This is a genomic window from Ferrimonas sp. YIN67, assembly GCF_057219095.1.
On record NZ_JBXVVJ010000001.1, the window covers coordinates 230,686 to 288,356 of the forward strand.

Sequence of the window (57,671 nt, forward strand, 5' to 3'; positions counted from 1 at the left end):
CCACAACCGAATGACGCAGATTCAGACTCTGCGCCACCTGTTCAGTGGACAATCCGGCACGCTCGCGAGCGGCCTTGAGCATGGGACCGGGCGTATCCGGTCTCTTTTCGTGTTCTAGTTCGTCAGTCATCAGTAATACTTCATTCGGTACGTTTTCGCCTGTTCCGAGCCAGGGTACTTTGCTAGCAATAATACCCCATAGCGACGGGCCGCATCAGTATTCTGAGCGCCAATTTCCAACTCCACCGCCAGCAACAAGCTGGCCGCGGACTCATATCCATATTGGTGGTATCGCTCAAGAAAGCTTCGGGCTGTTACCCAGTGCTGTTGAGCAAAGTGTAATTCTGCCACTTCCAACAGGGCAACGGCTCGGCGAGGATCATAATTGAGAGCCCGCTCAAAGTAAGCCACTGCCTTGTCGGACCAACCAGCCTTCTGAGCGCACAGACCCAGATTTTCATAGGTCTGGCTCATACGTATGTAACCGGGTGTGCCTACCGCGCGATTCAGCCAACGATCGGCATCTTGGTAACGCTGCTGACGACACAGGAAGACACCATAGTTGTTCGCGGCATCGGCACTGTCATCGGCCTCTTTAACGGCACGACGGTAGTACTCTTCAGCACGCTGAAGATCTTTCACCGTATCATAGTAATACGCCATCGCCAGCAAGGCTTCGCCCAGAGCAGGGGCATGTCCCAGCGCTCGCTCCAGGTTGTACTTGGCCTGCTCGTTTTCACCCCGTTCCAGATAAGCCAAACCCAGCGATACCCGATTCCGCGCGGCTGCCAACGCATCGTATGGGATCTCTGCTACCTGAGTGTTGGTGCCACTGTAGGTAGTGCTTTGAACGCAGCCAACCAGCAGACCTGCCAGCGCAGCGAGGCACAATTGTTTCATCTGTCCCTTGATGATATGTCAAACAAAGACTTAGCGCATTGTGACTGAAATACTGTTCTCTTGCATGCGTTTTTTCAGCAAGCGCTTGGTGCGATCGCGCACGTCACCCACCAACTGACCACAGGCCGCATCAATGTCGTCACCTCGAGTTTTGCGTACGATCACCGTCAAACCGTAATCCATCAATACCTTGGAAAAGCGATCGATACGGGAGTTAGAACTCTTACCGTACGGGCTGCCAGGATAGGGATTGAAAGGGATCAGGTTGATCTTGCAAGGCGTGTCCTTCATCACCTTGGCCAACTCATGCGCCTGCTCCATGCTGTCATTAATATGATCCAACATGACGTACTCAACGGTGACGCGCCCTTTATTGGCCAGGGACTTGCCCAGATAACCCCTCACAGATTCGAGGAACATCTCGATGTTGTACTTCTTATTGACCGGTACCAACACATCACGCAGTTCATCATTGGCAGCGTGCAGGGAGATCGCCAGGGCCACGTCGATCTGATCACCTAACTTGTCCAGGGCGGGAACGACACCCGAAGTCGAAAGGGTAACGCGACGCTTAGACAGACCAAAACCATAATCATCCAGCATGATCTTCATGGCCGGAACCACATTGGTCATGTTCAGCAGCGGTTCTCCCATCCCCATCAATACCACGTTGGAAATGGGACGTTCACGGATATCACCATTGAGGCCCAGGTAAACAGCGACGCGCCACACCTGACCGATGATCTCGGCCGTAGTCAAGTTCCGGTTAAACCCCTGCTGGGCAGTCGAGCAGAAACTGCACTCCAAGGCACACCCAACCTGAGAGGAGATGCACAGGGTAGCCCGATCGGCCTCCGGGATATACACGGTCTCGACCTGCTGGCCGTTCCCCACATCGATGGCAAACTTGATGGTGCCATCGGCAGAGTGTTGGCTGGTTGCGATCTCCGGCGCCTTGATCTCGGCGCGCTCCTTGAGTTTGCCACGGAGAACCTTGTTGATGTTGGTCATCTGATCGAAATCACCACAACCAAAGTGGTAAATCCACTTCATCACCTGATCGGCACGGAAGGGCTTTTCACCCATTTCGGTGAAAAATGCGCGCAACCCGTCTCGATCCAGGTTAAGCAGGTTGATTTTATCAGTCATTCGGATGCCTCGTCTTACCGGCCGAAAATGGCGCGCAATTGTACAGGCTCTACCGTCCCGCCGTCCAGTGCGGTGCTTCTCGGCGACTTCCTTGACTTGCCAACCCCCCTGGGCAGCCCGCTATTATGAGTCTTTAATGCCGCGCCCAAGTCAGGAGTCCTGCGGAAATGTTACTCCTCTCAGTGTATGTTCTCGTCGCCATCGGCGTCTCCTTTCTTTGCAGCATACTGGAGGCGACGCTACTGAGCATCACGCCAGCCTACGTCGCCAACCTTAAACGGGATCACCCTAAATCCGGCGGCCGCCTGGCTGCGCTCAAAGAGGACATCGAAGCCCCCCTTGTGGCGATATTGACACTCAATACCATTGCCCACACGGCCGGTGCAGCGGGGGCCGGTGCCCAGGCTGCGGCGCTATTTGGCAGTCAGATCCTGGGAATATTCTCGGCCGCCCTCACCTTTGCCATCCTGTTTTTCTCCGAGATCATCCCCAAGACTCTCGGCGCCAACTACTGGCGGCAACTGGCCCCCCTAATCGTCCGACCACTAAAGTGGCTGGTGTGGTTGACCCGCCCCTTGATCTGGCTTTCCGCCCAGATGACTCGCTGGCTGGGTAAATCCCCCCATGCCCACTATATTCGCTCCGAGATGTCTGCGATGGCCGACATTGGCGCTGAGTCAGGAGAGTTCAATAGCCAAGAATCCAGCATCCTTAAGCAGATGCTCAGCGTTCGAGAGGTGCCGGTCAGTGCCATCATGACCCCCCGCACCGTGATCCACTCGCTCCCACAAGAGATGCCACTGGGCGACTTTGCCATCCACGAAGCCCGGAAAAACTTTTCCCGGATCCCGATCTTCGATACCGATCCGGACGACATTATTGGCTACATACTGCGTTCCGATGCCCTGCTGGCTGAAAAACAGCACCCCGAGGATCCCCTCAAAAGTCTGCGACGCCCCCTGTTGATGATCCCGGAAAATGCCCGCCTGATGGCGGCCTTCGAACGTTTGCTGACCAAGCGGGTGCAGATGGCCATGGTGGTGGACGAGTATGGCAGCGTCCGGGGCCTGATCACCATGGAAGACATTGTCGAGTCATTGATGGGGCTAGAGATCGTGGATCGGGACGATCCGGCCGACGATATGCAGCAATTAGCCAAAAAACTGTGGGAGCACCGCCAGAAACAGCGAAAGTTTCGGGTCAGTGAAGACAAGCCAAAGAGACAAAGAAGCAGCGAAGACGACGACCACTAGTGAGGTACAGACTCATACCCGCACAAAAAAGGCGCCTTGCGGCGCCCTACTCCCAACCTCCGGCTTAACGAGTCCGGGGGCAGATCTCATCACTGGTAAAGAAGTACGCGATCTCACGTTCGGCAGACGCCAAAGCGTCTGAGCCATGGACCGCATTCTGATCAATACTGTCAGCATAATCGCTGCGCAGGGTACCACGGGTGGCGTCGGCTGGATTGGTCGCCCCCATGATCTCGCGGTTGGCCAGAACGGCGTTTTCCCCTTCCAGTACCTGGACCATGATCGGTCCCGAGGTCATAAAATCCACCAAGGCGGCGAAAAAGGGACGCTCCTTGTGCTCGGCGTAAAAGCCTTCCGCTTGTTCACGGCTCAGGTGAACCATTTTGCTGGCGACAATCTTCAGATCCGCGGCTTCAAAACGGCTGTAGATGGCACCGATCAGGTTTTTTGCAACCGCATCCGGCTTCACAATAGAAAAAGTACGCTCAATGGCCATTGTCCACTCCATGTTGTTATCAGGACGGCTATCCTGGCGCGGATTATATGGCATTTAAAAGCAAAAATCCCACACAAGTCACACGCAACACTGGTTGAGATGGATTCATGTCACGCATCGGTCAAATTACAAGCTAACACAAGGGGTTAGCGTGCGTACTTTACGCCAACCCAGGCACAATGCTTATCACAACAACGACGATAACGGCTGACGAAGCCAAGATCACAAGCTATGGCCATCAAGCTGCGTAACTTGTCGCTATTGTCAGGGCCCTCTGGAAGCACCAGCATCAGGCGACCACCATTGCCCAGGCGACGCCAAACCGAATCGATCAAGGGTTCGAAAGGTTCATTGAGCCCATCGGGAAGAATAATCACGGCATCACACTGCTGCGGTTCGGCACTGGGACCGGGCTGACACAAGCTCACTTGAGGGTAGGGGGAACCAAATTCCACATGACTGACATTAGAGTCCTGCTCTTGAAGCAGGATTGAGATCTTACCCTGCTCACCAACATTGCTGGTCAGATTACTCAAAACGTCGGCGCCCGGACGACCAAAGATCATCACATGTTCATTGCGTTTCAGGTTGAGTTTGCGAAGCAAAAAACGCGACTGCCATTGGCTGGTCGCGGACGTGGCTACTGGGCCCGTCGAGATACTGCGGACGATTTGCGTCATGGGGGTCACCGCATATGGAAGTTTGTCTTTCGTTACCAAGCCCGCTGCACCGCTTGTAAGAACAAGACTACATTTAGCCAGGCGACATTCTGTTGACAAACATAAAATGATTGTCTAGCAATTGAAAGCCCCAAAGTGACACTTTTTGTACAGCAATGGCACACTCCCCCCTGATTGCAACATGGATCACAGCTTTAGCAAACTCCACACCTATCGCTTAAGTTTTTATAATTGACTGCGCAGCTCCCACAAATCGGGGAATATGCACTGATGCAGAGTCGCACGCAGATAATTAGCCCCAGCCGAGCCGCCACTTCCAGATTTTGAGCCTATGGTGCGCTCAACCATTTTGACATGCCGGTAACGCCACTCCTGTAACCCTTCGTCCAGATCAACCAGCAGCTCCGCAATCAGATTGATCGGCGGGTCTTCACTCAGGATCCTCAGCAACTGACCCTGACGCACGTCACTGGTGTCGTAAATTAACCCCCTCTGTCGATCCACGACGACTGGCTCAATCGGGTGACCACGACTGGCGACCAGTTCAATAAAGGCTTGCCACAGGGTGGGTTCTTTCTTGCGTTTTTGCAGACGTTGGTAGTGTCTAGGTAGATCGCGCTGCAGCGCCTGGGACTCCTGACCGTGTACGCCGCACAAGATCTCCAATTCACGAAACTGCCAGGACTGGAAACCGCTGGAACTTTTCAAGAACAGCCGAAAACTGTTGAACTCCATCGGTGTCATGGTCTCAAGAATGTCCACCTGACCCACCAGAGTCTTCAATATGGTCAGGATCCGCCTGAGGGTCTTGGCACTGGACCAGATCTCTCCGGTACGCAACTTGGGGATCAGGGCGTCCGCCTCGTGCAGGATCTGTTTGAACCAGAGTTCATAGGTTTGATGGATGATGATAAACAGCATCTCATCGTGCTCTTCAGGATCGGATTGAAGTTGTTGTAGGGATAGAAGTTCATCCAATTTCAAGTAACTGCCATAGGTGAGGGGCATGATTCACTCCATAGAGACGCTGTCCACTCCAACTGTATGCCGTAACAGCCAATGCGACCAGGGCGAACCTTGCTCCATCTCCGTGCTCCTGTGGTACGTGACGATGCCATGGCTACCACAACAAAAACGGCACCCTTGGGTGCCGTTTTTCTGCTCGGAAGCATCACTAATCCATCTCATCGATCCAGGCCTGCTGGATCGCTTCGAGAATGCGTTCGCCGCAGTGGTTGGGATCATCATCAAACGTTTCCAGGGCCAGGACCCAGTCACGCAACTCCATAAAACGCAGTTGGGTCGGATCCTGCTCCGGATGGCACTGTGCCAGCTCCACGGCAATATCCTGTACATCGGTCCATTTCAATCCCATGACACCCTCCTGCGGCCTATTAGCTGTACTTAGTGATGTTTTTCCGAAGCCAGGTTGACGGTATAGCGCGGAATGTCGATCACCAGATCTTCATCCGCCACCTTGGTCTGGCAGGAGAGGCGGGACTCAGGCTCCAGGCCCCAGGCCTTATCCAACATATCGTCTTCCAGCTCGTCGCTCTCTTCCAGCGAATCGAAGCCTTCCCGGACCACCACATGACAGGTGGTGCACGCACACACCTTCTCACAGGCGTGTTCGATATGGATCCCATTTTTCAGGGCAACATCCAGCACGGACTCACCACTTTGAGCTTCCACTTCCATGCCCTTGGGGCACAGTTCCTGATGGGGCAGGAAAATGATCTTCGGCATGATTTCCTCTTAAACGTTATCGACGGACTGGCCCGAAAGGGCGCGTCGGATGGAGAGATCCATCCGCAGGGCGGCAAATTCACCACTGGCTTTATCCAGTGCTTCGATGGCATCTTTGATCGCCTGACCGTCATCGCCCTCGCACAGAGCAGTCAGTGCCTGCATCTGCTGCGTCAGCGCATGAATTTGTTCATCGTTAAGCAGGACCTTGCCATCCTGCTCCAGGGCTTTACCCAGGCTTTCAACCACTCGACCGGCCTCAATCCGCTGCTCGGTCAGCATCCGCTTGGTAAAGTCCTCTTTGGCGTGAGTCATGGACTCCGTCAACATCTGGGTGATCTCATTCTCACTCAGACCGAAGGAGGGCTTCACCTCGATGGAAGACTGAGCCCCGGTGGTCTTCTCCATGGCCGTCACGTTGAGCAGACCGTCGGCATCCACCTGGAAGGTGACTCGCACCACGGCCGTACCGGCCGCCATCGGCGGCAGACCGCGCAACTCGAAACGGGCCAGGGAGCGACAATCCGCGACCATCTCGCGCTCACCCTGCACCACATGGATCGCCATGGCACTCTGACCATCCTTATAGGTGGTGAACTCTTGAGCTCGCGCCACAGGAATGGTGGTGTTGCGCGGGATCACCTTCTCGGTCAGCCCGCCCATGGTCTCCAGTCCCAGTGACAGGGGCAGCACATCCAGCAACAGCATATCGGCATCGGGTTTGTTGCCCACCAGAATATCGGCCTGGATCGCGGCACCAATGGCCACAACCCGATCGGGATCAATACTGGTCAGGGGTTGACGGCCAAAATAGTCGCCGATCCGCTCACGCACCGCTGGCACCCGAGTGGAACCACCAACCATCACCACTTCCATCACCTCATCGGCGTCGATCCCGGCATCCTTCAGGCAACGACGACAGGCCATCAGCGTACGCTTGATCAACGGCAAGATCAGCGCTTCAAACTGCTCGCGGGTCACCTCCCCCTGCCACGGCCCAAACTGAGCCATGACGCTGTCGGCATCGGTCAAGGCTTCTTTAACCCGGCACGCCTCATTCATCAGTTGGCGCTGCAGGGTTGGGCTGTCGGCTTCTACACCTGCCAAGGCGGCCAGGTGATCGGCCAGGAGATGATCGAAGTCGTCACCGCCCAGGGCCGAATCGCCCCCGGTAGCCAGGACCTCAAAGACCCCTTTATGCAGGCGCAAAATGGAGATATCAAAAGTGCCACCGCCAAGATCATACACGGCGATGACCCCCTCCTGGCCGCTGTCCAGGCCATAGGCGATGGAAGCCGCAGTCGGCTCATTAAGCAGACGCAACACCTTGATACCAAGCAGTTCGGCCGCATCCTTGGTGCCCTGGCGCTGGGCGTCATCAAAGTAGGCAGGCACGGTGATCACGGCACCGGACAGCTCACCGCCTAGGCTTTCTTCGGCACGGGCGATCAAGGGCCGCAACACCTCTGCGGAGATCTGAATGGCATTTTGTTCGCCACTGCGGGTGACAAACAGCGGCAGGCCATGATCCGAGCCCTTAAGTTGGTAGGGTTGCTTAGGATAGCGAGCCAACACGTCATCCAGGGACCGCCCAAGATAACGCTTGACCGAGACAATGGTATTTTGCGGGTCGGCCACCGCGGCGGCCTTGGCTGCATGGCCGGTGATCACGCCGTCGTCGGCGAAACGCACCACGGAGGGCATCCGATGCCGGCCATCGTGATCCGCCAGGGTTTCGGCCTGACCGCTACGAACGGCGGCAACGAGGGAATTGGTGGTCCCCAGATCAATGCCCACTGCCAGCTTGTGCTGATGCGGTGCGGCGCTTTGACCCGGCTCTGCGATCTGCAGTAGTGCCATAGTGTGTTATCCGATCCTTACAGTTCCCACTGCTCTTCCAGCAGTGACAGTTCCTGTTCCAGCTTGTGGACGAATTTAAGTTTGCGCACTGTATCAGCCGCATTGGCCCATTGGGTTTGGTCAAGCTGAGACTTTAGAGCGTTCATCATCTGCTTGCGCAGGCCGACAAACTCCTCCTCCAGCGCCAGGGCAGCCTCTTCCGGATCCTCGTGCTGAGACAGATCTTCGAGGGCCTCACGCAGTTCCATCTGCTGCATCAGGAAGTGGGGGTCTTTGATGGTCGCCGTCTCTCCACGCAGTTCAATGCCATGGAGGTGCAGCAAATATTCGGCGCGATTCAGCGGAGATTTCAGGGTTTCGAAGGCGTCATTGATCTCGGCGGTCTTTTGCATCGCCAGCATGCGATCCCTATCGGAGCCGGCGGCAAAATTGTCCGGATGCACCGCCCGTTGCAACTCGCGATAACGCGTCGCCAGGGCGGCACTGTCCAGCTCAAATCCTTGCGGTAAGGCAAACAGTTCGAAGTAGTTCATGGCCGTGCCTTAGACAGTGAAGCTTTCGCCGCAACCACACTCTCCGGTAGCATTGGGATTATCAAACTGGAAGCCCTCATTCAGACCCTCTTTGACAAAGTCCACCCGCAGGCCATCCATATGGATCAAGCTCTTGGCATCCACAATCAAATTCACACCGTGGTCATCAAAGACTTCATCTCCGGGCTGGAGCTCGTCGACAAATTCCAGCACGTAAGCCAGGCCGCTGCAGCCTGAGGTTTTCAGCCCCAGGCGCAGTCCAATGCCCTTGCCGCGGTTCGCCAGATAGGATTTAACACGCTCGGCGGCGGCTTCGGTCAGGGTAATGGCCATCTACTACTCCAAGTTTACTTTTCTTGCTTGCTCTTATAATCGCTGATGGCGGCCTTGATGGCGTCCTCAGCCAGGATAGAGCAGTGGATCTTCACTGGCGGCAGGGCCAGCTCTTCGGCGATGGCGGTGTTTTTGATCTCCGCCGCTTCATCCAGCGTCTTACCCTTGACCCACTCGGTTACCAGGGAGCTGGACGCAATGGCAGAACCACAGCCATAGGTCTTGAACTTGGCATCCTCGATCACCCCTTGATCGGTGATCTTCAGCTGCAACTTCATCACATCGCCACAAGCCGGTGCGCCGACCATGCCGGTGGCCACATTCGGATCGTTTTTATCGAAAGAACCGACGTTACGCGGGTTCTCGTAGTGATCGATTACTTTTTCACTGTAAGCCATAATTTGAACTCCTTAACTGCTCCACCTGGGTGAAGCCGGGCCCACATCGCCGCTCTGGCGATGCGGGCAGAAATACCTTAGTGAGCGGTCCACTCTACCTTGGACAGATCAACACCATCCTGGAACATCTCCCAAAGCGGGGACATTTCGCGCAACTTGCCGATGGACTCGTTGATGATCTTCACCGCGTGATCCACCTCCTCTTCCGTAGTAAAACGGCCGATACTGAAGCGGATGGAGCTGTGCGCCAGTTCGTCGTTCAGACCCAGGGCTCGCAGCACATAGCTGGGCTCGAGGGACGCCGAAGTACAGGCAGAGCCGGAGGATACCGCCAGATCTTTCAGCGCCATGATCAGGGACTCACCTTCAACGAAGTTGAAGCTGACATTCAGGTTCCCTGCGGTGCGCTGTTCCAGATCACCGTTAACATAGACCTCTTCCATCTCTTTGATGCCGTTCCACAGGCGGTTACGCAGAGACAAAATGCGATCATTCTCCGTCGCCATCTCTTCGCGGGCAATGCGGCAGGCTTCACCCAAGCCAACGATCTGGTGGGTTGCCAGGGTACCGGAGCGCATACCGCGCTCATGACCGCCACCGTGCATCTGAGCTTCCAGTCGAATACGCGGTTTACGGCGCACGTACAGGGCGCCAATGCCCTTGGGGCCGTACATCTTGTGGGCGGAGATGGAGATCAGATCGATCTGCATGGTCTTCACATCCAACGGGATCTTACCGGCACTCTGGGCCGCATCCACGTGGAAGATGATCCCTTTGCTGCGACACAGCTCACCGATGGCCGCGACGTCGTGGATCACACCAATCTCGTTGTTCACGTGCATGATGGATACCAAAATGGTGTCTTCACGCATCGCCGCTTCAATACGCGCCAACGGAATGATGCCGTTAGCATCCGGCTCCAGGTAGGTCACCTCAAAGCCTTCTCGCTCCAACTGTCGGCAGGGATCCAACACTGCTTTGTGCTCGGTTTTGCTGGTAATGATGTGCTTGCCTTTCTTCTGGTAGAAATGCGCCACACCTTTGATCGCCAGGTTGTCGGATTCGGTAGCACCTGAAGTGAAGACGATCTCGCGAGGATCGGCATTAAGCAGTTCGGCCACGTTATTCCGCGCGACGTCAACCGCTTCTTCGGCCTGCCAGCCAAAACGGTGGGAACGGGATGCCGGGTTACCGAAGTTTCCGTCCAGGGTCAGATGCTGCATCATGGCTTCTGCCACACGCGGGTCCACCGGTGTGGTGGCAGAGTAATCAAAATAGATGGGGAGTTTCATAGCTTCTCCGCTTGCGAGCCGGTTACCATGGTACCGGCGAATACTACATTAGGTTGCCGACACCCGAGCACGGTGCTGGCTGCGCTCCTGTGCCTGTTCCTGGCGCAGGTTCACTACTTTCACTTGCCGATCATCCATCAGATCGGCAAGGCTGATGCCGTCAAGGAAACTGGCAATACGCTCACTCAGATCCCCCCATAGGGAGTGAGTCAGGCAACGGGCACCACCTTGGCAATTGCTCTTGCCGTGACAGCGGGTCGCATCCACCGACTCATCAACGGCATGGACCACCATGCCGACGGAGATCTCGTTGGCAGCCTTGCCCAACAGATAGCCGCCACCGGGCCCGCGCACACTGGACACCAGGCCTTGCTTACGCAGTTTGGCAAACAGCTGTTCAAGATAGGACAGAGAGATCTCTTGACGTTCAGAGATGTCCGCCAAGGGTACCGGGCCGTCTGGAGTGTGTAAGGCCACATCCAGGATTGCCGTGACCGCATAACGGCCTTTCGATGTGAGTCGCATTGCCAGTTTCCTTCCGAAATACTACCACCCAGTCTACTTACCCGACTATTTTAGTCAAGTATTAAACCTAGGAAACCAGTCAGGTATTCTGAGCTGTAACGCCCTTTACCGGGGTAAAATCAAACTAATACCCCAGCAGTGCGCAGCGGTATTTAACCCTATTGGCCAGTCGGGATCAATTGCCTTAGCGTCGCTCTGACACACCGAACCCGTCTAAAAGGCCGACAGGCCACCGAACCTGGTACCGCCAGCAAGCCCAAGGGCGCCACTTTGACCTCCCCCAAGCCTGCGTCAGGACTGCAATTACCTTCAGTGCAGCCGTTATTACCCGTTGAGCAAGAACGACTTTTATCGGTCAGTACTATCGTTTTTTCCTTTTGCTTGATCGGCCGCTCGCTCGACGGAGGTGAGGATCCCCCGCAGGATATTCAGTTCCATCACTTCGGGTCGGGCCCGGGTAAACAGCCGACGCAACTTGTTCATAATTTGACCCGGGTGAGCCTGGATGATGAAGCCGGTCCGCAATAAGGCACGTTCGAGGTGGTCATAGAAGTGCGCAGTCTGTTGAGCCGATGGGTACTCCGCCTCCGGCTCGGTCGGTTCGGCTTCCTGTGCCAAGTGGGCCATGCGGATCTCATAACTGAGCAGTTGCACCGCTTGAGCCAAGTTCAGCGAGCTGTATTCCGGGTTGGCCGGAATGCAGACGTGAAAGTCGCACATCTGCAACTCTTCATTATTCAAGCCATGATTTTCACGACCAAATACCAAGGCCACAGGGGCCGTCTGTGCCTCGGAGGCCAATTTCAATCCGGCTTCCCGTGCATCGAGCATCGGCCAGCTTAATGTGCGACTGCGTGCACTGGTACCGATCACCAGCGAACAATCAGCGATGGCACTTTTAAGATCTTCAGTCACCACCACGTCTTTGAGCACACTGGAGGCACCGGCCGCCAAGGCCATGGAGCTGCCATCGATCTCAGTACGTGGCTCAGCCAGTACCAGGCGGGACAACCCCATGGTCTTCATGGCACGGGCGGCGGAGCCGATGTTACCGGGGTGGGAGGTACCCACCAGGATAATGCGAATATTCTCGAGCATCTGCTTGGGAGTCTGGTTAGGTCAAAAAACAAGGCACGCATAGTAGCACAGACACCGTCTATGCTTGAGGCTTATCTGCCGCTGGGCGGCGCCCCCGAAGCGAGTTAGCTCGGGAAACGGAAACGAATAAGACTTGCCATGTGTTGGGGTTTTGCTAGAATCTCGCGCCTTACTGCCGGGGTCCGCCCGTGGCACCGCGTTCTTTTACATCCTGGGGTATCGATATGCATCCGATGCTGAACATCGCTGTACGCGCTGCGCGTACTGCTGGCAATGTTATTGCCCGCGCTTTTGAAGATCTGGAAAAAGTGGAAGCCGAACAGAAAGGCTTGAACGATTTCGTCACCAACGTCGATCGCGACGCCGAGCGCGCTATCATTGCGACCATTCGCAAGTCCTATCCGGAGCACACCATCATCAGCGAAGAGTGTGGCACCCAAACCGGTGAACACGACGAATTCCGCTGGATCATCGATCCCCTGGATGGCACCACCAACTTCATGAAGGGGATCCCCCACTTCGCCGTTTCCATCGCCCTGCAGATCAACGGGAAAGTTGAGCACGGTGTCGTATACGATCCTCTGCGCAACGAACTGTTCAGTGCCAGCCGTGGCGCCGGTGTCCAATTGGACAACCGTCGTCTGCGCGTCGGCAATCAGCGTGATATCAAAGGCACTGTCCTGGCGACCGGTTTCCCATTCAAACAGCGCCAGCACACGGAAGCCTACCTGGCCATCTTCAACGAGCTGTTCACCGATGTTGCCGATATGCGCCGCGCCGGCTCTGCTGCCCTGGATCTGGCCTACGTGGCCGCAGGCCGTTTGGACGGTTACTGGGAGATCGGCCTCAAGCCATGGGATTTCGCAGCCGGGGAACTGCTGGTTCGTGAAGCCGGTGGTATCGTCTCCGACTTCACCGGTGGCCACAACCACTTGCTGACCGGGAACATCGTTGCCGGTGCACCTAAGGTGACTGCGACCATCGTCAACAAGATGCGCCCGCACCTTACCGAATCCCTCAAGCGCTAAGCCTAAGGGAATCAAAAAACGCAGCCCCCGGGCTGCGTTTTTTTGTCTCTGGCATCAACCTAACAGGTTATTGATCACACCCGCCTAACGACTCTGCTCAGGACCCGGGTTACGACACAGGCGATCGATTCTGCTCACCACGAAAAACAGCATCAGGGCCAACGCCACGGCAGGGGCCGTTAACAGGCACAATACCGTCACCCACAGGTAATTCAACTGTCTTGGATGAAGCCACCTCTGGTGCCTTTTGCCGCCTTGCATCGCCCCCTCTCCCCTTCTACTCGCTCCGTCAAATTCTGGCTACCAGCGAGCCTAACGGGCCAAAAATCCGTGATCCACCACTCAGTTTACTCGATTAGCCATACTTGAGCACACTTGTTGTCCCTACACTTTGCCTTCGCAAGTGCACCTGAGAAGCATAAAAATGAATGACCTGTACCAAAAATATGGCACCAAATCGTTAAAGATCTGCGAGCATGCCATTCTTGTCCTGATCGCCCTGTCTACCCTGTTCGCCATCGGCGAAGAGGTGATGACCATCATCCGAAACGGCCGGGTCACCCTGGCCGATCTGCTGCTGATGTTCATCTACCTGGAAGTGTTGGCCATGGTGGCCAACTACGCCGAAGTCGGCAAACTGCCTATCCGTATGCCCATCTACATTGCCATTGTGGCACTGGCGCGGTACATGATCTTGGATATGAAAGCGATGGATGAGTGGCGGGTCCTGGCCGTTTCCGCTGCCGCCCTGATCCTGGCGTTCACCGTCTTGGTGATCCGCTACGGACAGATCGCCTGGCCCTATCCGAAGGAAGCGGCCGAGAAAAACAAAGCACAGGATTAATGGTTACAGACACGCGCCCGATTCAGCACATAGCCTGACTGCTCAGGCACGATCTTCTGAGCCTTAATCAAAAAGGCCAACAACGCCTCCGGTTCCTGATCCTGTAATTTACAGGTATGGAACCGGACCTGTTCACCAAAATGGCGCCGCGCCAGTTCCGTCAGTTGTACCAAAGTCAAAGGTTCGGCAGACTCCCCAATCAGAGCCAAAAATTCGTGTGCATGTACACTTGTCATGGTTACTGTCCCTCTTTTAAAGTTGCATTAATTTAGCACCTTTTGTTGGATGTAAACGCGGATCCCGATCATCTTTTTACCCAATGAGAACGAAGAAACATCATGAGCCCAGAGTTGCTCGAAACCTTTGAGCTGATCGTCAAACTGACCCAGCAGATGAGCCTGTACCTAGTACTGGCCTACCTGTTAACCAAAACCCCGGTGTTGCGCCCGATGGTCGATCTGGCCGTACACCTTCCCCATAAGCTGATCCTCTACGTCACCTTTTCCATGTTCTGCATTATGGGCACCTACTTTGGCGAACAAACCCATGGTGCCATCGCCAATACCCGGGCCATGGGGGCGATCCTATCCGGCCTGCTAGGAGGCCCGGTAACCGGCTTCCTGGTCGGACTGACCGGCGGGTTGCACCGATACAGCCTCGGCGGTTTCACCGATCTGGCCTGTGCCATCTCCACCACCAGCGAAGGGCTGTTTGCTGGCCTGATGCACCTCAAGCTGCGTCGAAGCTTCCAGTTGGAAGAGCTGTTCAACCCCTTCAGAGTCTTTGCCATCGCCGCCCTGGCCGAACTGATGCAGATGGCGATCATCCTCATCGTTGCTCGTCCCTTTGCCGATGCCTGGGCACTGGTACAAACCATCGCACTGCCGATGATGCTGGTTAACTCATTGGGGGCAGCTCTGTTTATGAGCATGATCCGGGATCAGCGTACCATGGCCGAGAAGCTCTCCACCGCCCACTCCGCCAAGGCCCTGAAGATCGCCGAACGAACCGTTGGGATCCTAGCCGGCGGATTTAACCAGGAAAATACCGCCAAGATCGCCAGGATCATCTATCAGGAAACCAAGGTCAGCGCCGTCGCCATCACGGATCGGGACAAACTGCTGGCCTTCATCGGCACCGGCGACGATCACCATCTTCCCGGCACCCCCATCTCCTCAAGACTGACCCTGGATGCGATCCATGAAAACAAGGTGATGTTTGCCGATGGGGTTCAACAGGAGTACCAGTGCTCTTTGTCAAAACAGTGCCAACTCGGCTCAAGCCTGATCGTCCCCTTGCGAGGTGGCAACGAGGTGATCGGCACCGTCAAACTCTACGAGAAGAAACAGCGGATCTTCCTCAATCTCAACCAGACACTGGGGGAGGGGATCGCCCGAGTCCTGTCGAATCAGATCTTGCATGGACGCTATATCGAGCAGAAATCCTTGCTAACCCAGGCCGAGCTCAAACTGTTGCAAGCGCAGATCAGTCCCCATTTCCTGTTCAATGCCCTAAATACCCTGGCTGCCATCACCCGGCGCACCCCGGAAAAGGCTCGTCCGTTGATCCAGGATCTGGCGGCCTTCCTGCGCGCTAACCTAAAGCGCGGCACCGGGGAGATCACCCTCAAAGAGGAACTGGAGCATATTCGTTCCTACCTCACCATCGAATTGGCTCGATTTGGCGACCGACTCAGTGTCGAGGTCGACGTGCCCGAGATCCTTCAGCACGCCACGCTGCCCACCTTTACCCTGCAACCCTTGGTAGAGAATGCCATTAAGCACGGCACCTCTACATTGCTGGAGCCGGGTAAGATCCGGATATGGGGACAGGAGCAGGGTGATGAACTGCTGTTGGTCGTCGAAGACAATGCCGGAGCCTTTCCCGAGCACCCCAAAGAGTCCGATGGGTTGGGCCTCAACATCGTGGATCGACGCATTAAGAATATTTATGGCCCGGAGTATGGCCTGTCGGTGGACTGTATCCCAGAGCAACGCACCCAGGTACAAGTTCGCCTACCAAGGAAATTATCATGACCATACGTACTTTACTGATTGACGATGAACCTTTGGCCCGGGACGAATTGGCCTGCCTGCTGGAGGCCTATGAGGACATCGAGATCATTGGCGAAGCGGCAAATGCCATCGAAGGCATGGCACTGATCAATAAGCTTCAGCCGGACCTGGTGTTTGTTGACATTCAGATGCCCAAGATCACCGGCATCGAGATGTTGGCCATGCTGGATCCGGACACCATGCCCCAGATGGTGTTTGTTACCGCTTACGATGAACATGCCGTCAGCGCCTTTGATAACAATGCCTTTGATTACCTGCTCAAACCCGTCGCGCCGCAGCGATTGGAAAAAACCCTGAAACGGGTTCGCCAGGCCAAGGCACCACAAAACTTTGCACCGCTGATCACCGATCCCCTCTGCCACCTGCCCTGCTTCCGCGGTAAGAGCCTCAAGGTTGTACCTGTGCAGGAGGTGGAATACGTCTTTACCGATCTGTCCGGGGTCCATGTAGCAACGGCTCAGGGAGCCTTTCATACCCAGTTGACTCTCAAGGTGCTGGAGGAGAGAACCGAGTTGATGCGTTGCCATCGCCAATACCTGGTGCAGCCAACCGCCATCGCTGAGATCCAGTTGCAGGAGGGTGGCAGTGGCGAGATCCATACCCATTCTGGCCAGAAAGTACCAGTCAGCCGACGCTACATGAAATCCATCAAACAGAGATTTGGTTTTCAATAGCGTGATTTTTTAGTCACATCCGCTAGTGCAAACTACACTTATTGCGACCCTACGGGGAACTCTTAACGATGCAAGCAATACGAGGTAGCGGCATGTCTTTGACCAAAGCCGATCTGACTAACCACCTGGTCAGCCAATGCCATATGAAAGTGGCCGATGCACGGGAATTGGTGGATACCTTCTTTGAAGAGATCCGATACACCTTGGAATCCGGTGAAGACGTCAAACTCAGTGGCTTTGGCGTATTCCACCTGCGGGAGAAAAATGCCCGGCCGGGACGCAATCCCAAGACAGGCGAAGAGCATGAGATCAGTGCTCGGCGGGTGGTCACTTTCGCAGCCGGAGGCAAATTAAAAGGACGTGTTGCCACCCTGAAGACCTGATAGGAGAACGAGGGAAACTGGGTCCAGGGTAACTGGGCCCATCCCTTTGCTGCGTAGCGACCGCCCTGCCTCTTGCCATGGCCCCTTCTGTGTAACCGCTTAACCTCGATCTCGACCGCTCACCCCCAATAAGCAACCGTTGGACCAACTTCCCCAGCACAGCGCAGGTACATACGTACAATTGGCCCCGTTGTTTGCCTGAGGAAAAATACAATGCTTTGGTTCTTATTCTGCGTCGCCCTGCTCGTCGGCGGCTACTTCTTCTATGGTGCCTTCGTTGAGAAGGTTTTTGGCATTAATGAGAAACGCCAAACCCCGGCTTTGACCAAGGCCGACGGTGTGGATTACGTCGCAATGCCAAAGCACAAGGTATACCTGGTTCAGCTGCTGAACATCGCCGGTGTTGGCCCGATCTTCGGCCCTATCATGGGTGCGCTGTACGGTCCGGCCGCCATGCTGTGGATCATCGTTGGTTGTATCTTCGCCGGTGCCGTCCACGACTACTTCTCCGGTATGCTTTCCGTGCGTAACGGCGGTGCTTCCGTACCGACCATCGTCGGTAAGTACCTGGGCCAGCCTGCCAAGCATTTCATGAACCTGTTCGCCATCATCCTGCTGCTGCTGGTGGGTGTTGTCTTCGTATCCGCTCCGGCTGGTATGCTGACCAACCTGATCAATGAACAGACTGGCATGACCGTGACCCTGAGCATGATGGTTGCCATCATCTTCACCTACTATGTGATCGCCACCATCGTTCCGGTTGATAAGATCATCGGTCGCTTCTACCCCTTCTTCGGCGCCCTGCTGATCTTCATGTCCGTTGGCCTGATCTCCGCGCTGGTTATCTCTAGCGAGCACACACTGCTGGGCAACTACGAAGTTGCTGACATGTTCACCAACCTGAACCCGAACGACATGCCGCTGTGGCCAGCCCTGTTCATCACCATCGCCTGTGGTGCCATCTCCGGCTTCCACGCCACCCAGTCCCCACTGATGGCCCGTTGCATGGAGAACGAGAAGAACGGCCGCTTCGTCTTCTACGGTGCCATGATTGGTGAAGGTATCATCGCCCTGATCTGGTGTGCCCTGGCTCTGTCCTACTTCGGCACCATGGACTCCCTGGCCGCAGCCGTCGGTAACGGTGGCCCAGGCGCAGTGGTATACGAAGCCTCCTTCGGCCTGCTGGGTGTTTTCGGTGGCATCATCGCCTTCCTCGGTGTGGTGATCCTGCCTATCACCTCAGGTGATACCGCGTTCCGCTCCAGCCGCCTGATCCTGGCCGAGTACTTCAACATCAATCAGGTGAAGATCAAGAACCGTCTGATCATCGCCGCACCGCTGTTCGCCGTTGGTGCCATCCTGACTCAAGTTGATTTCGGTGTGATCTGGCGCTACTTCGGTTTCGCTAACCAGCTGACCGCCGTGATGATGCTGTGGACCGCCAGTGCTTACCTGGCCCGCGCCGACAAGCTGCACTGGATCACCACCATTCCGGCCATGTTCATGACCTCGGTTGTAGTGACCTTCATCCTGAACAACGCCACTCTGGGCTTTGGTCTGCCGATGAATATCTCCACCGCCTGTGGTGTCGTGACCGCCGCCGTTGTCGCCTTCGCCGTCGTCGCCATCTTGGGCAAACAAGAGCTGCCGGCCGACGCCGAAGCATAATCTGACTTAGATCAGACAAACGGGACCTTCGGGTCCCGTTTTTTTTTTGTCACCTGCTTCCTGCCCCTTAAGCACAAACTTCCCCTCTACCACCTCCCACCCTCGTAAGCCCTGCACGCTCGCCCCCAGTGCCCCGAGAAAGCCGAAAGCGGATATCTGCACGCAGCTCTTATTGCCAACGCCTTGCTAAAGACTCCCCTAAATAGCCCCCTCCTGTCGTATATGCCAGGACGCTCCTTTACCTAGTGATATTAAGTTGGCGCTCACTCTTAAGTTAGCGGTCACATTTGACCAGTTTCCTCCGTAATAAAACTAGAACCGCATGCAAAAACCACATTCCTTCTACCTTTTAGTGCCACCACAGATATTTACCCTGTTCGAGGCGAACTCACGCCAACTACCACTGGTAACGGTCAAAAACAATACGCCAGTTTCTCTCATCAGGATGCCCAGAAGTAATATTGGTAAAGGAAAAAGGCCAAACAATAACCTTCTAAAACAATGAGATACAAGGAACCCAGTTCATACCAGATATTCCCATAAACAGGACTGGAATCTCAGCATAAAACGCCTTACGGTGCAGACGTTGCTTTACAAAACAGATCGTTACGCCCGTTTTGGTTTCGTTGTTACAGCACACTACTGATAAAAATGGGATTCACGGCAACGCACAAATTAAATAACCCAACTTAAATGTAAATAAGTATCGTCATTGTCATTAGTCCAAGTGTTCACACCAATCCGGCAGAAGATCGGAAACGGCTCACTTGATAAGAGGTTGATAGATGAAAGTTGTAGCGCCCAAACTCACCCCCCTGGCAGCGTGCATCGCCATGGTTCTCTCCGCCCATGCCTACGCAGAAGAAACCACCGAAGCGGTCCAGGACAATGTCGAAGTGATCCGTGTCTCAGGCACCCGCGCCTCCCTCAGCGAAGCCCTTAATGAAAAGCGTTTTAACAGCGCCCAGGTGGATGTCATCGCTTCGGAAGACATAGGTGTGATGCCGGATCCGGATATCGGGGACTCCCTGGAGCGGATCGCCGGGGTTGCGGTTAACCGGGATGGCAACGGGGTGGCGGCCGAAGTCAACATTCGCGGCCTGCCGGCTCACTTTACTAAGACCACCTACAACGGCCGCAGCATCACCACCGCCCTCAATCTCAACCGGAACTTCTCCTACCAGGTGGTACCCTCAGCCTTTATCTCCCAGGTTTCGGTACAAAAAAGCACCTCCGCTGACATTCAGGAAGGTGGGATCTCCGGCACCGTGGACATGCGCAGTCACCGAGCCTTGGACTACGACAAGGCAATCACCCGGGTCGTCACTAAGGGCTCCTGGACCGGCAACAGCGGCGACTGGGGACCGGATCTCTCCCTCATCCATTCCGATACCTTCGCCGACCAGTCCCTCGGGCTGGCCTTTGGCCTGAACTACCTCAAGGAGAGTACCGCGAGCCAATCACAAAGCAGCGGGAACCTGGGCTCGGGTCGGCTGCTACGCGACAGCGGAGAGTACGCCTACACCTACAACCAGATAAAAAATGAGATCAAGGACAGCGAGCGGGAGCGCTATTCGGCCTTTGCCAACCTGGAGTGGCGGCCAATAGACCAGCTATCCCTGTTCGCCGAGACCCTCTTCACCGATTACTCCACGGAGCAGAACCGCCAGCGTCACGGTTTCAACATTCACAATAGAAACCTTATCGATGGCTCCTACGAGACCGTCGACTACAAGGGAGTCGATTACTTAACCAAGTTCGCAATTGAAAACAGCTACGCCTTCCTCGACCACAGCCCCATGAATGATGAAGCCCAGATCTGGATCAACACCTTCGAGGCACAATATGAGGTGGGTGACTGGACGGTCAGCGGTGGCATCAGCCTCTCCCGCTCCGACTCGGAGAAAACCTCCATGCTGCTGCAGACCAACCTGCCCGAGATGCCGGTGGCCTTTGACTTTAGCTCCGGCGACACCATCGGTATCGATTACCTGATCCCCGACGCGCAGGACTATCTGATGAACCAGACCAACTATCTCGGAGTCAAACTCAACACCCCCCAGTTGGGCACCACCCGGGAGATGAACAACACCGCCTACAATCTGGACATCAAGTACGATGCGTTCAAGGAATTTGGTGTACTGAGCCTGGACCGGATCCATTTCGGTGTCCAATACGCCGAAGAGGAGGCGATCAACCGTAAACGCAGCCTCAAGAACATGTCAGCAGTCAAGCTGAAAGAGTTGACCGGTGATGACTACACCTACCACTGGGTCTCCTCCGCCCCGGGGCGCGGCAGCTGGTTCTCCAGCCAGAGCGGCGCGGGGCGCCCCCTCAATTGGCTGACGCCGAACGTCCACAGCTTCCTCAACGACTTCTCGACCGCGGAGATCCTCGCTTTCGCCGAAAAAGAAGGCCTGGTAAACGACACAGTGAATGACGACCTGCTGGAAGACAACTTCGCCGCCTATCTGAAAACCGACTTTACCCTGGGCTACGACCTGACCGGTAATCTAGGGATACGCTATCTGCACACCAAGCAGACCCAAAGCGGCCAAGGCCAAGATCTCTCCCTGGGCGCCGAGGACGATGGTGAGGGCGGCCTGACCTTGCGCGGTAAATCCGATGAGCTCTACGATCGCAGCACCACCTACGACTACTGGCTGCCCAGCCTCAACCTGCGCTACAACCTCAGCGACGAGATGATGCTGCGTTTCGGCCTCGGTCGGACCCTAGCCCGCGCCGATATGCATGATCTTTCCATGACCACGACTCTCGGCGGTGACAAGGACAGCGGCTATACCCTCTCCACCCAGGATCCCGATCTGCAGCCCTTCGTCTCGGATAACATCGATGTGAGCTGGGAGTGGTACTTCAGCGCCGAGGGGCTGCTTGCCGTAAACTACTTCCGCAAGGACATCGACTCCCTGATCCAGACCATCGACAGCACCATGCTGCTCGATGTCTACGACACCGAGGGTAACCCGCTGGAACCGGTTGATGTCGACGTCCGCCTCAAGACCAATAATGAAGGCGTCGTACTGCAGGGCTCCGAGGTGAACTTCCAGACTCCCTTCGATTTCCTGCCTGGGCTCTGGGCAAACCTGGGGATCAATGCCAACTACACCTTCACACATAACTCCAACCCTGAGATCCTGCCGGCGGCATCGAAGCACAACACCAATGCGACCCTGTATTACAGCACCCGTAAGTTCGACCTCCGTGCCTCCTACAGCTACCGCACCAGTTTCCTGCGTAACGAAGAGCAGATCCCAACTAATGGGACTCATGCGCCCTACTACCTGCCTTACTACCAGGACGCCAATGAACGCCTGACCCTGGCCACCTCCTACCGCCCCATGGATAACATCCGCCTCTCTCTGGCCGTCTCCAATGTGCTTGATGGCATGACACGGACCTATTCCGACTATGGCATCACCCGAGTCGTTGGCGACTCCGGTCGCAAGATCAACGCCGGCCTGACCGTCAGCTTCTGATCAAAAAGGCGCCCCATGGGCGCCTTTCTCTTACCGACTCGCGAGCCTTATGGGGCCAGGCCCTCCTCGATACGTCCTGTGGCCAGCCTGGCGATCGACTCCTCGTTCAGGCTCCGCTGCCAGATCTGTCCCTCCACCTCACTGGTCACCAAAAGCAACTGCTCCCCCTGATCCAGCCAATCCCGCACCTGGCCAATCTCGGCCAGCGTGACTCTATGCTCACTGGCGTCCCGTCGGCACAGGGCAATCAGCTGGGGATCGATATCCTGGGAATAGAGGATACGGTCGAGCTGCTGCATCAGTGGTAGGGCGTCAATGGGCAGGAGCCCGGGCTGCTGCCGGGGATCGATAAGATACAGCTTGCCAGGCTGATCCGAACGGGCTTCCGCCACGGCAAGCAGGCGCTCACTCTCATCCTGCCAACCCAGGCCATTGGCCTTTAGGAAGCGCTCCCATACCCCTCGAGGATTGCCGTGCTGCTTCTGGATCCGAAGGCGCTGACTACCAATAAATCGGGCCAGCCGTCCCATGGTGCCCGGCAGGCTGGTCTCAAGCCAGGCCCTGAGCATACGCACCATTACAGGCGCGGCCCCTTCGCTGCCGATGGCAATCACTATGGGACTGCGATCCACCAGGGCCGGTGTGATCACCGAGCAGGCTTTTGGATCGTCCACCACATTGATCCAGGCCCCGGCTTCCTTTGCCTGCTGCGCCACCTCACGATTTAAATGAGGATCATTGGTTGCAGCAATGACCCCACCACACCCCTTGAGCAACCCGGGATGATAGAAACGGTTCAAGTGACGCACCCGTCCATCGTCTACCAGAGACTGGATCTTGGGCACCAGTGAAGGGGAAACCACGGTCAGACTGGCCTCGCTGCGGGCCCAAAGGGCCAACTTGCGAGCCGCCACTTCGCCACCACCGACCACCAGGACGTGCAGCCCGGCGGTATCATGAAACAAAGGAAAATAGCGCATCAGGATTCCGGCTCACCACCGCAGCGCCAGCACACCTCGAAGTGACCGTCATTCTGCTCACCACAATCGCTGCACTGCCAGGGGGCCAGACTCTGCTGATACCGGGTCAATACGGCCCGCGCCTTGGCCAGCTGCCCCCGTTCAACCAGCAAGCGAACCTCCTGACTCTCCATCGGCAACTCACCCGCTGCTCCGCCTAAAGCTTCTCCCAGCAGGCGAACCAGGATCCCCTCGTGTTCCAATGCACCTTTGACCGCATTGGCTTCCATCACATTGCTCGCTCGATACAGCTCAGTAAAACTATCCATGCCGGACATCCCTCCTCGTCTCCATGGATAACCGCGATCTTTATCCTGCCCCGCAAGGGTGGCAGTCAAGATAACAAAAAGCCACCCCGAAGGGTGGCTTGTCAAGTGAAATCACTTCTCTCAAGGCGTCAGGGGATCCTGATCTGCACCCTCTTTTTCCACCACAACCGGCATCATATGCTCCTTGGTGATCCCAAGGCGGATAGATGTGTAGCTGGCAACATAGATGGAAGAATATGTCCCCACCGCGATCCCCAGCAGCAGTGCCGTGGCAAAACCGTGGATCATGGAGCCACCCAGCACGAACAGGGAGATCACCACAAACAGGGTTGTCCCCGTCGTGATGATGGTCCGGCTCATGGTCTGGGTCACCGAAGTGTTGACCACGTGTTCCGGAGTGCCCTTGCGCATCTTGATGAAGTTCTCCCGAACCCGGTCGAACACCACGATGGTATCGTTCAAGGAGTAACCGACAACCGCCAACAAGGCAGCCAGTACGGTCAGATCAAACTCCAGCTGCAGCAGGGAGAATACCCCCATGGTGAGGATCACGTCGTGGACCAGGGCCGCGACAGAGCCCGCGGCCAGGCGCCATTCGAAACGAAATGCCACGTACATCAGGATACAGATGATGGCGGCAATCACCGCCAGGCCACCCTGCTCGACCAGTTCCTGACCGACCTGAGGACCAACGAACTCAACCCGCTTGATCACGGCGCCTTCACCGGCCGCCAAGGCGCCCGCTTCCACTTGGTTCACCAGATCATTGCCTTCGCCGACGCGAGGCGGTACCCGGACCAGGATGTCACGGACGCTGCCAAACTGTTGTACGACAGCCCCTTCGATCCCCTGGGCCTCCAGGGATTCACGCACCTCATTGGGCAAGGTGGCGGCGGTATAGCCGATCTCCACCACGGTGCCACCGGTAAAGTCCAGGCCCCAGTTGATCCCGCGCACACCCAGGCTCACCAGGGAAGCCACCATCAATACGATGGACAGCATGCTGGCCCACTTGCCGTGCTTAAGGAAATCGATGGTGCCTTTGATATTTAAGATCTGAAACATGATTTTACCCCTTAAATATCCAGCTTCTTGAGACGCTTACCGCCCCACAATGCATTCACCACGGCGCGGCTGGCGACGATGGCGGTGAACATGGAGGTGGCGATACCTATCATCAGGGTCACGGCGAAGCCCTTCACCGGGCCGGTGCCCACGGAGAAGAGGATCAGTGCCGTGATCATGGTGGTGATGTTGGCATCGGCAATGGTAGAGAAGGCGTTTGCATACCCTTCGTGGATCGCCTGCTGGATGCTTCGTCCGGCCCGCAACTCTTCACGGATCCGTTCAAAGATCAGGACGTTACCATCCACTGCCATCCCCACCGTCAATACGATACCGGCAATACCCGGCATGGTCAGGGTGGCGCCCGGGATCATCGACATGACGCCCACAATCAACACCAGGTTTGCCATCAGGGCACCCACGGCGATCACACCAAACTTGCGGTAGTAGATGGCCATAAAGATCACCACCGCCAGCATGCCTGCCATCAGGGCAGCCTTACCGTTATCGACGTTTTCCTGTCCCAGAGACGGACCGATGGTGCGCTCCTGGACAATGGTGATCGGCGCGATCAATGCACCGGCACGCAGCAGCAGCGCCAGGTTCTGGGCTTCGGCCGGAGAGTCCAAACCGGTAATGCGGAAGCTGCGACCCAGGCGAGCCTGGATGGTCGCCGTGTTGATCACCTCTTCGATGCGATCAAACTTCGGGCTGCCATCTTCATTGCGCTCATCCTTGGCCTTAAACTCGATAAAGACGGTGGCCATGCCTTTGCCGATCTTATCACGGGTCCAGTCCGCCATCTTGTTACCGCCGGCAGCATCCAGGTTGATGCTTACCTGGGGGCGACCGTTCTCATCGAAGCCGGATTGAGCACCGGTAATATGATCCCCCGTCAGGATCACCTGACTGTCCAGCAGCACGGGGCGGCCATTACGATCTTCATACAGCTTGCTACCCGCAGGCACCAGACCACGCAGGGCGGCACCCAAGTCAGCGTTCTCGCTAACCATACGGAATTCCAGAGTTGCGGTCGCGCCCAGGATCTCCTTGGCACGAGCGGTGTCCTGGACCCCTGGCAACTCCACGGTAATACGCTCGGCACCCTGGCGTTGTACCACAGGCTCAGCCACACCCAGTTCATTCACCCGGTTACGCAGGATGGTAATGTTCTGGCTGAGGGCATACTCCTTGATCTCACGCAGATACTCGTCAGTCAGATCCGCCACGAAGGTGGTGCTGTCTTTACTGACGAACAACAGATTAGGATTCTTGCTACGAAGGAACGCGAGCGCCTGAGAAGCCACATCGGCATCGCGGAATCGCACTTCCACACCATCCGGAGCCACACGGACACCAGAGTAACGCAGACGTTCTTCCCGCAGATCGGAGCGGAAATCCGTGACGATCTGATCCTGCTGCTTGCGCACCGCTTCGTTCATGTCCACTTCCATCAGGAAGTTCACACCACCGCGCAGATCCAGGCCCAGCTTCATCGGGTTGCCACCAATGGAGGCCAGCCAGTTCGGCTGTGCCGGTGCCAGGTTGATGGCAACGATGTAATCGCCACCCAGCGCCTGAGAAACAATATCCTGTGCGCGGCCCTGATCATCGGTGTTATTAAAGCGCGCTTCGATCAGGCCATCAGCCATCACCACACGCTTGGTATTCAAACCCGCCGTCTCCAGGGAAGAGCGCACCGTATCCAGAGTGGATGTGGTGATCTCGGCATTCCGACCTGCAGAGATCTGCAGGGCGGGGTCTTCCCCGTAAAGGTTCGGCAAGGCGTAGAGTGCTCCGATGGCAATCATGAAGATCACCATCAGGTTCTTCCACATCGGGTATTTATTCAACACGCCGCTGTCCCCTAAAAAAAGCAAAGAAACAAAACCGCCGGTATCGCTACCGGCGGTTTAAAACTGATTACAGAGATTGAATGGAGCCCTTCGGCAGAACCGCGCTCACAAAGTCCTTTTTAATGGTCACTTCGTTGCTCTCGTTCAGAGCCAATACCAGGTAGTCGTTGTCGGCGTTGACCTTGACGACTTTGCCCACCAGACCACCGGAAGTCAGCACTTCATCACCCTTAGACAGGGTCTCTACCAGGGACTTGTGCTCCTTTACGCGCTTGTTCTGTGGACGCAGGATCATGAAGTAGAAGATCAGACCGAATACGGCCAGCATGATCAGCATGTCAAAACCGCCGCCCGGTTGAGCGGTGCTGGCGTAAGCGTTAGCAATAAACATAAGGGGACTCTCTCTTAGTAATTATTAGTTAATCAATCGTTTAGCGGCGGTACTTCACGACCTTGCTTGGCATAGAACTCAGCCACAAAGTCGTCTAGGTTACCCTGCTCAATGGCCCCCCGCAAACCTTCCATCACCCGCTGGTAGTAGCGCAGGTTGTGGATGGTGTTGAGGCGAGCACCAAGGATCTCGTTGCACTTATCCAGATGATACAGATAAGAGCGAGTGTAATTCTTACAGGTATAACAATCGCACTCGGCATCCAGCGGACTGGTATCGTCGCGATGCTTGGCGTTGCGGATCTTCACCACGCCGGTGGTCGTGAACAAATGACCGTTACGGGCATTTCGCGTCGGCATCACGCAGTCGAACATATCGACGCCACGGCGAACCCCCTCCACCAGATCTTCCGGCTTGCCGACACCCATCAGGTAGCGGGGCTTATCTTCCGGGATCTGCGGGCAGGTGTGTTCCAGGATGCGATACATGTCCTCTTTGGGCTCACCCACCGCCAGGCCGCCAATGGCGTAGCCGTCGAAGCCAATGTTCAGCAGGCCTTCCAGCGACTCGTCACGCAGGTGCTCGTACACGCCACCCTGAATGATGCCAAACAGGTTGTTGGGGTTGCCCAGGCGATCAAACTCGTCCCGGGAGCGCTGCGCCCAGCGCAGAGACATGCGCATGGAATCCGCCGCTTCCTGCTCGGTGGCCGGATACGGGGTGCACTCGTCGAAAATCATGACAATATCAGAGCCCAGGGAGTACTGGATCTGCATCGACTTTTCCGGATCCAGGAAGATCTTGTCGCCATTGATGGGGTGACGGAAGTGAACACCCGCCTCGGTGATCTTGCGGATGTGACCCAAAGAGAACACCTGAAAACCGCCGGAGTCGGTCAGGATCGGCTTATGCCAGTTCATGAAGTCATGAAGATCACCGTGCTTCTCCATGATCTCGGTACCCGGGCGCAGCCACAGGTGGAAGGTGTTACCCAGGCAGATCTCGGCGCCTGTGGCCTCCACCTCTTCCGGGGTCATCCCCTTGACGGTACCGTAGGTCCCCACAGGCATAAAGGCTGGGGTTTCTACCGTACCGCGTTCAAAGGTCAGGGTGCCTCGGCGGGCACGCCCATCCGTCGCTTTCAATTCAAATTTCATATAGGCCTCTTACCAGAGAAACAGTCTGGTGATGGTGAAGTCTAGTGCCGTGGAACGGTACCAGAATAGAAGATGGGGCTCGCCGCTGTCCGCTTCAAGCGGCAAACGGCGAAAGGTGGAAAAATCGTGAACTAAGTCCGACTGATTGCCGATTATTTGGCATTTTCCTCATCAATATCTTGCCGGGTCACGAACATCGCATCACCGTAGCTGAAAAAACGGTAGCGGTTAGCGACGGCATGACGATACGCCTTCATGGTGTTGTCCTGGCCGGCAAAGGCCGAAACCAGCATGATCAGGGTGGACTCGGGCAGATGGAAGTTGGTGATCATGGCATCCACCACGTGGAACTGTTTACCCGGATAAAGGAAGATGCTGGTCTCGGCGGCGAAAGGTCCAAAGGCCTCCCCCCTCTCCTTGGCCGCCACCGCAGCGGACTCCAGGGAGCGTACCGACGTCGTGCCCACGGCGATCACCCGACCGCCACGTTCTCGAGTCCGCTTTACCGCTTCGACCACATCGGTGCCAACTTCAGCAAATTCGCTGTGCATGTGGTGATCTTCGACCTTGTCCACCCTAACGGGCTGAAAGGTGCCCGCGCCGACGTGCAGGGTCACAAAGGCCGTCTCAACCCCCTTGGCTTTGAGCGATGCCAGCATGGCATCATCAAAGTGCAGCCCGGCAGTGGGGGCGGCCACGGCACCTGGGCGCTGGTTATAGACGGTCTGGTAGCGCTCCCGATCACTGCCTTCATCGGGACGATCAATATAGGGGGGCAGTGGCATATGACCAATGCGTTCGAGAATGGAGAGCACCGGCTCATCAGTGGCACCCTCTCCTTGGGAGAAGTCGATCTCAAACAAGGCATCGTGGCGGGCCACCATGGTAGCGACAACCCCCTCATCAAAATGCAATGCATTACCGGGTTTCGGGGATTTGGAACTGCGCACATGGGCCAGCACTCGATGGCTGTCCAGTACCCGCTCTACCAACACCTCGATTTTGCCACCAGAGGCTTTCTTGCCATGCAAACGCGCCGGGATCACCCGGGTGTTATTAAAGACCATCAGATCGCCAGGACGCACCAACTCCAGCAGATCCGGAAACTGGCCGTCATGCAACTCCCCACTGTTACCATCCAGGTGCAGTAATCGGGAAGCACGACGCGCCTCGGTGGGGTAACGGGCGATCAGTTCATCGGGAAGGTCAAATTGGAAATCGGCTACCTGCATGGTCTCTTCACACTCTGCGGCCCCTTTTGGGGCGGGGGCGCTAGTCTATGAAGAGCAGGGAACAGATTCAAGTTATCCCGGCCAAGTCAGCGACGGTTTTTATCCCGCTGCTCCTGCTTGCCGTCGACGTATTGCTGGAGGGCCTTAGTGTGTTCGTCAGGAACCCGATAGGATTCGATGGGGATCTGACTGCTCAGATCCGCCAGCTTGGCAACAGACGTCCGCGTCCGTCGCCGAAAGAGCCACTTAAGCGGCATAGCATTCCATCCTTGGCAATGATACTTAAACTGTTTGTAGATCAATGCCATTCCTTGGCATCGCTGAAAGATTAAACAACCCCAGAGGTTCAAGCAAGCATTTTGAATTTTCTCGCACATCTGTATATCGCCGGTGCCACCGACACCGATCTCGCCGGAGCCGTGGCTGCGGATTTTGTTCGTGGCCCACTGACAACCTGGCCCGAGCCACTGCGCACCGGCATGCGTCTGCACCGATTTGTTGACAGCCAGGTGGATCAGGCCCCCCAGGTACAGGCCCTGAAAAGGGTATTTACGCCCGAGCATCGAAGAATGGCGGGGATCCTGCTCGATATCGCTTTCGATCACCAGCTTGCCAAGTATTGGTCAAGCTACCACGACACGCCCCTGACCGAATTTGCCGCCAACAGCTATGTCCTGATGGCCCAAAGCCCGGTATTGCCGGATCGCTTCCGCCCCGTTCTGACCGCCATGACCCGCACCGACTGGCTTAGCCAGTATCAGTACCGGGCCAATATTGATCTGGCCATCCATCGCATGGCCAGCCGCCTGTCCCGACCCGAACAGCTGCGTGCCGCCGCCCCGGAGATCTGGCGATTGGAAGCTCAGATCGAACCTGCCTTTGCCCAAATGTTTCCTGAGCTGTTAACTGCGTGCAGAGAGTTCTTAGCACAAGGGCGTGAGGGATAAAGGCTAGAGGCTAAAGGCTAAAGGCTAAAAGCTAAACAGACGACAGGCCGTGCTCGCACAAGCTCCGTCGGCAAATGCCAGCTTTGGCTCTTTCTGTATTCTGCCATCTGGGAGCATAGCGTTCTCTCTCCTGCGGTTAAGGAAACAGAGAAAGGAAGGCGCAGGGCCCTTTGACTTTGACGCATCCGCCATCGCTTGCGTGTACCGAACCACTGAGGATGCCTTTTGATAGCGGGCATAAAAAAACCGAGGGCAATGCCTCGGTTTTTTAGTCAGTGAGCACTCAATCCTGGAGCACCTGTGGCGCCCGAGGACGGTCCGCTTTCACCCGTTCGCGCAAACGCTGGAACAGGGCGAAGAAGCCGGGGATAAAACAGGTACCGATCACCAGTACCATCATCAGGCCCCCCGCCAGGGTCCAGCCCAGTGACCATTGGGAGATCTCACCGGCACCCGAGACAAAGATCAGCGGGATCATGCCGCAGATAAAGGACCAGGAGGTCATGTTCACCGCACGGAAACGCAGTTTACCGGCTTCCACTGCCGCCACCTCAATGGGCTGCCCCTCGTCTTCCCGTTTGGCCCGGGCGAACTCGACAATCAGGATGGCGTTCTTGGCTGCCAGCGCAATCAGCAGTACCAGGCCCATCTGAGCATACAGGTTCAACGGCAACCCGGAGTACAGCAGCGCCAGCATGGCACCCAGCACCGCCATGGGCACCACCAGGATGATGGCCGTGGGCATGGTCCAGGACTCGTACTGAGCCACCATGAACAGGTAGATAAAGAGCAGTGCCAAGCCAAAGGCATAGAGCGCCAGGTTACCCGCTTCCTTTTCCTGATAGGCCATACCGGTCCACTCGTAGGCGTAGCCGTCCGGCAGCATATTCGCGGCCAACCGCTCCATCGCCGCCATGGCCTCCCCGGAACTGTAGCCTGGGGCAGGCTGACCCGAGATGGTCGCGGCGTTGTAAAGGTTGTATCGCCAAGCCACATCCGGCGCCAGAGTCGGCTCCAGGGAGACCAGGGTCGACAGTGGGATCATCTCACCGCTGCCACTGCGCACATGGAAACGTCCCAGATCCGTGGTGTCCCGACGAAACTCCGCTTTGGCCTGCATGTTTACCCGGTAGGACTTACCGTACAGGGTCACGTCGTTGACTCGCATAGCCCCCAGATTGGTCTGCAGGGAAGCAAACACATCCGTGATCGGAATACCCAACTGACGCGCTTTGAGGTAGTCCACATCCACAAAGTAGTGCGGTACGTTAGCCCGGAAGAACGAAAAGACCCGAGTCACTTCCGGCAACTGGTTGGCGGCCAGGATGAAATCCTGCATCACGGTCGCCAGCTCAGTGCGTGGGCGCCCCTGGGTGTCCTCCAGCATAAATTCGAAACCGTTGCTGTTGCCGACACCGGGGATCGCCGGCGAGCCAAAGGCCATCACCTGAGCATCATTGTACTGCATCGCCGCCCAGCCATTGAGGCGCATGGTGATCTCAGACAGCTTGGCGTCCCGCTCGGCCCAGTCTTTCAGGCGTACAAACAGGGTGGCGCCGTTGGACTGCAGGGAGAAGGAGAGCAGACCGAAGCCGCGGGCGGCCCCAACGGATTCCACCTCGGGATAGCCGAGGATCACCCGCTCCAGCTCGTTAACCACTTCATTCGTGCGGGCCAGAGAAGCCGCATCGGGCAACTGCACGTTCACGATCATCACCCCTTTGTCCTCTTCCGGCACGAAACCTGTGGGGATGTTCGGGGTAATGTAAGCCAGTGCAGCGATCCCCAGAGCAAAGAGGCCCAGCAGTAGGCCAGACTTGCGCACCAGCACGGCGGCCACGTTGCCGTAACGTTCGGTCAGCTTGTCAAAGAAGCGGTTAAAGGCCTGATACCAGCGTGGCCCCGCATTACTACTCGGTTTAAGCAGCAAGGAACAGAGTGCCGGCGACAGGGTCAAGGCGTTGACCGTGGACAGGCAGACGGAGATCACGATGGTCACCGCGAACTGGGCATACATCTGTCCCGTAATGCCCGGAAGCAGGGAGACAGGAATAAACACCGCCTGCAACACCAGGGTGGAAGTGATGATGGGCCCCGTCACCTCCTTCATGGCATAGATGGTGGCCTGAGCACCGGTCCACGAGGGATTCTCCCGCATATTGCGCTCAACATTTTCGATCACCAGAATGGCATCATCCACCACGATACCAATGGCCAGGATCAGACCAAACAGGGTCACGGTATTGATGGTAAAGCCCATCGCCAGCATCGCGGCGAAGGTACCGATCAACGACACAGGGATGGCCACCAGGGGGACCGTCGTCGCACGCAGGGAGCCGAGGAACAGGTAAGTGACCAGTACCACAAGAGCGACCGCCTGGATCAGGGTCTCGATCACCGAGGCGATGGACTCCTCCACGAACACCGTAGTGTCATAGACGATGTCATAGTCCATATCCTCCGGAAATTGAGTGGCCATCTGAGCCAGCTTCGCTTTCACCAGCTCACCGGTCGCCAGGGCGTTGGCATCCGGTTGCAAGGACAAAGAGAGCATGGACGACAGCTGACCATTACGGGTCGCTGTAAAGTCGTACAGTTCCTTGCCCAGCTCCACCTCGGCGATATCTTTGAGATACAAGGTACTGCCCTGATTATCAGCGCGGACAATCACGTGCTGAAACTCTTCGACATCCTTCAGTCGGCCACGGGTCACCAAAGGCACCGTCATGGCCGGTTGGTCCAGATCCGGCGCACCGCCCAATCGACCCGCCGGCATCACGATGTTCTGCTCCGCCAGCGCCCCATGAACGTCGCTTGTGGTCAGGCCATAGCGCGCCATCCGCTCGGGATCCAGCCAGACTCGAATGGCGTAACGCGCCCCACCGAGCAACGACACATCCGAGATCCCGGGGATCCGCTTGAACTGCTCTTCGATGTTGAGCGCCACATAGTTGGTCAGGAAGATGTCATCAAAGGTCTCATTGGGCGAATAGAACGCCATCGCCATCAGCAGATCCGGCGACTTCTTGGCCACCTTGACGCCACGTTCACGCACGTCCGCAGGCAGCCGTGGCAGGGCTTCGTTCACCCTGTTCTGCACCTGTACCGTGGCCATGTCCGGATCGGTACCGATATCGAAGGTCACTTCCAGGAAATACCCCCCGTCGTTGGCGGCGCGGGAGCGCATATAGAGCATGTTCTCGACACCGTTTACCGCTTCTTCAATCGGCTGGGCCAGGGTCTGCTCCACGACCTCGGCATTGGAGCCCGGGTACATGGCGGAAACCTGCACCACCGGCGGAGTGATCCGAGGAAACTCGTTCACCGGCATGGTACGCAGCGCGATCAGGCCGACGAGCACGATCACCAGCGCAATGACAATGGCAAATTTCGGTCTATGGATAAAAAACTTAGAGATCATCGTTATTCACCCGCGACCTTACCGGCGATCTGCACTTGAGCACCGGCACGGGCACGATGCAGGCCAGCCGTAACGATGCGTTCACCTTCGGCCAGGTTGTCGGCGACCACGATCTCCTGGCCCAATCGCGTACCAAGTTCAACATTGCGACGCTCGACGGTGTTATTTTCGTCCACCACCATCACATAGCTTCCCTGCTGATCCGTCTGCACCGCAGCATTTGGGATCACCAGGCCTTGCAAGGGTCGATTTGGACGTACCTGAACCTGAACGAATTGCCCCGCGGCCAAGGTGTGCGTCGGGTTGGCAAAGTCGGCATGCAGGGCCAAGGTGCCGGTGGCCAGGTCGATGCGGTTATCGATAAAGCTCAAGGCACCAGCCTGGTCATAGGTTTTGCCCTGCCCCAAATCCAAAGTAATGGACATCTTGTCATCACTCATCAAGCCGTTAACCACCATAGCCAAGCGTTCACGCTCGGAGATGCGAAAACTGGTACGGACCGGGTCCAACTGAACCAGAGAGATCAGTGCACCGCTTTGCGGGCCGACCAGATCCCCCACACTGGCGCTTGCCGCGCCTAGCTGTCCGGCAATAGGTGCCACAATCGTGGTGTGAGCCAAGTCCAGTTCAGCATTATCCTGCCCAGCCTGGGCCTGAAGAACCCGAGCTTCTGCCATGGCCAGGCTTGCCTTGAGGTTATCGATGTCGGACTGACTGATCCCCCCCTGGCCCAACAACTCCTGGTTACGTTTGAGGTTCACCGCTGCGATATCACGAGCAGCCATCGCCTCCGCGAGGGTTGCCTTAGCCGCCGCCAATGCCGCACGATAAGGGCGTGAATCGATCTCAAACAGTGGCGTCCCCGCCTCAACCACCTCGCCGTCAGCGACTAAACGCTTGGTCAGATAGCCCGACACCTGAGCACTGATCCTAATGTCTTCAATCGCCTCGATACGGCCCGAGAAGCGTTTTACCGGTTGGTAATCCTGAACAGAAGCGGCAGCCACCTCAACTGACGGGGTAGGCATGCCCGCAGCTTCACCAGATTGTTCACACCCAGTCAAAGTCAAGGCAGCCACAGCCAGGGCAACGGGCAGTTTGCGGAAGTAATTCATGGAGCGGAGATCCTATAATCGCAGACCAAATGCACTCAGAGTGCACGCTAAGCCAAATAAAGCCGGATTCTACGCGTCACTAGCTGAACAAACCCACAACGATTTGCCCTTTCACATCGCACAAATACAACATAAAACAAACCACTTACAGAAGAATAACGTCAAAGTAGCGTTTCTCGGCTCAAGCCAAGTGTTCCGCCCCAACGGCGGAAAATTTACTGACGGGCCTCATGGAAAGGGAAAGACAAAAAAAGGGCGACCGACAAGCGCTCGCCCAAAGATCATGTCACACAAGACACGACGGGTAGGAAATCAAAACCCGGCTATCGGCACCGGTGTTTACACAGGATTAGCCGAACTGGTTCATGGTGTTGTCCTCACCAGCCGCCTTCAGCGCCGCATCCCCGGAGAAATACTCCTTGTGATCATCGCCCATATCAGAGCCCGCCATATTCTGATGCTTCACACAGGCGATCCCTTGACGCAACTCCCGACGCTGAACATTGGCAACGTAGCCAAGCATCCCCTGATCACCGAAGTACTCTCGGGCCAGGTTATCGGTTGACAGCGCTGCGGTATGGTAGGTCGGCAGGGTGATAAGGTGATGGAAGATCCCCGCCTCACGTGCCGCATCGGCTTGGAAGGTACGGATCTTATTATCAGCTTCGAGGGCCAGTTCGGTGTTGTCGTAATCGGCACTCATCAAGGCAACACGGTCATAACCAGAAACATCCTTACCCTGCTCTTTCCAGACATCGAACACCTGCTGGCGGAAATTCAGCGTCCAGTTAAACGACGGGCTGTTGTTGTACACCAGCTTGGCATTGGGAACGACCTCGCGAATGCGATTCACCATACCCGCGATCTGGCCGACATGGGGCTTTTCCGTCTCGATCCACAGCAGATCGGCACCGTTTTGCATCGAGGTGATGCAGTCGAGCACCACCCTATCTTCACCGGATCCCGGCTTAAACTGGAATAATCCACTGGCCAGGCGCTTAGGCTTGAGCAGCTGACCATTGGCCTTGACCACCACATCACCATTGGCAATGTCATCGGCGGACTGCACGTAGTCGCCATCCAGGAAGCTGTTGTACTGATCCCCCAGATCGCCGGGCTCATTGGTGACCGCGATCTGTTTGGTCAGGCCAGCCCCCAGAGAGTCGGTGCGAGCCACAATAATGCCGTTATCCACGCCCAGCTCCAGGAAGGCGTACCGGACGGCGCGGATCTTGGCCAGGAAATCTGCATGGGGCACGGTCACCTTGCCATCCTGATGACCGCACTGCTTCTCATCGGACACCTGATTCTCGATCTGAATACAGCAGGCACCGGCTTCGATCATTTTCTTGGCCAGCAGGTAGGTCGCCTCCTCGTTACCAAAGCCTGCATCAATATCGGCGATGATAGGCACCACATGGGTCTGGAAGTTATCTATCTTGGCCTGAACCGCATCGATCGCGCTGCTATCACCAACCTCCCTGGCCTTATCCAGCTCACGGAAATAGCCCCCGAGCTCCCGAGCGTCCGCCTGACGAAGGAAGGTATAGAGTTCAGCAATCAAACTGGCGACCGCGGTTTTTTCATGCATTGACTGGTCCGGCAGAGGGCCAAATTCACTGCGCAACGCTGCCACCATCCAGCCGGACAGATAGAGGTAACGTCCCTTAGTCTCCGTCAGGTGTTTCTTGATGGCGATCATCTTTTGCTGACCGATAAAACCGTGCCAACACCCGAGCGACTGGGTGTAGTTGCCCGGATCGGCATCATAGGCCGCCATATCCTCACGCATGATCCCGGCGGTATAGCGAGCAATATCCAAACCGGTTTGAAACCGGTTCTGAGCCTTCATCCGAGCAACATTCTCGGCATTGACGCCCCAGGTCTTTCCCTGGCTCTCGATAAGGCCCTGTGCCCCATCGATATCGGTCTGGTAAGTGGACATATGGGCTACTCCTTCAATTGGAATTATCCGTAAGGGTTGGTTGGGTTAAGATCTCGTACCCTGGCAGGGTCAAAAAATCGGTCAGTTGTTCGGCGCAGGTAAGCGAACGAAATAGCTCGGCGGCCTCGGCAAAGCGCCCACTGTCATAACGTCCAGCTCCCAGTTCATCCCGCACCACCTGCAACTCCTCATCCAGCATCTGCTCAAACAGGACCTTGGTCACCAATTTGCCGTTATCCAGCACGGTGCCATGGCGGATCCACTGCCAGATGGATGCCCGGGAGATCTCCGCCGTGGCCGCATCTTCCATCAATCCATAGATGGGGACACAGCCATTGCCGGAGATCCAGGCTTCGATGTACTGCACGGCAATGCGGATATTGGCGCGCATGCCCGCCTCGGTGGCCTGGCCGGCACAAGGCTCCAGCAACTGCTCGGCGCTGATGGGAGGATCCTGCTCGCGGCTGACATGCAGTTGATTTGGCTCATCACCGAAATAGCGATTCATTACCGCCATGGCCGTGTCCGCCAGACCGGGGTGGGCGATCCAGGTGCCGTCATGACCGTTCTTCGCTTCCAGCTCCTTATCTTTTTCCACCTTCTGCAGCACCAACGCCTGCTGTTCGGGCTCCTTGGCGGGAATGAACGCCGCCATGCCTCCCATCGCCAGTGCTCCCCGCTTATGACAGGTCTTAATCAGCAGGCGGGAGTAGGCATTGAGGAACGGCTTGTCCATGGTGACGGCCTGACGATCCGGCAAAACACGATCCGGGTGGTTCCTCAAGGTCTTGATGTAACTAAAGATGTAATCCCATCGGCCACAGTTGAGCCCAACGATGTTGTTACGCAGCTCATAGAGGATCTCGTTCATCTCAAACACGGCGGGCAGAGTTTCGATCAGACAGGTCGCTTTAATGGTCCCGGGCTGCAGAGCGGAGCGCTCCTCGGCAAAGGCAAACACCTCCGCCCACCAGCGCGCTTCCAAGTGGCTTTGTAACTTGGGAATGTAGAAATAAGGTCCGCTGCCCTTGGCCAGCAGAGCCTGGTGGTTATGGTAAAAATAGAGGGCAAAGTCAACCAGGGCACCGGGGATCGGCTCGCCATCCAGCTCCAGGTGCACCTCATCCAGGTGGAGTCCCCGCACCCGACAGATCAGCACGGCAGGATCCTCTCGCAGGGTATAGGCCTTGCCAGTATCGGGATGAACAAAATCGATCTCGCCCCGTACCGCATCGGCCAGGTTAACCTGCCCCTGAACCACCTTGTCCCAGGCCGGTGACAAAGAGTCTTCAAAATCCGCCATAAACACCTTAACGTCGGCATTGAGCGCATTAATCACCATCTTGCGCTCCACCGGACCGGTGATCTCTACCCGGCGATCCTGAAGATCGGCCGGGATCCCCAGGATCTGCCACTCTGACTGGCGAATGGAGGCGGTATGGGGCAGGAAGCCCGGCATGGCACCGGCATCGATCTCCGCCTGGCGATCCCTCCGCATTGCCATCAGCTCATTCCGACGACTGCGAAATCGACGGGTCAGATCCGCCAATAGCGTCAAGGCCCCGGCACTAAGAATTCTGGCCGAGCCAGGTTGTTCTGGCCCAAGAATACGGATCTCCGCCGGCTCAATACCAAGCTTGTTCATACTCGTCTCCCCTGAACATCCAGATGTAATTTTTAAACCACTTAACCGTACCCTCATCCAGTCCAGCCCACCTTGAATGCGCCAGTGACTGTTCATTAAATCTGCAGTAGCGCTGCATAAAGATCAATACAGATTCGACCAAAGAATTAGAAAAATGCCACAAGTTACTGTTATTGAAGCCACCTAAAGCACAACATTGATTTGAACGGTCGATTCAAACGATCGTTTACACCAAATACAGACCAATAAACCATGCATTCTCTTTTTCGTTATTAAATTTAGTAATAAATTTTCAAAATAATCTATTTAGACGATAGAGGGTGACCCGATTAATACACAAGTTTTCCTAAGCTTAGTTGACCGCAATTTTAAATGTTGCCGGCAACAGATGAATAAATGACCGGCTATCAGGGTGATAGCCTGTGTGACGACACCAGGTGATAAAAGCAGCCGTTTAAAATTGACGCACACGTCAACTTGCAAGGGACCCAAGGGTGCCGCCCACGTCAACCGTAAGAAAAGGAAAATAGGAAAGGAAAGAACAAAAAGGCCGACGCAAGCGTCGGCCTTTGGCCAGGGGGTCTGACCCTGAATTCAACCGGAAGGCAAGCCTTTCGCTCGCTCCCGCAAGCGCTGCAACACCACGTAGAACAGGGGCACCAGCAAGGTGCCAACCACACCGGCGGCAATCATGCCACCAAACACGGCATAACCCAGGGAGTTTCGACTCTCTGCCCCGGCCCCGCTGGCCACCACCAGAGGGAAAACACCCAAGATAAAGGAGAAGGCGGTCATCAGCACCGCTCGAAAACGCATTCGAGCCGCTTCCTTGCCCGCCTCCTCGGCCGTTCTCCCGGCGCCCTCCCGCTGCTGTTTGGCAAACTCGACGATAAGAATGGCGTTCTTCGATGCCAAACCGATCAGCAGCACCAAACCTATCTGGGTATAGAGGTTGATCTCAGCCCCCACCAGATACACGGTAACAAAAGCCCCGAGCACCGCCACCGGCACCGAGAGCATCACGGCCAGTGGGATGGTCCAGCTCTCATACTGAGCCACCAAAAACAGGTAGGTGAAGATCAACGCCAGGGAGAAGATGATGGGAGCCAGATTACCGGCCTGGATCTCCTGATAGGTCTGCCCCGTCCACTCAAACTGATAACCGGCCGGAAGGGTTTGATTGGCAACCGCCGTCATCGCAGCGATGGCATCCCCGGAACTAAAACCCGCCGCAGGGATCCCATTGATGGTCACCGAGCTGTACAGGTTGTACTGACTGACCACCTCAGGTCCGAGCATGGGCCGTACTGTGATCAGGGTGGACAAGGGTACCATCTCACCGGCAGCGGTTCGTACATAGAAGCGGTTGATGTCCCGCTCCGAATTACGAAAATCGGTTTCAGCCTGAACCATCACCCGGAACACTTTGCCAAACCGGTTGAAGTCATTGACATAATTACCACCCAACATGGTCTGCAAGGTGGCGAAGATCTCCGTCAAGGGGATACCCAGCGCCTTGGCCTTGTCCCGATCGACGTCCACATACATCTGGGGGACATCGGCACGGAAATTGGAAAAGGCGGCGGCGATCTCAGGCCGCTGATTCGCCTCAATGATCAATCCCCGCATCACGGCGGCCAGCTCCTCGGGCGTACGCCCCATGGTGTCCTGCAGGACAAACTCGAAACCACCAACGTTACCCACACCAGGCAAGGGGGGCAAGGCAAAGGCCATGGCGTTGACCTGTGGATTCGCCCGATACTTAAGCTGCAAACGCTGCAGGATCGCCTTATCGCTTAACTCGGGGGTATCCCGTTCCTCCCAGGAGTCCAGCGACACGATCATCAGGCCCCCGTTGGAGGAAACCGAACCGGACAATACGGAAAAGCCAGAGGCGTGGATCACATGGGCCACTCCAGGCTCCTCCAACGTCAGGCTCACCAGATCCTTCATCACCGCTTCAGTTCGGTTCAGGGAAGCCCCATCCGGCAGTTGCAGATCCACCAGGAAACTCTTCTTATCCTCCGAGGGCACAAAACCGGTGGGCAGAACCTTACCTAGAAGCCCGGTTGCGACAATGGCCAGAACAAACAGGCCCATCACCAGGGCGCTGCGACGGATCATCATGGCCACCAGGGCACTGTAACGGCCCGTCAGCCGCTCAAATTGACGGTTAAAGGCGGCATGGAAGCCTCTGTCATGCTGCTTGGGTGGCCGCAGCAGAGATGCGCAGAGGGCGGGTGACAGGGTCAGGGCATTGACCGAGGAGATCAACACAGCAATACAGATGGTAACCGAGAACTGAGCATACATCTGCCCGGTGATCCCCGGCATCACGGCCGTCGGGCCAAACACCGCCAGGAGCACCAGGGTGGTGGCCACCACGGGTCCGGTGACCTCTCTCATCGCCTCGATGGTCGCCGTCTTGGGATCCATCCCCTTCTCTTCCATCAGACGGGTGACGTTCTCCACCACGACGATGGCGTCATCGACCACGATGCCGATCGCCAGGATCAAGGCAAACAGCGAGATGGTATTGATGGTCATGCCAAAGATCAGCAGGAACAGGAAGGTCCCCACCAGGGAGACGGGAATGGCAATGGCGGGCACCAGAGTGGAGCGAAAGTCCTGCAAAAAGAGATACACCACCAGGATCACCAGCCCCACGGAGATAAACAGGGTCTGCACCACCTCCTGGATGGACACCTGGACAAACTCCGTGGTGTCATACAGCACCTCATACTCCAGATCATCTGGGAAATTCTGCGCCAGCCGATCCATCTCGGCGCGGATCCCGGCCGAGACCTCAAGGGCATTGGCATCCGGGCTCTGATAGACCGCCAGGATGGCACTGGGATTGTTATCCAGTTTACCCTGGGCGTCGTAGGTCTGACTGCCCAGTTCGACCCGCCCCACATCACCGACGGTGATCTTGGAACCATCGGCGTTAGAGCGGATCACCACCGCCGAGTACTGCTCGGGGCGAGCCAGGCGACCCTGAGTTTGCAGGGTATATTGGAACTGTTGGTTGGGATCCACCGGCGCCGCGCCGATCCGCCCCGCAGCAACCTGAATATTCTGCTCCCTCAAGGCATTGACCACATCTGAGCTGGTCACCGCCAAACTGGCCATCAGATCTGGGTTGAGCCAGATCCGCATCGCATAATCCAGACCGCCGATGATCTGGACCTCGGACACCCCGGTCACCCGGGCCAGGGTATCCTTGATGTTCAGGCCTGCGTAGTTGGTCTGAAACAGCGCATCAAAGCTGCTGTTGGGTGAAAACAGGTTCACCACCATCAAGAAGTTGGGGCTTTTCTTTTTCACCTTAACCCCGCGCTGAGTCACCTCAGCGGGCAGTCGCGGCAGCGCCTGCTGGACCCGGTTCTGCACATTGACCTGAGCCATATCGGCATCGACCCCGACGGCGAAGGTGACAGTCAGGCTGTAGGAGCCGTCATTGGCTGACTTGGACTCCATGTAGATCATATCCTCGACGCCATTGACTTCCGCCTCGATCACCTGGCCTATGGTGTCCTTCACCACTTCGGCACTGGCCCCGGCGTAGCTGGTGCTGACCGAGATCTGAGGGGGCGACACTTCGGGAAACTCTGCCACCGGCAAGATAGGAATGGACAGCAGTCCCATCAGCGACAGGACAATGGAGATCACAAAGGCGAACTTGGGCCGGTTAACAAAAAACTGGCTGATCATGGCCGCCCCCTAGCGTTGGCTATCTGGCTGGAACGGACGATTCTCCTGCTCCACCGGCTGAACGACCGCGCCGGGTCGGATCTTCTGCAGACCCTCCACCACGATCCGCTCGCCGGCTTCAAGGCCCTGCTCCACCGCCCAGTTCACTTCAAACCGTTCACCCAGCACAACCACACGCTTTTGTACTCGGTTCTCCTCCCCCAGTACCATGACGTAGCGCCCCTGCTGATCCTCCTGTACTGCCGACTGGGGGATCAATAGCCTGGATTCATCCGAAGGCGCACTGATCTCGATATTGACGTACATGCCGGGTACCACCAGGCCATCGGGATTATCAAAACGTACCCTCAGGTTAATGGTACCTGTAGCCGCATCCACCCGATTATCTATGTAGTCGATGACCCCGATCTGGTCGAGCCGTTGCCCATCGGGCAAGATCAACGCCACAGGCAGCATCTCCAGCTCTGCCTGTGGATTCCCCATGGCGATCCGCCGGGCCGACGTCATCTGCCGCTCGGACGCCTGGAAAAAGACATAGATGGGATCGGACTGTACCAGGGTGGCCAAACTGGTCTGGGGCGTCACCAGATCTCCGGTGGATACCAGTGCCGCCGAGATCCGGCCATCGATCGGGGCATTCACCTGAGTATAGGAGAGTCTAAGTTGGGCCGACTCCAGGCCAGAGCGGGCCTGGACCACTTGCGCGTCTGCCTGGAGTTTGCGCGACGTCAGTTCGTCCATATCGTTGTCGGAGATCATGCCATCAGGATGCAACCGCTTTCCCCGCTCCCAGTTGAGCACTGCGGCATCCCTGGCCGCATTAGCTTGAGCCACCATCGCCTTGGCCTGGTCCACCTCCGCTTCGAAAGAGGCGGGATCGATGGTAAATAGCAAAGCCCCCTGAGTGATCCGCTCTCCTTCGCGAAAATGGCGCTGTAGCAACTGTCCCGAGATCTGAGGTTGGATCAGGACATCCTCGAACGCCTGAGTTCGCCCGACAAACTCCGCTTTCGGCCGGACCTGCTGAGGCTGCAGTGACAGAACTTGCACACTCGGCGCCACCGCCTCAGGCGGCGCACTCTGCGGCTTACACCCAAATAACGTCAGCAAAAGACCCGAGAGCAGGCCCAACAAGATCACACCACATCGCTTCTGGTGAAACTCCATATTCATCTCCTGGCCTGATAAAGTCGCCCAAGGAAAGAGTAACACACTCATAACGCAGCAAGTTCTAACTTTTTACTTCCTCCTTGTCACCGGCCAGAGTTGCGTTAATCTGGTCTCAATATGAACGCTAGGGAACAGGTTATGGACAAGAAGCGCTATGAAACGGAGTTGAAACGCCTGCAAACCGAACTCGTAGCCCTGCAGCAGTGGATCAAACAGGAAGGGCTCAAGGTGGTGGTCCTGTTTGAAGGGCGGGATGCCGCAGGCAAAGGTGGCGTGATCAAACGGATTGTGGAAAAACTGAATCCCAGGCTCTGCAAGATCGCCGCCCTGCCTGCGCCCTCTGACAGAGAAAAAACCCAGTGGTACTTCCAGCGCTACGTTGCCCATCTGCCCGCCGCTGGCGAAATGATATTGTTTGATCGCAGCTGGTATAACCGAGCCGGGGTCGAGCACGTGATGGGGTTTTGCAACGAAACAGAATACAACGACTTCCTCCGCAGTTGCCCTGAATTTGAACGCATGCTGATCCGCTCGGGGATCATTCTGATCAAATACTGGTTCTCCGTCAGCAACGAAGTGCAGGAGCAGCGTTTCCTAGAGCGGATCAATGATCCCCTCAAACGCTGGAAGTTCAGCCCCATGGATCTGGAGTCTCGCACCCGCTGGCAGCTGTATTCCCAGGCCAAGGATCGCATGTTCGACCACACGGATACCCGCCACAGCCCCTGGTACGTGATCGACAGCAACGACAAGAAGAAGGCCCGCCTCAACTGCATCCACCATCTGCTCAAGCAGATCCCCTACCAGAAGATTGATTACGCCAAGATCAGCTTGCCGCCACTGGACACGCGCGGCTATATCCGCCCACCGGTAGAGGAACAAAATCATGTCCCCGACGCCTATCAAGAGGATTAATAGAACGGCAAGACTGGCCCAAGCAATACCGGACTCCCATAATGACAGGCACACGCTTTTGAAGATGAACGATGGAACTGGATGAACTCTACCGACGTGATCTGAACTTATTGGTCGCGTTGAGGATCTTACTGGAGGAGGGCAGCGTCAGCCGAGCCGCTGTCCGGCTCAACCTCACCCAGTCGGCAACGAGCCGTGTACTGGGTCGATTGCGGGAATTGTTTGGCGACCCCCTGTTGATCCGCCAGGGACAGCAGTTGATCCCCACCGTTAGAGCCCTGGAGATTGAGCAGGCCCTGCACGCCCCGTTAGAAGCGCTACGCCAACTGTTGGTGACCAATGAATTCCAACCCGCGCAGTGCGAACAACGTTTTGTCATAGCCGCCACGGATTACGCGGTACAAACGATCCTGCCCTTTGCCGTCCCAAGGATCTACCAGGAAGCCCCAAACATCGAGTTGGAATTTACCCCAATACAACATGACAAACTCGCGGAACAACTCACCCACGGCGGCTGTGATATGGCGATCTGCCGCCATGATGGCGATATCGCCCCCCTGCAAAGCACAAGCCTGGGCATGGTAAGCGTCTTCTGCCTGGTCTCTCGTCACCACCCTCTGGCCAATAAAACACTGACCTTGACCGATTACCTCAGCTATCCCCATGCGCTGATCGCCATCAGCGATGGCGTCAAGGCGCTACTGGACGAGGCGCTGCGGGGCCATTCACCGATCAAAACCGTGTTGCGGGCATACCACCTTGAGGCCGCCCTCGCCCTGCTGGACAGCCAGCCCCTGATCATCACAGTGCCCGCCGATCTGGCCTACCTGGTCGCAGACACCCACGATCTGGTGATCCACTCCCTGCCCTTTGAGTTCAAGCCCTTCGATTACTCGCTGATCTGGCATCCCCGTTGTGAACACGGGCCATCCCAAGCCTGGCTCCGTACCCTGCTCAAGCAAGAGTGTGGCCGCCTGATCGAGCAGCGCATTAAGGACATGGGCCTGGCGTAACCAAGCTTGCCGGCCACATCACACAAACGACGACAGACGCGGTGCCAACACAGCCGGGTAGCTAGTAACGCTGATCCAGTTGATCCAGCTTATCGAGGAAACGCTCCATGGCGCCCGGGCCTTCGGAATTCAGCTCATAGCGATTATGAAAGTGCAGATGGAGAAATGTTTCCGCATCGTTGAGGGTGACACGATAACCATCCTCTTCCACGTGCACCGTCAGGCCGTCGAGCTCATAATAGGCGTCGTGCTTAACACCATGCCGGGTTGCCTTATCACAGACCCGAAGTGCCTTACGTACATCTAAGCGGTTTTTCATCGTCACTGCCTCATACAGGATTGCCCACTCAACAAGTATGGACGTCGCTAGCTCAGCCGTGCGTGAACTGGATCACAAGCAAGGTTTCCCCCGCCCCTATTGAGCACAAACCCTATCAGCCGCTCCAACCCTCTGATCTTGGATAGGATAAGACATGATCTTAACCATTTATTTAAATGGTGTTTACCCGTTAAACTTCATCGTCTTTACCTGGTCAGCCACATTGAACGACCCTTTCCGTTGCGATCGCGCGACACAACCCATTATTGGAGTCAGAACCATGTTAACTCGACTGTGCCGAAGCGTGGCGTTGCTGTTCATCTTTGGCCTTGGTGCCGCGCAGGCCCAAGTTTTGATGTTTACCGCCATCCCAGATCAGGATGAAACACGCTTGCGCTCACGCTTTGAACAGGTAGGCACCTACCTCAGCGAGCAACTGGGGATCGAGGTTCGCTACGTTCCGGTGAAATCCTACGCCGCTGCCGTTACCGCCTTTCGCAACGATCAGGTTCACCTGGCCTGGTTTGGCGGTCTGTCCGGCGTCCAGGCTCGACGCCTGGTGCCAGACTCTCGGGCCATCGCCCAGGGAGTTGAAGATCCTAACTTTAAAAGTATCTTTATTGCCCACGCATCAACCCAGCTAAGTCCCATGGCCCAATTGGACAAGGATGCACTAGCCGGTATGAGCTTCACTTACGGCGCCAAAAGCTCTACATCCGGTCGCCTTATGCCTCAGCACTTTATCGAGCAGAGCATGGGCAAGGCCGAGCAAGTCTTCAGCCGAGTCGGTTTTTCCGGTGATCACACCCGTACCATTGCTCAGGTACAGGCCGGCGTCTACGACATTGGCGCCGTCAACTACAAGGTGTGGGAGCAGGCGGTGAGTGACGGCCAAATCGATCCCGACAAGGTGAGCAAATTCTGGGAAACACCGGGCTATCCGGATTATCACTGGACCGTCCGCGGGGATATCGACAGTCGCTTTGGTGCCGGGACCACCGTTAAGATCCAGCAAGCCCTATTGGACCTCTCCGATCCTAAGATCCTGGCCGCCTTCCCTCGTGCAGGGTTTATCGCCGCAGACAACGATGATTTCGCCCCCGTCGAACAGGTCGCATTGGCTTTAGGACTGCTGCGTTGACCCTCCAGTTTTTCCTTCCCGCCACCCAGTTGAAACAGGGTGACCACCCGGTGCTCGATCTGCCCACACTGTCCATTGCGCCAGGCGAGCGGATCGCCCTGCTCGGGCCCTCCGGTGTCGGCAAATCGACCCTGCTCGAAGCCCTTTATCAGCAGTGTCCGAAGATGATCGCCTGGTGCCCCCAACAGCTCGGTCTGGTTGAGCCGCTCTCCCTCTATCACAACGTCTACATCGGTGCCCTGGACCGTCATCCCCTGCTCTACCACCTGGCAAACCTGCTCCGTCCCTGGCCAAAGTGCCGCGCAGAGATCGGCGAGTTGATGCGTCCTTTGGGCCTGGAAGAGCGGCTGAATACCCCTGTGGCCAACCTGTCTGGCGGCCAACGCCAGCGAGTCGCCCTGGGCCGCGCCCTGTATCGTAATAAGCGGGTGTTTCTCGGAGATGAGCCCATCACTGGGATCGATCCGATCCAGGGCCCCAACCTGCTGCGTCATATGCTCTCAGCCCACCAAACCAGCGTGGTCGCCCTGCACGATGCCGATTTGGCCCGGGCCTGCTGCAGCCGGATCCTGGGCCTCAAGAATGGCCGGGTGCTGTTTGACCGTCCGGCCGACGCCGTAACCGATGCCGATCTGGAACGCCTGTACCGATGAGCCTCAGCCACCACCGTTTTACCGTGAGCCTGTTGGCCCTCGGCCTGTTGGCCTGGTTTGGCGGCGATTGGTCCCTTCTTCGCACCGATCCCTGGAGTGAGTTGGGCCGCTTGGGCACCGGCCTCCTGTTGCCGGATCTGACCGCCACCGAATACCTGCTTGATGCCCTGGCCACGACGGTCGCCATTGCGCTGTTGGGGATCCTCGGCGGTATCTTATTGGCCACTGTGCTAGTGCCCCTGCACCGTTTCACCGCCATTCGCAGCCTGTGTACCGGCCTACGTGCCGTGCATGAACTGTTCTGGGCCCTGCTGTTTTTACAACTCTTTGGCCTCTCAACGCAAACCGCCCTACTGGCATTGGCCCTGCCCTACGGTGCCACCTTTGCCCGGGTGTACAGCGATATTCTGGCTCAGGCTCCGAGCCGCGTTACGGCCGCCCTGCCCGCCAACACCGGCTATCTCTTGCGTCTGCTCTACGGCCGACTGCTCCCGGTATGGCCAGCACTTGCCAGCTACACCCGGTACCGGTTCGAGTGCGCCCTGCGCGCATCCGCCGTGCTCGGTTTTGTCGGCCTCCCAACCCTGGGCTTTCATCTGGAAACCGCCTACCGACAGGGACATTATGCCGCGGGGGGAGCGCTCCTGTGGCTGTTCCTCATCCTGTTCGGCACACAGAGGTGGTGGTTGAGCCGCCGAAGTCTGCCATTGTTAGCCTTGGCCAGCCTACTTTGGCTGCCCTGGCAATGGCACCTCGAAGGAGAGTGGGTCCGCCGTTTTCTTTCTGTGGAGATCTGGCCCCAGCTGCAGTACACCCAGGGCTCTGCCTGGCTCTGGCTGAGCGAGTTGTGGCAACAAGCCCTGCCGGGGATCTGGGCCACCCTGATGGTCTCCATCATGGCCCTGCTCCTCAGCGCTATCGGTGCCAGCCTGCTCTGGCCCCTGGGCACCGCCCGCCTGTGGCCGCGGTGGATGGGGATCAATTCAGTGTGGATTGGCCGGGCCCTGCTGCTGGTGGGACGCTCCTTGCCTGAGCTGCTGTTGGCCTTTGTCCTCCTGATGTTACTGGGTCCCTCCATGCTCCCTGCGGCCCTGGCCCTAAGTCTCCATAACGGCAGCCTGATCGCCCACCTGGTGGCACAACGGGCCGACCAGTTGCCATTGAGGGCCGATACCGGTAAAAACCCGGCATATTGGGCCTATGAATATCTGCCCAGGCTTGCTCCCGGGATCAAGGATCTGCTCACCTACCGCTTCGAGATCATGATCCGTGAAACCGCCATGCTGGGGATGTTGGGGGTCGCCAGCCTGGGATTCTATGTCGACAGCGCCTTTGAGCTGTTCCAGTTCGACGTCGCCTTTGGCCTGATCCTGATCACCGCCCTGCTGAATATTCTGGTCGCCAAGCTGTGCCGAAACCTGACGGGCGCGACGGGCTGATCAAAAAGAGCCGCTTGCCATTAGGGCGAGCGGCTCTTTTATTATGCTTTAAAGCGGTGAGTGCTTTTCCGCTTACAGGGTTATCACCTCAAAGGGCACCAGAGGATCAACATCGGCGTCGTAATCGATTCCATCCAGGCCAAAGCCGAACAGGCTCAAAAACTCGGCTTTGTACTCATTGTAATCGGCCAGCTCGGCCAGGTTTTCGTTGGTCAACTTGGGCCACAGATCCTGACAGTGCTGCTGGATATCTTCACGCAGCTCCCAATCATCCAGACGCAAGCGGTTATCCTCGTCGGTCGGGATGGTGCCGTCGGCACGGCACAGGCGATCGGTCAGCATACGCCATACCTGCTCGATACAGCCTTCGTGAACGCCCTCTTCGCGCATCTTCTTAAACACCATGGCGATGTACAGAGGCATCACAGGGATCGCAGAAGAAGCCTGAGTCACCACACTCTTGAGCACGGCCACATTGGCGCCGCCGCCGATGGCCGCGAGCTTGTTGTTCAGCGCATCGGAAGCACGATCCAGATCCTTTTTCGCTTCCCCCAGGGCACCGTGCCAGTAGATGGGCCAGGTGATCTCCGTGCCAATGTAGCTGTACGCCATGGTACGGCAACCTTCGGCCAGGACACCGGCGTCGGCCAGGGCATTGATCCACAGCTCCCAATCCTGTCCACCCATCACGGTCACAGTATCTGCGACCTCCTGCTCGGTCGCCGGCTCAATGCTGGCTTCGAACAGGGTGTCCTTGTTGGTGTCCACGGCGGTGGCCGTGTAGGTCTGTCCCATCGGCTTGAGGCAGGAGCGCACCAGCTCACCGGTATCAGGCAGTTTGCGCACCGGCGAGGCCAGGGAGTAAACCACCATATCCACCTGACCCAGATCTTCTTTGATCAGCTCGATGGCTTTCTGTTTGGCCTCATGGGAGAAGGCATCGCCATTGATGCTCTTAGCGTAGCGGCCCGCTTCATGGGCGGCCTTGTCGAAGGCCGCGGCATTGTACCAGCCAGCAGTCCCTGGCTTCTTCTCTGTCGCAGGCTTTTCGAAAAATACGCCGATGGTAGCGGCATCACAGCCAAAAGCAGCGGAGATCCGAGAAGCCAGTCCATAACCACTGGAGGAGCCGACCACCAATACGCGTTTGGGGCCATTTTCCAGCTTGGGCTGGGACTGAACATAGGCGATCTGATCGCGGACGTTCTTCTCACACCCTACTGGATGGGTGGTTGTACAGATAAAGCCGCGAATTTTCGGTTTGATAATCATCGATATTTCCCTAAACGCCGATGCGGGTGGGGCTCATTGAGCCACCCGCATCCTGACAAAATTTGGCTGCTGGCAAGGTTAACCCAAACCCCCGGGATCAATAAACCTAAGTTGGGCTGATCAGACCAATCCCGACGGCTTCCCGTAGCCAATGGCGGCAAACATCCCTTCGATGGCGTTTATCTCATATCACGGTGGCCGGAGACAAAAAAGGCGGCCCGGGGGCCGCCTTTGTGTTCTCTGGGATAACGTGGCTTATTGCGCCGCGCCGCCCTGATAGAGAATGCTCGCTTCGGCGCGCAGACTTTCGATCAAAGCCTGGTAGCCCGCTTCGCTCAACTGCTGAGCCAGACGCCCTTCCAGCATGGCTTCACCTTCGATCTCTGCTGGTACGTTGACCCCATCCAGGGCAATAAGGGCGATGTCACCGCTTGGCAGACGCAAAGAGTCGATGGCCGCACCGGACTCTGGCAGCACCATCTTGAAGGCGTGCTGCACCAGGGCAGGATCCAACTCGGCGCTCCCAAAGCGGTTAACACCGGCTTGTGCAACCACACCCGCAGGCTCGGTACCGCTGCGCCAATCGGCCAACAGGGTCTCCGCCTGCAGCAGTGCCTGCTCGGAAGCCTTATCCGTGCGTAAACGCTGCTCAATCTGAACCTTCACATCATCAAATGCCAGGGTCCCTTGTGCCACATGCTCGGTGACCCGCAGTACCAGCATATGACCGGTTTCGATCTCAATCAGATCAGAGTTCATCTGGTCCAGCAACACGCTGTCGGAGAACGCAGCAGCCAGAGCGCGAGGATGACTCAGCGGCATCGGTGCGGCTGTGCGCTCGAACAGTTCGGTGGTTTTCACCACTCCACCTACCGCCTCGGCAGCTTCTACCAAAGAGTCAGGTACTTCGAAGCTTACGTCAGCCAGAGTCTGCTGCAGCGCATAGAACTCGCGCTGGGCCTTATCGGCCTGCAAGGTCTCGACGATGCTCCCTTTCACCTCATCAAAAGGACGGGTGGTGCGGGCTTCGATCGCCTTGGCCTGAACGATTTGGAAGCCGAAGTCGGTCTCCAGAACGTCGGAAACATCCCCTTCAGCCAAGGCAAACAACGCACTGTCGAATACCTCACCCATGGTGCCAGGAGTCATCCAGTCCAGCTCACCACCATTGTCGGCAGTAAAGCTGTCATCGGACGCATCCTTGGCCACGGCAGCAAAGGCTTCTCCGCCACGGACTCGGGCCAGGGCGCTCTGAGCACGCTCCTGAGCATCATCACCGTCAAACAGCATGTGAGCGGCCAGTCGGCGCTCTGGCTGAGTAAAGAGGGCAGATTGAGCATCGTAGTAAGCCTGAGCTTCGTCATCGGCCACGTCGAAGTCAGCGGCCATGTTTGCCACGTTCAGCTCCACGTATTCGACCTTGATCTGTTCAGCCTGAACAAACTGCAGCGGGTTGTTGTCGTAGTAGGCGCGAACTTCGTCGGCCTCAATTACCACGCCATCAACAAAATCAGCGGCATTCACCAGGGTGTAACGAAGATCACGGGTCTGCTGCTGAAGCTGACCCAGGGCAAAGACTTCGGCTTGAGTGGTGAACTCACTGCCCAGCAGGCCGACCATCAACTGTTGACGTGCCAGATCTTGACGCAGGATGTCACGCAAGCGCAATCCCGTCAGGCCGCTTTGACGCAGCACAGCCTGGTAGCGTTCGTTGTCGAAACGTCCGTCAACCTGAAACTCAGGCATGGTGACGATGGCCTGCTGGATCTGCGCATCGGAAACGCGCAGCCCCATGGCCTCTACTTTCTGATCAATCAGACGCTCGGCGATCAGGCGGTCCAGAACACTTTGGCGCAGGCCCGCCAAGTAATTCGGATCGGCAGCCAGGCTGTCGAACATGTCACCTAGCTGATTGCGCATACGCGCCTGCTCGTTCTGAAACGCTTGGTCCAGATCGTAGCGGCTGATCTCCTCGCCATTCACCTCAGCGGCCAACTGCTCTGTGTTGCTGCCCAGATAGCTGTACACACCGGTCAGCGCGAAGGACAAGATCACTAAAATCAGAATGATCTTGGCAATCGGCCCCTGGGAGCCTTCACGGATCTTTTCTAACATCAACCTTCTCTATTTTCGGTATCGGTATTAATGGATTCGGATAGTAACAAAAAAAGCGCACCGTAACAGGGTGCGCTTCATAAGTTCTGACTCAGGCCAGTAAGGACAGCGCCAAAACAACAATGCTCAAGCCTTGGCTTGAGCATTGTGACATAAACTTTGCTTAGTTTACGGCGTCTTTCAGCGCTTTACCGGCCTTGAAGGCAGGGATCTTGGCTGCAGCAATCTTGATCTCTTTACCGGTTTGCGGGTTGCGGCCAGTACGCTCAGCACGCTCACGCACTTCGAAAGTACCGAAACCAACCAGAGAGATCTTATCACCGTTTTTCAGAGACTCGGTGATGGAATCGATAAAAGAGTCCAGAGCACGACCAGCGGCCGCTTTGGAAATATCAGCACCGGAAGCAATTTGATCGATCAGTTGAGATTTGTTCATTTCATCCCCTTGAATTCTATTTTACGCACCGCCGCGAAATCCTTATGGTGCGCGGTCTGCGAAGGTTTTATAACAAGCCTGAAATTGAAGTTCAAGCACCTTGCTAGCGGCAAAGTCCATTTATCGGATACGGCTCAAACCCAGTCCTGTTGCGGTCTGCAGCAGAGTCTGAGTCTGTTCAGTTGTCTACACTACCATGTATTTTCGCGTTGAAAACCCCTTTTTCGCACGGTTTTCCGAAAAAAACGCCCTGATGGGCGCTTTATATCGATAACAGGTTAAGTTTTGTCTCCTACCCGTTCAAAACCTGACGGGGGCTGTTCCAGAGCACCTTCCAAAACATCGTCAATCCAGCGCACAGGAAGGATCTCAAGATCCGCCTTAACATTATCTGGGATCTCCTCAAGGTCGCGTTCATTCTCCTTGGGGATCAGCACACGCTTAATTCCTCCCCGGTGAGCTGCCAGCAATTTCTCCTTGAGACCGCCGATCGGCAGGACCTCCCCTCTCAGGGTGATCTCTCCGGTCATGGCCACATCGCTGCGCACGGGATTGCCGGTGAGCGAGGAGACCAGCGCTGTGCACATGGCAATACCGGCAGAGGGGCCATCCTTGGGGGTCGCCCCTTCCGGTACGTGGACATGGATATCCCGCTTCTCGTAGAAGTCGCCGTTGACCCTCAACTTATCAGCCCGCGCCCGCACCACGGTCATGGCCGCCTGGATCGACTCCTGCATCACGTCACCCAGAGAGCCGGTATAGGTCAGCTTCCCCTTACCCGGAACCGAGGTCGTCTCGATGGTTAGCAGATCGCCACCCACTTCGGTCCAGGCCAAGCCCGTCACCTGGCCAATGCGGTTGCTCTCTTCCGCTTTGCCGTAATCGAAACGCTGGACGCCCAGATACTCCTTCAGGTTCTCCATATTGACCGTCACAGGCTTCTCAGCCTTACCCAGCAAGATCTGCTTAACCGCCTTGCGGCAGATCTTGGAGATCTCCCGCTCCAGGCTACGCACACCGGCTTCCCGGGTGTAATAACGGATAATGCCGATGATGGCACTGTCCTCCACCACCAGTTCATCGGTTTTTACGCCGTTACGCTTAAGCTGCTTACCCAGCAGGTGCTGCTTGGCAATGTTAAGCTTCTCATCCTCTGTATAACCGGACAGACGGATCACCTCCATCCGATCCAGCAAGGGGCCTGGAATGTTCATCGAGTTGGAGGTCGCTACGAACATCACATCGGACAGATCGTAATCCACTTCGAGGTAGTGATCGTTAAAGGCGTTGTTCTGCTCCGGATCCAGCACCTCAAGCAGGGCTGACGCGGGATCACCGCGCATATCCGAACTCATCTTGTCGATCTCATCGAGCAGGAACAGTGGGTTTTTCACCCCAACTTTGGACATCTTCTGGATCAGCTTACCCGGCATGGAGCCGATGTAGGTACGGCGGTGACCGCGGATCTCCGCTTCGTCCCGTACGCCGCCCAGCGCCATACGCACATATTTGCGCCCGGTAGCCTTGGCAATGGATTGACCTAAAGAGGTTTTCCCCACCCCCGGCGGCCCAACCAGACACAGGATCGGACCTTTCAGCTGTTTCACCCGGGCCTGGACCGCAAGGTACTCCAAGATCCGCTCTTTAACCTTCTCAAGGCCAAAGTGATCCGCATCGAGAACATTGCTGGCCACCGCCAGATCCTTCTTCACCTTGGAACGCTTGGCCCAAGGCACACCGACCATCCAGTCCACATAGCTACGTACGACCGTAGCTTCGGCGGACATGGGGGACATCATCTTCAGCTTGTTCAGCTCTGCAGAGGCTTTCTCTTTGGCCTCCGTCGGCATCTTGGCCTCTTCGATCTTGATGGCCAAGGCTTCGAACTCATCTGGCGCATCATCCAGCTCACCCAACTCTTTCTGGATCGCCTTCATCTGCTCGTTGAGATAGTACTCCCGTTGGCTCTTCTCCATCTGCTTCTTGACCCGGCCTCGGATCTTCTTTTCCACCTGTAGGATGTCGATCTCAGATTCCATGGTGGCCATCAGGTACTCAAGCCGCTCGGCCACATCGACCATCTCCATCACAGCCTGCTTGTCCGCCAACTTCAGCGGCATATGGGCAGCCATGGTGTCGGCCAAACGCGCGGCTTCATCGATGCCGTTGAGTGAGGTCAACACCTCAGGTGGGATCTTCTTATTGAGCTTGATGTAGCCTTCAAACTGGCTAATGGCAGTGCGCACCAGGATCTCTTCTTCACGCTCCGGTACATTTTGGGAGGTAAGGAATTCGGCTTCAGCGACAAAGAAAGGAGCACTCTCGGTGAATTCCGTAATGCGGGCGCGCTGACCACCCTCCACCAAAACCTTTACGGTGCCGTCTGGCAACTTGAGCAACTGCAGGATCGACGCAACGGTGCCGACATGATAGATATCATCCTCTTCCGGCTCATCCTGATCCGCCTCACGCTGAGCCACCAACAGGACCTGTTTGTCCTGTTCCATGGCTGCTTCCAGGCAGCTGATTGATTTCTCGCGTCCCACGAAAAGCGGGATCACCATGTGGGGGTAGACCACCACGTCCCTTAAGGGGAGAACGGGAATGACTACGTGATCAGATCGCTCTAGGGTCATCGCTCACTTCCATTTTGCTGCAGGATAAAAAGGGTTGTCGCCATACCGCCGGTCAATTCGAGTGCACGCAGCGTAACGGCTTTAGCGAATAGTCGTTACGTTACGCTGCGCCACTCCCGGTCTCCGGAACAAATCCGGGATGCACTGGGATCGTCAGCAGCAGCTTGGCTTAAGGACCCCCAGTCAACTTGGCATGCCCACAACGTACGGGCCGATACCAAGGCATGGTTCGGTCAGGCATACCCAGTATATGGTGGTGGATCTTGGGGATTCAATGTTACAGGCATAAAAAAGGGGCCATTTGGCCCCTTTGCAATCAATCACCTGCGCTAAACACTCAATCCGCTGATGCTGCCTGAGCATCATTGCGGTAGATCAGCAGAGGCTCGGACTCACCATTGATCACCGACTCATCGACGACAACCTTCTCGACATTATCGGTGGAGGGCAGATCATACATGGTATTGAGCAGGGTGCCTTCAACGATAGAGCGAAGACCACGAGCACCGGTCTTACGTTCCATTGCCTTACGTGCAATCGCGCGCAGGGCATCTTCACGGAACTCCAGCTCGGTCCCTTCCAGATCAAACAGGGCACCATACTGCTTGGTCAAAGCATTCTTCGGCTCCTGCAAGATCTGGATCAACGCATCTTCGTCCAACTCTCCCAGGGTCGCCACGACGGGCAGACGCCCGATGAACTCGGGGATCAGGCCATATTTAACCAGATCTTCCGGCTCAACCTGGGCGAAGGTCTCAGTCAACGATTTACCATCATCTTGGCTCCGTACCTCGGCGCCAAAACCGATCCCCGTACCAACAAAGGCACGCTGCTCGATCACCTTATCCAGGCCGGCAAAAGCGCCGCCACAGATGAACAGGATCTTAGAGGTATCGACCTGCAGAAACTCCTGCTGAGGATGCTTTCGCCCGCCCTGAGGTGGCACCGCAGCCACCGTCCCTTCTACCAGCTTCAACAGTGCCTGCTGGACCCCTTCACCGGAGACATCCCGGGTGATGGATGGGTTATCGGACTTGCGGGAGATCTTGTCGATCTCATCGATATAGACAATGCCACGCTGGGCTTTTTCCACATCATAATCGCACTTCTGCAGAAGCTTCTGGATGATGTTTTCCACATCCTCCCCCACATAACCGGCTTCGGTCAGGGTGGTCGCATCCGCCATGGTAAAGGGCACATCGAGTAAACGTGCCATGGTCTCCGCCAGCAGAGTTTTGCCCGAACCGGTCGGGCCGATCAGCAAAATATTACTCTTGCCCAACTCCACTTCCGCATTGACACCGCCGTGGCGCAAGCGCTTGTAGTGGTTATATACGGCTACGGACAGCACCTTCTTCGCCTGCTCCTGGCCGATCACATATTCGTCCAGGTGAGCGCGGATCTCATGAGGAGTGGGTAACTTGTCCGCCTGCCGTTTAGGCGTTAACTCTTTCACTTCTTCGCGGATGATGTCATTGCACAGCTCGACGCACTCATCACACACGTACACCGAAGGGCCGGCGATCAGTTTTCGCACTTCATGTTGGCTTTTGCCGCAGAAAGAGCAATACAACAGTTTGCTGTTGTCACCGTCACCCTTATGGATATCACTCATTCACTACCCCTTCAAACAGGCGCTTTACAGTCTTAATACAGTCTAAGACAGGGTACACGCTTTTGCGTTACTCGGTAACCCGCCGTGACAGAACAGAATCCACCAGGCCGTACTCCACCGAAGCGTCCGCACTCATAAAGTTATCCCGGTCAGTATCTCGCTCGATCACTTCCAACGGCTGACCCGTGTGCTCGGCCAACAGAGTATTCAACTTCTGCTTGATACCGATGATCTCCTGGGCATGGATGGCGATGTCCGACGCCTGTCCCTGGAAACCGCCCAGCGGCTGATGGATCATGACACGGGCATTGGGCAAAACATGACGCTTTCCTTTAGCCCCACCGGCCAACAAAAAGGCGCCCATACTGGCGGCTTGCCCCATACACACGGTGCTCACATCCGGCTTGATAAACTGCATGGTGTCATAAATAGACATCCCCGCAGTCACAGAGCCGCCGGGCGAGTTGATGTACAGGTAGATATCCTTATCGGGATTCTCGGATTCCAGGAACAACAACTGAGCCACCACCAAGTTCGCCATATGATCTTCTACCTGACCGGTCAAAAAGATCACACGCTCTTTAAGTAGGCGGGAGTAGATGTCGTAGGAGCGCTCGCCCTTGGCGGTCTGTTCCACAACCATAGGGACAAGGGCGTTCATGGGAGAATCTTGCAAATGCTGCATAATTTAGTCGTTTCCCTAACAAAATGGCTCGTATGAGCGTTGCCTCATACGAGC

At 56.4% G+C, this 57,671-nt stretch carries 51 protein-coding genes (1 of these 51 running past the window's edge); 14 read left to right on the forward strand and 37 right to left on the reverse strand.

The features are described 5' to 3' along the window. The 3 genes in view from AC2D8U_RS00845 to rlmN are tightly spaced (at most 30 nt apart) and all read right to left on the reverse strand, a layout consistent with a single transcriptional unit that may run on beyond the window. On the reverse strand, positions 1–130 hold the 5' end (the start) of the coding sequence (locus AC2D8U_RS00845) for a RodZ domain-containing protein (protein WP_484617140.1). Its footprint begins 806 nt before the window's first position; 130 of the gene's 936 nt are visible here — the first part of the coding sequence; the start codon lies at positions 128–130; its stop codon lies off the left edge, out of view. Then, the gene (gene pilW / locus AC2D8U_RS00850) at positions 130–900 is read right to left on the reverse strand and encodes a type IV pilus biogenesis/stability protein PilW (RefSeq protein ID WP_484617141.1); all 771 of its coding nucleotides are present in this window, start codon (positions 898–900) and stop codon (positions 130–132) included. Before pilW ends, AC2D8U_RS00845 begins: the two co-directional genes overlap by 1 nt. 30 nt (positions 901–930) lie before the next feature. Beyond that, a complete protein-coding gene (gene rlmN / locus AC2D8U_RS00855) occupies positions 931–2,049 on the reverse strand; it encodes a dual-specificity RNA methyltransferase RlmN (RefSeq protein WP_484617142.1) in 1,119 nt (372 codons plus the stop codon). A 167-nt stretch (positions 2,050–2,216) separates the two neighbouring features. Here rlmN and AC2D8U_RS00860 point away from each other — a divergent pair, with 167 nt between their 5' ends. Next, positions 2,217–3,302: a CNNM domain-containing protein gene (locus AC2D8U_RS00860; protein ID WP_484617143.1), complete on the forward strand. Its 1,086-nt coding sequence runs from the start codon at positions 2,217–2,219 to the stop codon at positions 3,300–3,302. A gap of 64 nt (positions 3,303–3,366) precedes the next feature. On the opposite strand, the gene ndk is transcribed toward AC2D8U_RS00860, so the two are convergent. From ndk to trmJ, 12 genes are all read right to left on the reverse strand, one after another. Then, positions 3,367–3,798, reverse strand: coding sequence for a nucleoside-diphosphate kinase (ndk, locus tag AC2D8U_RS00865; RefSeq protein WP_484617144.1), 432 nt, complete (start codon positions 3,796–3,798; stop codon positions 3,367–3,369). Positions 3,799–3,944: 146 nt separating this feature from the next. Next, complete coding sequence (locus AC2D8U_RS00870) at positions 3,945–4,478, reverse strand: hypothetical protein (protein WP_484617145.1); 534 nt, start codon at positions 4,476–4,478, stop codon at positions 3,945–3,947. 225 nt (positions 4,479–4,703) lie between these two features. Next, positions 4,704–5,486, reverse strand: a complete 783-nt coding sequence (locus AC2D8U_RS00875) for a tryptophan 2,3-dioxygenase (RefSeq protein WP_484617146.1) — start codon at positions 5,484–5,486, stop codon at positions 4,704–4,706. 166 nt (positions 5,487–5,652) lie between these two features. After that, a complete protein-coding gene (gene iscX, locus AC2D8U_RS00880) occupies positions 5,653–5,853 on the reverse strand; it encodes a Fe-S cluster assembly protein IscX (protein ID WP_484617147.1) in 201 nt (66 codons plus the stop codon). Positions 5,854–5,882: 29 nt separating this feature from the next. Next, entirely contained in the window at positions 5,883–6,224 is a 342-nt protein-coding gene (gene fdx / locus AC2D8U_RS00885) for an ISC system 2Fe-2S type ferredoxin (RefSeq protein ID WP_484617148.1), read from the reverse strand. Between the two features lie 9 nt (positions 6,225–6,233). Then, positions 6,234–8,084, reverse strand: coding sequence for a Fe-S protein assembly chaperone HscA (gene hscA / locus AC2D8U_RS00890; RefSeq protein ID WP_484617149.1), 1,851 nt, complete (start codon positions 8,082–8,084; stop codon positions 6,234–6,236). Positions 8,085–8,101: 17 nt separating this feature from the next. Next, positions 8,102–8,617, reverse strand: a complete 516-nt coding sequence (hscB, locus tag AC2D8U_RS00895) for a co-chaperone HscB (RefSeq protein WP_484617150.1) — start codon at positions 8,615–8,617, stop codon at positions 8,102–8,104. 9 nt (positions 8,618–8,626) lie between these two features. After that, the gene (iscA, locus tag AC2D8U_RS00900; RefSeq protein ID WP_484617151.1) at positions 8,627–8,950 is read right to left on the reverse strand and encodes an iron-sulfur cluster assembly protein IscA; all 324 of its coding nucleotides are present in this window, start codon (positions 8,948–8,950) and stop codon (positions 8,627–8,629) included. 14 nt (positions 8,951–8,964) lie between these two features. Beyond that, on the reverse strand, positions 8,965–9,348 hold the full coding sequence (iscU, locus tag AC2D8U_RS00905; RefSeq protein WP_484617152.1) for a Fe-S cluster assembly scaffold IscU: 384 nt from the start codon (positions 9,346–9,348) through the stop codon (positions 8,965–8,967). A 77-nt stretch (positions 9,349–9,425) separates the two neighbouring features. Beyond that, entirely contained in the window at positions 9,426–10,640 is a 1,215-nt protein-coding gene (locus AC2D8U_RS00910; RefSeq protein WP_484617153.1) for an IscS subfamily cysteine desulfurase, read from the reverse strand. Positions 10,641–10,688: 48 nt separating this feature from the next. Beyond that, positions 10,689–11,165 carry a Fe-S cluster assembly transcriptional regulator IscR gene (gene iscR / locus AC2D8U_RS00915; RefSeq protein ID WP_484617154.1) on the reverse strand — a complete coding sequence of 159 codons (477 nt, stop codon included), beginning with the start codon at positions 11,163–11,165 and terminating at the stop codon, positions 10,689–10,691. Between the two features lie 348 nt (positions 11,166–11,513). After that, positions 11,514–12,263 (reverse strand): tRNA (cytosine(32)/uridine(32)-2'-O)-methyltransferase TrmJ, encoded by a 750-nt coding sequence (trmJ, locus tag AC2D8U_RS00920; RefSeq protein ID WP_484617155.1) that lies wholly within the window; start codon positions 12,261–12,263, stop codon positions 11,514–11,516. Positions 12,264–12,487: 224 nt separating this feature from the next. On the opposite strand from trmJ, the gene suhB reads away from it, so the two are divergent. Then, positions 12,488–13,291 carry an inositol-1-monophosphatase gene (gene suhB / locus AC2D8U_RS00925; RefSeq protein WP_484617156.1) on the forward strand — a complete coding sequence of 268 codons (804 nt, stop codon included), beginning with the start codon at positions 12,488–12,490 and terminating at the stop codon, positions 13,289–13,291. A gap of 424 nt (positions 13,292–13,715) precedes the next feature. Next, positions 13,716–14,135, forward strand: coding sequence for a phosphate-starvation-inducible protein PsiE (locus tag AC2D8U_RS00930; protein WP_484617157.1), 420 nt, complete (start codon positions 13,716–13,718; stop codon positions 14,133–14,135). On the opposite strand, the gene AC2D8U_RS00935 is transcribed toward AC2D8U_RS00930, so the two are convergent. Then, positions 14,132–14,371 carry a YecH family metal-binding protein gene (locus AC2D8U_RS00935; RefSeq protein ID WP_484617158.1) on the reverse strand — a complete coding sequence of 80 codons (240 nt, stop codon included), beginning with the start codon at positions 14,369–14,371 and terminating at the stop codon, positions 14,132–14,134. The two genes, AC2D8U_RS00930 and AC2D8U_RS00935, sit on opposite strands and share 4 nt — an antisense overlap. A 102-nt stretch (positions 14,372–14,473) precedes the next feature. Here AC2D8U_RS00935 and AC2D8U_RS00940 point away from each other — a divergent pair, with 102 nt between their 5' ends. The 5 genes from AC2D8U_RS00940 (at position 14,474) to AC2D8U_RS00960 (ending at position 22,432) form a co-directional block, all read left to right on the forward strand. Continuing rightward, positions 14,474–16,171: a LytS/YhcK type 5TM receptor domain-containing protein gene (locus AC2D8U_RS00940; protein ID WP_484617159.1), complete on the forward strand. Its 1,698-nt coding sequence runs from the start codon at positions 14,474–14,476 to the stop codon at positions 16,169–16,171. Continuing rightward, a complete protein-coding gene (btsR, locus tag AC2D8U_RS00945; RefSeq protein ID WP_484617160.1) occupies positions 16,168–16,884 on the forward strand; it encodes a two-component system response regulator BtsR in 717 nt (238 codons plus the stop codon). Before AC2D8U_RS00940 ends, btsR begins: the two co-directional genes overlap by 4 nt. A gap of 92 nt (positions 16,885–16,976) precedes the next feature. Further along, the gene (locus tag AC2D8U_RS00950; RefSeq protein WP_484617161.1) at positions 16,977–17,267 is read left to right on the forward strand and encodes an integration host factor subunit alpha; all 291 of its coding nucleotides are present in this window, start codon (positions 16,977–16,979) and stop codon (positions 17,265–17,267) included. Positions 17,268–17,480: 213 nt separating this feature from the next. Beyond that, a complete protein-coding gene (locus tag AC2D8U_RS00955) occupies positions 17,481–18,935 on the forward strand; it encodes a carbon starvation CstA family protein (protein ID WP_484617162.1) in 1,455 nt (484 codons plus the stop codon). Positions 18,936–19,720: 785 nt separating this feature from the next. Then, positions 19,721–22,432 carry a TonB-dependent receptor gene (locus AC2D8U_RS00960; protein ID WP_484617163.1) on the forward strand — a complete coding sequence of 904 codons (2,712 nt, stop codon included), beginning with the start codon at positions 19,721–19,723 and terminating at the stop codon, positions 22,430–22,432. A gap of 47 nt (positions 22,433–22,479) precedes the next feature. On the opposite strand, the gene AC2D8U_RS00965 is transcribed toward AC2D8U_RS00960, so the two are convergent. From AC2D8U_RS00965 to AC2D8U_RS01000, 8 genes are all read right to left on the reverse strand, one after another. Then, the gene (locus AC2D8U_RS00965) at positions 22,480–23,412 is read right to left on the reverse strand and encodes a precorrin-2 dehydrogenase/sirohydrochlorin ferrochelatase family protein (protein ID WP_484617164.1); all 933 of its coding nucleotides are present in this window, start codon (positions 23,410–23,412) and stop codon (positions 22,480–22,482) included. Then, complete coding sequence (locus tag AC2D8U_RS00970) at positions 23,412–23,720, reverse strand: putative signal transducing protein (RefSeq protein ID WP_484617165.1); 309 nt, start codon at positions 23,718–23,720, stop codon at positions 23,412–23,414. Before AC2D8U_RS00970 ends, AC2D8U_RS00965 begins: the two co-directional genes overlap by 1 nt. A gap of 120 nt (positions 23,721–23,840) precedes the next feature. Then, positions 23,841–24,785 (reverse strand): protein translocase subunit SecF, encoded by a 945-nt coding sequence (gene secF, locus AC2D8U_RS00975; protein WP_484617166.1) that lies wholly within the window; start codon positions 24,783–24,785, stop codon positions 23,841–23,843. An 11-nt stretch (positions 24,786–24,796) separates the two neighbouring features. Then, positions 24,797–26,641: a protein translocase subunit SecD gene (gene secD / locus AC2D8U_RS00980; RefSeq protein WP_484617167.1), complete on the reverse strand. Its 1,845-nt coding sequence runs from the start codon at positions 26,639–26,641 to the stop codon at positions 24,797–24,799. A gap of 67 nt (positions 26,642–26,708) precedes the next feature. Continuing rightward, positions 26,709–27,032 (reverse strand): preprotein translocase subunit YajC, encoded by a 324-nt coding sequence (gene yajC / locus AC2D8U_RS00985; RefSeq protein WP_484617168.1) that lies wholly within the window; start codon positions 27,030–27,032, stop codon positions 26,709–26,711. Between the two features lie 32 nt (positions 27,033–27,064). Further along, positions 27,065–28,189 carry a tRNA guanosine(34) transglycosylase Tgt gene (gene tgt, locus AC2D8U_RS00990; RefSeq protein ID WP_484617169.1) on the reverse strand — a complete coding sequence of 375 codons (1,125 nt, stop codon included), beginning with the start codon at positions 28,187–28,189 and terminating at the stop codon, positions 27,065–27,067. A 152-nt stretch (positions 28,190–28,341) separates the two neighbouring features. Continuing rightward, positions 28,342–29,421, reverse strand: a complete 1,080-nt coding sequence (gene queA / locus AC2D8U_RS00995) for a tRNA preQ1(34) S-adenosylmethionine ribosyltransferase-isomerase QueA (protein ID WP_484617170.1) — start codon at positions 29,419–29,421, stop codon at positions 28,342–28,344. 86 nt (positions 29,422–29,507) lie between these two features. Continuing rightward, entirely contained in the window at positions 29,508–29,678 is a 171-nt protein-coding gene (locus AC2D8U_RS01000) for a hypothetical protein (RefSeq protein WP_484617171.1), read from the reverse strand. Positions 29,679–29,780: 102 nt separating this feature from the next. On the opposite strand from AC2D8U_RS01000, the gene AC2D8U_RS01005 reads away from it, so the two are divergent. Then, entirely contained in the window at positions 29,781–30,368 is a 588-nt protein-coding gene (locus tag AC2D8U_RS01005) for an acyl carrier protein phosphodiesterase (RefSeq protein WP_484617172.1), read from the forward strand. A 283-nt stretch (positions 30,369–30,651) separates the two neighbouring features. On the opposite strand, the gene AC2D8U_RS01010 is transcribed toward AC2D8U_RS01005, so the two are convergent. From AC2D8U_RS01010 to AC2D8U_RS01035, 6 genes are all read right to left on the reverse strand, one after another. Beyond that, complete coding sequence (locus tag AC2D8U_RS01010) at positions 30,652–33,789, reverse strand: efflux RND transporter permease subunit (protein WP_484617173.1); 3,138 nt, start codon at positions 33,787–33,789, stop codon at positions 30,652–30,654. A gap of 2 nt (positions 33,790–33,791) precedes the next feature. Continuing rightward, positions 33,792–34,904, reverse strand: coding sequence for an efflux RND transporter periplasmic adaptor subunit (locus tag AC2D8U_RS01015; protein ID WP_484617174.1), 1,113 nt, complete (start codon positions 34,902–34,904; stop codon positions 33,792–33,794). Positions 34,905–35,253: 349 nt separating this feature from the next. Then, a complete protein-coding gene (locus AC2D8U_RS01020; RefSeq protein WP_484617175.1) occupies positions 35,254–36,849 on the reverse strand; it encodes an isocitrate lyase in 1,596 nt (531 codons plus the stop codon). Between the two features lie 13 nt (positions 36,850–36,862). Continuing rightward, positions 36,863–38,494, reverse strand: a complete 1,632-nt coding sequence (gene aceB / locus AC2D8U_RS01025; protein WP_484617176.1) for a malate synthase A — start codon at positions 38,492–38,494, stop codon at positions 36,863–36,865. A gap of 594 nt (positions 38,495–39,088) precedes the next feature. After that, positions 39,089–42,208: an efflux RND transporter permease subunit gene (locus tag AC2D8U_RS01030; protein WP_484617177.1), complete on the reverse strand. Its 3,120-nt coding sequence runs from the start codon at positions 42,206–42,208 to the stop codon at positions 39,089–39,091. A 9-nt stretch (positions 42,209–42,217) separates the two neighbouring features. Continuing rightward, a complete protein-coding gene (locus tag AC2D8U_RS01035) occupies positions 42,218–43,375 on the reverse strand; it encodes an efflux RND transporter periplasmic adaptor subunit (RefSeq protein ID WP_484617178.1) in 1,158 nt (385 codons plus the stop codon). A gap of 141 nt (positions 43,376–43,516) precedes the next feature. Between AC2D8U_RS01035 and ppk2 the strand changes: the two genes are divergently transcribed. Continuing rightward, positions 43,517–44,293: a polyphosphate kinase 2 gene (ppk2, locus tag AC2D8U_RS01040; RefSeq protein WP_484617179.1), complete on the forward strand. Its 777-nt coding sequence runs from the start codon at positions 43,517–43,519 to the stop codon at positions 44,291–44,293. Positions 44,294–44,364: 71 nt separating this feature from the next. Beyond that, on the forward strand, positions 44,365–45,306 hold the full coding sequence (locus AC2D8U_RS01045) for a LysR family transcriptional regulator (protein WP_484617180.1): 942 nt from the start codon (positions 44,365–44,367) through the stop codon (positions 45,304–45,306). 61 nt (positions 45,307–45,367) lie between these two features. Here AC2D8U_RS01045 and AC2D8U_RS01050 read toward each other — a convergent pair whose 3' ends face one another. Beyond that, positions 45,368–45,625, reverse strand: a complete 258-nt coding sequence (locus AC2D8U_RS01050; protein ID WP_484617181.1) for a DUF3081 family protein — start codon at positions 45,623–45,625, stop codon at positions 45,368–45,370. A gap of 280 nt (positions 45,626–45,905) precedes the next feature. Here AC2D8U_RS01050 and AC2D8U_RS01055 point away from each other — a divergent pair, with 280 nt between their 5' ends. From AC2D8U_RS01055 to AC2D8U_RS01065, 3 genes are read left to right on the forward strand one after another with little or no spacing between them, the layout of a single operon-like run. After that, positions 45,906–46,766, forward strand: a complete 861-nt coding sequence (locus tag AC2D8U_RS01055) for a putative selenate ABC transporter substrate-binding protein (protein WP_484617182.1) — start codon at positions 45,906–45,908, stop codon at positions 46,764–46,766. Next, positions 46,763–47,419, forward strand: coding sequence for an ATP-binding cassette domain-containing protein (locus tag AC2D8U_RS01060; protein ID WP_484617183.1), 657 nt, complete (start codon positions 46,763–46,765; stop codon positions 47,417–47,419). Before AC2D8U_RS01055 ends, AC2D8U_RS01060 begins: the two co-directional genes overlap by 4 nt. Beyond that, positions 47,416–48,858, forward strand: a complete 1,443-nt coding sequence (locus tag AC2D8U_RS01065; RefSeq protein WP_484617184.1) for a PhnE/PtxC family ABC transporter permease — start codon at positions 47,416–47,418, stop codon at positions 48,856–48,858. The genes AC2D8U_RS01060 and AC2D8U_RS01065 overlap by 4 nt, the downstream gene beginning before the upstream one ends. Positions 48,859–48,930: 72 nt before the next feature. On the opposite strand, the gene fabV is transcribed toward AC2D8U_RS01065, so the two are convergent. The 6 genes from fabV to clpP all read right to left on the reverse strand — a co-directional run bounded on the left by fabV (position 48,931) and on the right by clpP (position 57,617). After that, complete coding sequence (fabV, locus tag AC2D8U_RS01070; RefSeq protein WP_484617185.1) at positions 48,931–50,130, reverse strand: enoyl-ACP reductase FabV; 1,200 nt, start codon at positions 50,128–50,130, stop codon at positions 48,931–48,933. Positions 50,131–50,385: 255 nt separating this feature from the next. Next, positions 50,386–52,245: a SurA N-terminal domain-containing protein gene (locus AC2D8U_RS01075; protein ID WP_484617186.1), complete on the reverse strand. Its 1,860-nt coding sequence runs from the start codon at positions 52,243–52,245 to the stop codon at positions 50,386–50,388. A gap of 163 nt (positions 52,246–52,408) precedes the next feature. Then, a complete protein-coding gene (hupB, locus tag AC2D8U_RS01080; protein WP_067664446.1) occupies positions 52,409–52,681 on the reverse strand; it encodes a nucleoid-associated protein HU-beta in 273 nt (90 codons plus the stop codon). A 278-nt stretch (positions 52,682–52,959) separates the two neighbouring features. Next, positions 52,960–55,317, reverse strand: coding sequence for an endopeptidase La (gene lon / locus AC2D8U_RS01085; protein WP_484617187.1), 2,358 nt, complete (start codon positions 55,315–55,317; stop codon positions 52,960–52,962). A gap of 337 nt (positions 55,318–55,654) precedes the next feature. After that, positions 55,655–56,932 carry an ATP-dependent protease ATP-binding subunit ClpX gene (gene clpX / locus AC2D8U_RS01090; protein ID WP_484617188.1) on the reverse strand — a complete coding sequence of 426 codons (1,278 nt, stop codon included), beginning with the start codon at positions 56,930–56,932 and terminating at the stop codon, positions 55,655–55,657. 67 nt (positions 56,933–56,999) lie between these two features. Beyond that, positions 57,000–57,617 (reverse strand): ATP-dependent Clp endopeptidase proteolytic subunit ClpP, encoded by a 618-nt coding sequence (gene clpP, locus AC2D8U_RS01095; protein ID WP_484617189.1) that lies wholly within the window; start codon positions 57,615–57,617, stop codon positions 57,000–57,002. Positions 57,618–57,671: the final 54 nt, after the last annotated feature.

Coding starts and splice junctions, on each gene's coding strand:
- pilW (WP_484617141.1), bottom strand. CDS start 900: ATGAAACAATTGTGCCTCGCTGCGCTGGCAGGTCTGCTGGTTGGCTGC.
- rlmN (WP_484617142.1), bottom strand. CDS start 2,049: ATGACTGATAAAATCAACCTGCTTAACCTGGATCGAGACGGGTTGCGC.
- AC2D8U_RS00860 (WP_484617143.1), top strand. CDS start 2,217: ATGTTACTCCTCTCAGTGTATGTTCTCGTCGCCATCGGCGTCTCCTTT.
- ndk (WP_484617144.1), bottom strand. CDS start 3,798: ATGGCCATTGAGCGTACTTTTTCTATTGTGAAGCCGGATGCGGTTGCA.
- AC2D8U_RS00870 (WP_484617145.1), bottom strand. CDS start 4,478: ATGACGCAAATCGTCCGCAGTATCTCGACGGGCCCAGTAGCCACGTCC.
- AC2D8U_RS00875 (WP_484617146.1), bottom strand. CDS start 5,486: ATGCCCCTCACCTATGGCAGTTACTTGAAATTGGATGAACTTCTATCC.
- iscX (WP_484617147.1), bottom strand. CDS start 5,853: ATGGGATTGAAATGGACCGATGTACAGGATATTGCCGTGGAGCTGGCA.
- fdx (WP_484617148.1), bottom strand. CDS start 6,224: ATGCCGAAGATCATTTTCCTGCCCCATCAGGAACTGTGCCCCAAGGGC.
- hscA (WP_484617149.1), bottom strand. CDS start 8,084: ATGGCACTACTGCAGATCGCAGAGCCGGGTCAAAGCGCCGCACCGCAT.
- hscB (WP_484617150.1), bottom strand. CDS start 8,617: ATGAACTACTTCGAACTGTTTGCCTTACCGCAAGGATTTGAGCTGGAC.
- iscA (WP_484617151.1), bottom strand. CDS start 8,950: ATGGCCATTACCCTGACCGAAGCCGCCGCCGAGCGTGTTAAATCCTAT.
- iscU (WP_484617152.1), bottom strand. CDS start 9,348: ATGGCTTACAGTGAAAAAGTAATCGATCACTACGAGAACCCGCGTAAC.
- AC2D8U_RS00910 (WP_484617153.1), bottom strand. CDS start 10,640: ATGAAACTCCCCATCTATTTTGATTACTCTGCCACCACACCGGTGGAC.
- iscR (WP_484617154.1), bottom strand. CDS start 11,165: ATGCGACTCACATCGAAAGGCCGTTATGCGGTCACGGCAATCCTGGAT.
- trmJ (WP_484617155.1), bottom strand. CDS start 12,263: ATGCTCGAGAATATTCGCATTATCCTGGTGGGTACCTCCCACCCCGGT.
- suhB (WP_484617156.1), top strand. CDS start 12,488: ATGCATCCGATGCTGAACATCGCTGTACGCGCTGCGCGTACTGCTGGC.
- AC2D8U_RS00930 (WP_484617157.1), top strand. CDS start 13,716: ATGAATGACCTGTACCAAAAATATGGCACCAAATCGTTAAAGATCTGC.
- AC2D8U_RS00935 (WP_484617158.1), bottom strand. CDS start 14,371: ATGACAAGTGTACATGCACACGAATTTTTGGCTCTGATTGGGGAGTCT.
- AC2D8U_RS00940 (WP_484617159.1), top strand. CDS start 14,474: ATGAGCCCAGAGTTGCTCGAAACCTTTGAGCTGATCGTCAAACTGACC.
- btsR (WP_484617160.1), top strand. CDS start 16,168: ATGACCATACGTACTTTACTGATTGACGATGAACCTTTGGCCCGGGAC.
- AC2D8U_RS00950 (WP_484617161.1), top strand. CDS start 16,977: ATGTCTTTGACCAAAGCCGATCTGACTAACCACCTGGTCAGCCAATGC.
- AC2D8U_RS00955 (WP_484617162.1), top strand. CDS start 17,481: ATGCTTTGGTTCTTATTCTGCGTCGCCCTGCTCGTCGGCGGCTACTTC.
- AC2D8U_RS00960 (WP_484617163.1), top strand. CDS start 19,721: ATGAAAGTTGTAGCGCCCAAACTCACCCCCCTGGCAGCGTGCATCGCC.
- AC2D8U_RS00965 (WP_484617164.1), bottom strand. CDS start 23,412: ATGCGCTATTTTCCTTTGTTTCATGATACCGCCGGGCTGCACGTCCTG.
- AC2D8U_RS00970 (WP_484617165.1), bottom strand. CDS start 23,720: ATGGATAGTTTTACTGAGCTGTATCGAGCGAGCAATGTGATGGAAGCC.
- secF (WP_484617166.1), bottom strand. CDS start 24,785: ATGTTTCAGATCTTAAATATCAAAGGCACCATCGATTTCCTTAAGCAC.
- yajC (WP_484617168.1), bottom strand. CDS start 27,032: ATGTTTATTGCTAACGCTTACGCCAGCACCGCTCAACCGGGCGGCGGT.
- tgt (WP_484617169.1), bottom strand. CDS start 28,189: ATGAAATTTGAATTGAAAGCGACGGATGGGCGTGCCCGCCGAGGCACC.
- queA (WP_484617170.1), bottom strand. CDS start 29,421: ATGCAGGTAGCCGATTTCCAATTTGACCTTCCCGATGAACTGATCGCC.
- AC2D8U_RS01000 (WP_484617171.1), bottom strand. CDS start 29,678: ATGCCGCTTAAGTGGCTCTTTCGGCGACGGACGCGGACGTCTGTTGCC.
- AC2D8U_RS01010 (WP_484617173.1), bottom strand. CDS start 33,789: ATGATCTCTAAGTTTTTTATCCATAGACCGAAATTTGCCATTGTCATT.
- AC2D8U_RS01015 (WP_484617174.1), bottom strand. CDS start 34,904: ATGAATTACTTCCGCAAACTGCCCGTTGCCCTGGCTGTGGCTGCCTTG.
- AC2D8U_RS01020 (WP_484617175.1), bottom strand. CDS start 36,849: ATGTCCACTTACCAGACCGATATCGATGGGGCACAGGGCCTTATCGAG.
- aceB (WP_484617176.1), bottom strand. CDS start 38,494: ATGAACAAGCTTGGTATTGAGCCGGCGGAGATCCGTATTCTTGGGCCA.
- AC2D8U_RS01030 (WP_484617177.1), bottom strand. CDS start 42,208: ATGATCAGCCAGTTTTTTGTTAACCGGCCCAAGTTCGCCTTTGTGATC.
- AC2D8U_RS01035 (WP_484617178.1), bottom strand. CDS start 43,375: ATGGAGTTTCACCAGAAGCGATGTGGTGTGATCTTGTTGGGCCTGCTC.
- ppk2 (WP_484617179.1), top strand. CDS start 43,517: ATGGACAAGAAGCGCTATGAAACGGAGTTGAAACGCCTGCAAACCGAA.
- AC2D8U_RS01045 (WP_484617180.1), top strand. CDS start 44,365: ATGGAACTGGATGAACTCTACCGACGTGATCTGAACTTATTGGTCGCG.
- AC2D8U_RS01050 (WP_484617181.1), bottom strand. CDS start 45,625: ATGAAAAACCGCTTAGATGTACGTAAGGCACTTCGGGTCTGTGATAAG.
- AC2D8U_RS01055 (WP_484617182.1), top strand. CDS start 45,906: ATGTTAACTCGACTGTGCCGAAGCGTGGCGTTGCTGTTCATCTTTGGC.
- AC2D8U_RS01065 (WP_484617184.1), top strand. CDS start 47,416: ATGAGCCTCAGCCACCACCGTTTTACCGTGAGCCTGTTGGCCCTCGGC.
- fabV (WP_484617185.1), bottom strand. CDS start 50,130: ATGATTATCAAACCGAAAATTCGCGGCTTTATCTGTACAACCACCCAT.
- AC2D8U_RS01075 (WP_484617186.1), bottom strand. CDS start 52,245: ATGTTAGAAAAGATCCGTGAAGGCTCCCAGGGGCCGATTGCCAAGATC.
- hupB (WP_067664446.1), bottom strand. CDS start 52,681: ATGAACAAATCTCAACTGATCGATCAAATTGCTTCCGGTGCTGATATT.
- lon (WP_484617187.1), bottom strand. CDS start 55,317: ATGACCCTAGAGCGATCTGATCACGTAGTCATTCCCGTTCTCCCCTTA.
- clpX (WP_484617188.1), bottom strand. CDS start 56,932: ATGAGTGATATCCATAAGGGTGACGGTGACAACAGCAAACTGTTGTAT.
- clpP (WP_484617189.1), bottom strand. CDS start 57,617: ATGCAGCATTTGCAAGATTCTCCCATGAACGCCCTTGTCCCTATGGTT.